Origin of the sequence: Acinetobacter sp. NIPH 2100 (genome assembly GCF_000369805.1) — a bacterium.
Lineage (GTDB): Bacteria > Pseudomonadota > Gammaproteobacteria > Pseudomonadales > Moraxellaceae > Acinetobacter.
This window is the reverse complement of sequence record NZ_KB850224.1, coordinates 2,359,401-2,417,071: the sequence shown is the minus strand read 5'-3', so window position 1 is coordinate 2,417,071 and position 57,671 is coordinate 2,359,401. Positions and strand designations below refer to the sequence as shown.

Annotated in this window: 49 protein-coding genes (1 of these 49 only partly in view); 32 read left to right on the top strand and 17 right to left on the bottom strand. The window is 42.1% G+C overall.

What is annotated here, in order from left to right:
• The first annotated feature begins 213 nt into the window (after window positions 1-213).
• The 4 genes from F887_RS06690 to F887_RS06705 all read left to right on the top strand — a co-directional run bounded on the left by F887_RS06690 (window position 214) and on the right by F887_RS06705 (window position 4,330).
• The gene (locus tag F887_RS06690; protein WP_005295178.1) at window positions 214-1,206 is read left to right on the top strand and encodes an ABC transporter substrate-binding protein; all 993 of its coding nucleotides are present in this window, start codon (window positions 214-216) and stop codon (window positions 1,204-1,206) included.
• A 64-nt stretch (window positions 1,207-1,270) separates the two neighbouring features.
• Entirely contained in the window at window positions 1,271-2,092 is an 822-nt protein-coding gene (locus tag F887_RS06695) for an ABC transporter ATP-binding protein (protein WP_005295175.1), read from the top strand.
• A complete protein-coding gene (locus tag F887_RS06700; RefSeq protein ID WP_005295173.1) occupies window positions 2,085-2,879 on the top strand; it encodes an ABC transporter permease in 795 nt (264 codons plus the stop codon). The genes F887_RS06695 and F887_RS06700 overlap by 8 nt, the downstream gene beginning before the upstream one ends.
• Window positions 2,876-4,330 (top strand): amidohydrolase family protein, encoded by a 1,455-nt coding sequence (locus F887_RS06705; protein ID WP_005295170.1) that lies wholly within the window; start codon window positions 2,876-2,878, stop codon window positions 4,328-4,330. Before F887_RS06700 ends, F887_RS06705 begins: the two co-directional genes overlap by 4 nt.
• Before the next feature lie 138 nt (window positions 4,331-4,468).
• On the opposite strand, the gene F887_RS06710 is transcribed toward F887_RS06705, so the two are convergent.
• The 3 genes from F887_RS06710 to F887_RS06720 all read right to left on the bottom strand — a co-directional run bounded on the left by F887_RS06710 (window position 4,469) and on the right by F887_RS06720 (window position 7,144).
• Entirely contained in the window at window positions 4,469-5,032 is a 564-nt protein-coding gene (locus F887_RS06710) for a dihydrofolate reductase family protein (protein ID WP_005295167.1), read from the bottom strand.
• A 100-nt stretch (window positions 5,033-5,132) separates the two neighbouring features.
• Window positions 5,133-6,083: an allantoinase PuuE gene (puuE, locus tag F887_RS06715; RefSeq protein WP_005295166.1), complete on the bottom strand. Its 951-nt coding sequence runs from the start codon at window positions 6,081-6,083 to the stop codon at window positions 5,133-5,135.
• A gap of 134 nt (window positions 6,084-6,217) precedes the next feature.
• Entirely contained in the window at window positions 6,218-7,144 is a 927-nt protein-coding gene (locus F887_RS06720) for a LysR family transcriptional regulator (RefSeq protein WP_005295164.1), read from the bottom strand.
• Between the two features lie 163 nt (window positions 7,145-7,307).
• On the opposite strand from F887_RS06720, the gene F887_RS06725 reads away from it, so the two are divergent.
• From F887_RS06725 to F887_RS06765, 9 genes are all read left to right on the top strand, one after another.
• On the top strand, window positions 7,308-8,363 hold the full coding sequence (locus tag F887_RS06725) for an aromatic ring-hydroxylating oxygenase subunit alpha (RefSeq protein ID WP_005295162.1): 1,056 nt from the start codon (window positions 7,308-7,310) through the stop codon (window positions 8,361-8,363).
• Window positions 8,364-8,505: 142 nt separating this feature from the next.
• Window positions 8,506-9,258 (top strand): histidine utilization repressor, encoded by a 753-nt coding sequence (gene hutC / locus F887_RS06730; RefSeq protein WP_005295158.1) that lies wholly within the window; start codon window positions 8,506-8,508, stop codon window positions 9,256-9,258.
• The gene (locus tag F887_RS06735) at window positions 9,255-9,836 is read left to right on the top strand and encodes a HutD/Ves family protein (protein WP_005295155.1); all 582 of its coding nucleotides are present in this window, start codon (window positions 9,255-9,257) and stop codon (window positions 9,834-9,836) included. Before hutC ends, F887_RS06735 begins: the two co-directional genes overlap by 4 nt.
• Window positions 9,837-10,074: 238 nt before the next feature.
• The gene (gene hutU, locus F887_RS06740; RefSeq protein WP_005295153.1) at window positions 10,075-11,751 is read left to right on the top strand and encodes a urocanate hydratase; all 1,677 of its coding nucleotides are present in this window, start codon (window positions 10,075-10,077) and stop codon (window positions 11,749-11,751) included.
• Between the two features lie 84 nt (window positions 11,752-11,835).
• The gene (gene hutH, locus F887_RS06745) at window positions 11,836-13,374 is read left to right on the top strand and encodes a histidine ammonia-lyase (protein ID WP_004806245.1); all 1,539 of its coding nucleotides are present in this window, start codon (window positions 11,836-11,838) and stop codon (window positions 13,372-13,374) included.
• Window positions 13,375-13,438: 64 nt separating this feature from the next.
• Window positions 13,439-14,854 (top strand): amino acid permease, encoded by a 1,416-nt coding sequence (locus F887_RS06750; RefSeq protein WP_005295152.1) that lies wholly within the window; start codon window positions 13,439-13,441, stop codon window positions 14,852-14,854.
• Window positions 14,855-14,906: 52 nt separating this feature from the next.
• Window positions 14,907-16,112, top strand: a complete 1,206-nt coding sequence (gene hutI, locus F887_RS06755; RefSeq protein WP_005295149.1) for an imidazolonepropionase — start codon at window positions 14,907-14,909, stop codon at window positions 16,110-16,112.
• Between the two features lie 31 nt (window positions 16,113-16,143).
• Window positions 16,144-17,064 (top strand): formimidoylglutamase, encoded by a 921-nt coding sequence (gene hutG, locus F887_RS06760; RefSeq protein WP_005295146.1) that lies wholly within the window; start codon window positions 16,144-16,146, stop codon window positions 17,062-17,064.
• A 32-nt stretch (window positions 17,065-17,096) separates the two neighbouring features.
• Window positions 17,097-18,368 carry a Glu/Leu/Phe/Val family dehydrogenase gene (locus tag F887_RS06765; RefSeq protein ID WP_005295144.1) on the top strand — a complete coding sequence of 424 codons (1,272 nt, stop codon included), beginning with the start codon at window positions 17,097-17,099 and terminating at the stop codon, window positions 18,366-18,368.
• A 62-nt stretch (window positions 18,369-18,430) separates the two neighbouring features.
• Here the strand turns inward: F887_RS06765 and F887_RS06770 are convergent, their stop codons facing one another.
• Together F887_RS06770 and F887_RS06775 are read right to left on the bottom strand one after the other, a co-directional pair.
• The gene (locus F887_RS06770) at window positions 18,431-19,258 is read right to left on the bottom strand and encodes an SDR family oxidoreductase (protein WP_005295141.1); all 828 of its coding nucleotides are present in this window, start codon (window positions 19,256-19,258) and stop codon (window positions 18,431-18,433) included.
• A gap of 36 nt (window positions 19,259-19,294) precedes the next feature.
• Complete coding sequence (locus tag F887_RS06775) at window positions 19,295-20,011, bottom strand: enoyl-CoA hydratase/isomerase family protein (RefSeq protein ID WP_005295137.1); 717 nt, start codon at window positions 20,009-20,011, stop codon at window positions 19,295-19,297.
• Window positions 20,012-20,129: 118 nt separating this feature from the next.
• Between F887_RS06775 and F887_RS06780 the strand changes: the two genes are divergently transcribed.
• Entirely contained in the window at window positions 20,130-21,194 is a 1,065-nt protein-coding gene (locus F887_RS06780; protein WP_005295134.1) for an AraC family transcriptional regulator, read from the top strand.
• Here the strand turns inward: F887_RS06780 and F887_RS06785 are convergent.
• From F887_RS06785 to F887_RS06795, 3 genes are all read right to left on the bottom strand, one after another.
• Complete coding sequence (locus tag F887_RS06785; protein ID WP_005295131.1) at window positions 21,191-22,603, bottom strand: aminotransferase-like domain-containing protein; 1,413 nt, start codon at window positions 22,601-22,603, stop codon at window positions 21,191-21,193. The two genes, F887_RS06780 and F887_RS06785, sit on opposite strands and share 4 nt — an antisense overlap.
• Before the next feature lie 190 nt (window positions 22,604-22,793).
• The gene (gene cydB, locus F887_RS06790; RefSeq protein WP_005295129.1) at window positions 22,794-23,798 is read right to left on the bottom strand and encodes a cytochrome d ubiquinol oxidase subunit II; all 1,005 of its coding nucleotides are present in this window, start codon (window positions 23,796-23,798) and stop codon (window positions 22,794-22,796) included.
• The gene (locus F887_RS06795; RefSeq protein ID WP_005295126.1) at window positions 23,791-25,236 is read right to left on the bottom strand and encodes a cytochrome ubiquinol oxidase subunit I; all 1,446 of its coding nucleotides are present in this window, start codon (window positions 25,234-25,236) and stop codon (window positions 23,791-23,793) included. The genes cydB and F887_RS06795 overlap by 8 nt, the downstream gene beginning before the upstream one ends.
• A gap of 358 nt (window positions 25,237-25,594) precedes the next feature.
• On the opposite strand from F887_RS06795, the gene F887_RS06800 reads away from it, so the two are divergent.
• Together F887_RS06800 and F887_RS18670 are read left to right on the top strand one after the other, a co-directional pair.
• Window positions 25,595-26,413 (top strand): hypothetical protein, encoded by an 819-nt coding sequence (locus F887_RS06800; protein ID WP_212749630.1) that lies wholly within the window; start codon window positions 25,595-25,597, stop codon window positions 26,411-26,413.
• A gap of 44 nt (window positions 26,414-26,457) precedes the next feature.
• Window positions 26,458-26,631: a hypothetical protein gene (locus tag F887_RS18670; protein WP_005295120.1), complete on the top strand. Its 174-nt coding sequence runs from the start codon at window positions 26,458-26,460 to the stop codon at window positions 26,629-26,631.
• Window positions 26,632-26,723: 92 nt separating this feature from the next.
• Here the strand turns inward: F887_RS18670 and F887_RS06805 are convergent, their stop codons facing one another.
• A complete protein-coding gene (locus F887_RS06805) occupies window positions 26,724-27,728 on the bottom strand; it encodes an AraC family transcriptional regulator (protein ID WP_005295118.1) in 1,005 nt (334 codons plus the stop codon).
• A 167-nt stretch (window positions 27,729-27,895) separates the two neighbouring features.
• Between F887_RS06805 and F887_RS06810 the strand changes: the two genes are divergently transcribed.
• The 6 genes from F887_RS06810 (at window position 27,896) to F887_RS06835 (ending at window position 35,430) form a co-directional block, all read left to right on the top strand.
• Window positions 27,896-28,897, top strand: a complete 1,002-nt coding sequence (locus F887_RS06810) for a putative solute-binding protein (protein WP_005295115.1) — start codon at window positions 27,896-27,898, stop codon at window positions 28,895-28,897.
• A 70-nt stretch (window positions 28,898-28,967) separates the two neighbouring features.
• Window positions 28,968-29,879: a metal-dependent hydrolase gene (locus F887_RS06815; protein ID WP_005295111.1), complete on the top strand. Its 912-nt coding sequence runs from the start codon at window positions 28,968-28,970 to the stop codon at window positions 29,877-29,879.
• A 126-nt stretch (window positions 29,880-30,005) separates the two neighbouring features.
• Window positions 30,006-31,013, top strand: a complete 1,008-nt coding sequence (locus tag F887_RS06820; RefSeq protein WP_005295108.1) for a putative solute-binding protein — start codon at window positions 30,006-30,008, stop codon at window positions 31,011-31,013.
• 166 nt (window positions 31,014-31,179) lie between these two features.
• On the top strand, window positions 31,180-33,588 hold the full coding sequence (locus F887_RS06825) for an FdhF/YdeP family oxidoreductase (RefSeq protein WP_005295106.1): 2,409 nt from the start codon (window positions 31,180-31,182) through the stop codon (window positions 33,586-33,588).
• 27 nt (window positions 33,589-33,615) lie between these two features.
• Window positions 33,616-34,404: a formate dehydrogenase accessory sulfurtransferase FdhD gene (gene fdhD, locus F887_RS06830; protein ID WP_005295103.1), complete on the top strand. Its 789-nt coding sequence runs from the start codon at window positions 33,616-33,618 to the stop codon at window positions 34,402-34,404.
• An 84-nt stretch (window positions 34,405-34,488) separates the two neighbouring features.
• The gene (locus F887_RS06835; protein WP_005295101.1) at window positions 34,489-35,430 is read left to right on the top strand and encodes a Dyp-type peroxidase; all 942 of its coding nucleotides are present in this window, start codon (window positions 34,489-34,491) and stop codon (window positions 35,428-35,430) included.
• Between the two features lie 44 nt (window positions 35,431-35,474).
• Here F887_RS06835 and F887_RS06840 read toward each other — a convergent pair whose 3' ends face one another.
• The 5 genes from F887_RS06840 to F887_RS06860 form a co-directional block, all read right to left on the bottom strand.
• Window positions 35,475-35,870 carry an acyl-CoA thioesterase gene (locus F887_RS06840; protein ID WP_005295097.1) on the bottom strand — a complete coding sequence of 132 codons (396 nt, stop codon included), beginning with the start codon at window positions 35,868-35,870 and terminating at the stop codon, window positions 35,475-35,477.
• 78 nt (window positions 35,871-35,948) lie between these two features.
• Window positions 35,949-37,454 (bottom strand): flavin-containing monooxygenase, encoded by a 1,506-nt coding sequence (locus F887_RS06845; protein WP_005295094.1) that lies wholly within the window; start codon window positions 37,452-37,454, stop codon window positions 35,949-35,951.
• A 60-nt stretch (window positions 37,455-37,514) separates the two neighbouring features.
• Entirely contained in the window at window positions 37,515-38,411 is an 897-nt protein-coding gene (locus F887_RS06850; RefSeq protein WP_005295092.1) for an alpha/beta fold hydrolase, read from the bottom strand.
• 8 nt (window positions 38,412-38,419) lie between these two features.
• Entirely contained in the window at window positions 38,420-39,367 is a 948-nt protein-coding gene (locus tag F887_RS06855; protein WP_005295090.1) for a metal-dependent hydrolase, read from the bottom strand.
• Window positions 39,368-39,386: 19 nt separating this feature from the next.
• Window positions 39,387-40,427: an NAD-dependent epimerase/dehydratase family protein gene (locus F887_RS06860; RefSeq protein WP_005295087.1), complete on the bottom strand. Its 1,041-nt coding sequence runs from the start codon at window positions 40,425-40,427 to the stop codon at window positions 39,387-39,389.
• 166 nt (window positions 40,428-40,593) lie between these two features.
• Between F887_RS06860 and F887_RS06865 the strand changes: the two genes are divergently transcribed.
• Window positions 40,594-41,610, top strand: a complete 1,017-nt coding sequence (locus F887_RS06865) for an AraC family transcriptional regulator (protein WP_005295085.1) — start codon at window positions 40,594-40,596, stop codon at window positions 41,608-41,610.
• Window positions 41,611-41,685: 75 nt separating this feature from the next.
• Here the strand turns inward: F887_RS06865 and adeC are convergent, their stop codons facing one another.
• From adeC to F887_RS06880, 3 genes are all read right to left on the bottom strand, one after another.
• A complete protein-coding gene (adeC, locus tag F887_RS06870) occupies window positions 41,686-43,089 on the bottom strand; it encodes an AdeC/AdeK/OprM family multidrug efflux complex outer membrane factor (RefSeq protein WP_005295082.1) in 1,404 nt (467 codons plus the stop codon).
• 79 nt (window positions 43,090-43,168) lie between these two features.
• Window positions 43,169-46,279: a multidrug efflux RND transporter permease subunit AdeB gene (gene adeB, locus F887_RS06875; RefSeq protein ID WP_005295080.1), complete on the bottom strand. Its 3,111-nt coding sequence runs from the start codon at window positions 46,277-46,279 to the stop codon at window positions 43,169-43,171.
• Window positions 46,279-47,424 (bottom strand): efflux RND transporter periplasmic adaptor subunit, encoded by a 1,146-nt coding sequence (locus F887_RS06880; RefSeq protein WP_005295077.1) that lies wholly within the window; start codon window positions 47,422-47,424, stop codon window positions 46,279-46,281. Before F887_RS06880 ends, adeB begins: the two co-directional genes overlap by 1 nt.
• 143 nt (window positions 47,425-47,567) lie before the next feature.
• Here F887_RS06880 and adeR point away from each other — a divergent pair, with 143 nt between their 5' ends.
• From adeR to F887_RS06925, 9 genes are all read left to right on the top strand, one after another.
• A complete protein-coding gene (gene adeR / locus F887_RS06885) occupies window positions 47,568-48,299 on the top strand; it encodes an efflux system response regulator transcription factor AdeR (RefSeq protein ID WP_004662643.1) in 732 nt (243 codons plus the stop codon).
• A 42-nt stretch (window positions 48,300-48,341) separates the two neighbouring features.
• Complete coding sequence (gene adeS / locus F887_RS06890) at window positions 48,342-49,421, top strand: two-component sensor histidine kinase AdeS (protein WP_005295074.1); 1,080 nt, start codon at window positions 48,342-48,344, stop codon at window positions 49,419-49,421.
• Window positions 49,422-49,642: 221 nt separating this feature from the next.
• On the top strand, window positions 49,643-50,998 hold the full coding sequence (locus tag F887_RS06895) for an LLM class flavin-dependent oxidoreductase (RefSeq protein WP_005295071.1): 1,356 nt from the start codon (window positions 49,643-49,645) through the stop codon (window positions 50,996-50,998).
• Between the two features lie 89 nt (window positions 50,999-51,087).
• Window positions 51,088-52,137, top strand: coding sequence for an NADP(H)-dependent aldo-keto reductase (locus tag F887_RS06900; protein ID WP_005295069.1), 1,050 nt, complete (start codon window positions 51,088-51,090; stop codon window positions 52,135-52,137).
• A gap of 438 nt (window positions 52,138-52,575) precedes the next feature.
• Window positions 52,576-54,099, top strand: a complete 1,524-nt coding sequence (locus F887_RS06905; protein ID WP_050560060.1) for a porin family protein — start codon at window positions 52,576-52,578, stop codon at window positions 54,097-54,099.
• 24 nt (window positions 54,100-54,123) lie between these two features.
• Entirely contained in the window at window positions 54,124-55,191 is a 1,068-nt protein-coding gene (locus tag F887_RS06910; RefSeq protein WP_005295064.1) for an ABC transporter substrate-binding protein, read from the top strand.
• A gap of 77 nt (window positions 55,192-55,268) precedes the next feature.
• Window positions 55,269-56,522, top strand: a complete 1,254-nt coding sequence (locus tag F887_RS06915; protein WP_005295061.1) for an MFS transporter — start codon at window positions 55,269-55,271, stop codon at window positions 56,520-56,522.
• A gap of 1 nt (window position 56,523) precedes the next feature.
• The gene (locus tag F887_RS06920; RefSeq protein ID WP_005295059.1) at window positions 56,524-57,363 is read left to right on the top strand and encodes an ABC transporter permease; all 840 of its coding nucleotides are present in this window, start codon (window positions 56,524-56,526) and stop codon (window positions 57,361-57,363) included.
• Between the two features lie 11 nt (window positions 57,364-57,374).
• Window positions 57,375-57,671 carry the 5' end (the start) of an ABC transporter permease gene (locus F887_RS06925; RefSeq protein WP_005295057.1) on the top strand. It continues 492 nt past the right edge of the window, so the window shows 297 of its 789 coding nt (coding positions 1-297); the start codon lies at window positions 57,375-57,377; its stop codon lies beyond the right edge, outside the window.

The window sequence follows — 57,671 nt, the reverse complement described above, 5'->3', positions numbered from 1 at the left end:
ATCAATCTTGGCACAGAGCTTGCTAAATCATTACTGAGTATAAGCGGTCAGTGTGTTGTGAACACACGGGACATTGCTCTACAGCGTTTGCTGTTCCTCTTTTGGGGACAAAGCCAATTGATTTGGTTTTGAGAGAAATGTGTAGCTTATACATTGATTGACCCCCTAAAAAGAATAGCAAGATGAATCCATACAGATTTAGGGGTCTTACTTATGAATATTCAGCACTATGTAGGCAAAGGGCGACGTACTATTATCGCAAGCACGTTATTGGGTTTAGGAATAGTTCTTAGTTCAACCAGTGATGCAGCTGATAAACTTGTTTTACAAACCACATGGTTTGCACAAGCTGAGCAAGGGGGATATTACCAAGCACTGGCACAAGGAATTTATAAAAAATACGGGCTAGATGTTGATATTAAAATCGGTGGGCCACAGGTCAATAACATGACCTTATTATTATCAAAGCGTGCCGACATTATTATTAATTATGACCTACAGGTCTTAAAAGGCATCGAAAGCAACTTTCCCATCAAAGCGGTGGCAGCACCATTTCAATTTGATCCACAAGGCGTGCTCACTCACAGCGATGTAAAGTCTTTGGCCGATCTCAAAGGCAAAACCATTCTTGTTTCGACCAGTGGGCAAGCAAGCTGGTGGCCTTGGTTAAAGGGAAAATATAAATTAGATGCTGCACAGGCACGTCCATATACCTTCAATATGCAGCCTTTTTTAGCAGGCAAAAATGTCGTGCAACAAGCCTATGCGACCTCTGAAGTCTTTCAGGCCAAAAAAGCAGAACCATCAAGTAATTTCTTTTTATTTGCTGATGCAGGTTATCCAGCTTATGGCGGAATTTTAGTGACCCGCAATGATGTCATTCAAAACAAACCAGAGGTGCTGCGCCGTTTTGTCCAAGCTTCGATGGAGGGGTGGAAAAACTATTTGGCTGATCCACGCTTGGGCAATAGCATCATTAAAAAAGAAAATCCGAATATGAATGATGAACTGCTGACTTTTGCGGTCGGGCAAATGCGCAAATTGAAATTGATTGATGGTGGAGATGCCAAGGCCCAAGGCATTGGTGTTATGACGGATACACGTTGGAAAGCAACGCGAGATTTTATGGTGAACGCAGGCTTAATCAAAGCTCAAACCAATTGGAAAACTGCTTATACCACGCAATTTATTAAAGCTAGCAAATAATCTTAGCTCTAAATCATGGTTGAAGGGTTAACAAAATAGCGCATCCGCATCAAGGGGAAACCACATGAATTCTGCTTTATCAATTGAGATACCAATACAAGAATCTTCGAACTTTATTACGCCAATGATCATGGCTAGAGGGGTTGAAAAAACCTATCCCAATGGTACCAATGCCTTACAACGACTGGATTTAAATATTGCACGCGGCGAGATTATTTCATTATTGGGACCATCGGGTTGCGGTAAAAGCACCTTGCTGAAAATGTTTGCCGATCTGGAACAACCTTCTGCTGGGTTAGTGCGTTGGAATGGTAAAGTTGATATTCAATCGCAATGCAAAATGGCCATGGTGTTTCAGGAAGCTACGCTCATGCCGTGGGCCAATATTGAGGACAATGTGCGTTTACCTTTGGATTTACAGCATATTGCCAAATCAACCAGTACGCCCAAAGTCCAAGCTGCTTTAAAAGCCGTTGGTTTAGAAAAATTCAGCACGGCTTATTCGCGTGAACTTTCAGGTGGCATGCAAATGCGTGCCTCTTTGGCCAGAGCCTTAGTGACAGAACCTGATTTATTGTTGATGGATGAACCCTTTGGCGCATTGGATGAGTTTACCCGCCATAAACTGGATAGTGATATTCGTCAATTATGGTCAGAACGAGATCTTACAGTGGTGTTTGTGACCCATAGTATTTATGAAGCGGTATATCTGTCTTCACGGGTCATTGTGATGGGCGCACGACCTGGGCGTGTGGTGGCTGATCTGAAGATTAAAGGACCCTATCAACGTGACGAGTCTTTCCGAAGCTCAGACATCTTTATTCAACAATGTTCGCATCTATCGCAATTATTGGCTGAAGCAAGTGGAGGGCATGCTCATGATTAAACCATTGCTACAACATCCAACTGTACAACGTATTGCCGCGCCATTGGGACTCGGTTTGATCTTCCTACTGTTTTGGCAACTGAGTTTTCAACAACTTGAAGTGCCGGTGTATGTCATACCTAAACCCAGTGATATTGTCATGGCACTGATTAATCAGTCCAGTGTGCTATTTAGTAGTTTATGGGTGACTTTAAAAATCACCTTATTGGCTTTTGCTTGCGCTGTGATGATTGGCACATTGATCGCTTTTGTATTTGTACAAAGTCGCGTGGTTGAAGCTTGTTTTATGCCGTATGCCATTTTATTTCAGGTGACACCGATTGTCGCGATTGCACCCTTGGTCATTATCTGGATTCAAAATACAACTTTGGCGTTGGTGGTGTGTGCCATGTTAGTCGCAGTTTTTCCGATACTGACCAATACCACTTTGGGCTTGCGTAGTGTCAATAAAGGCTTGCTCAATCTTTTCCAAATCAATAAAGCCAGTCGTTGGCAGATTTTGATGCGCTTACGTGTACCGAATGCTTTGCCTTATTTCTTTGGTGGTTTGCGTATTTCCTGTGGTTTGGCGCTGATAGGTGCTGTGGTTTCTGAGTTTGTTGCAGGTGCGGGTGGGACCAGTGCAGGTTTGGCTTATCAAATCTTACAAGCAGGTTTCCAGTTAGATTTACCACTAATGTTTGCCGCACTATTCCTAATTACTTGCACGGGTCTGGGCTTATTTGTGTTGATGTCCTTATTAAGTCGTTTCTTTTTAAGCAAATGGCATGAGAGTGAACAAGTATGAGTTCAAAGCAATTAAATCAAAGCTATTTAATTCAAAATGCTCATGCCATTTTGACTGGGTTAACTGGTGATGCAGCGCGTTGTTCATCCACGGATATCCGCATCCAATCAGGTAATATTACTGAAGTAGGGCGGTTAATCGCTCAGCCGGATGAGCAGATTATCGATGCCAAAGATTGTGTGATTTACCCAGCATGGGTGAATACCCATCATCATTTATTTCAGTCTTTATTAAAGGGTGAGCCACAAGGTTTAAATCAAAACCTGACCTCATGGCTTGCTAGTACACCATATCGGTTTCGTGGCGCATTTGATGAAACGACTTTTCGGATTGCTGTGCGTATTGGCTTGATTGAATTATTACGTTCAGGTTGTGCAACGGTAGCGGATCATCATTATTTGTATTGGCCAAAGATGCCATTCGATGGTGCAGCAATTTTATTTGATGAAGCCGAAAAATTGGGCATGCGCTTTGTGCTGTGTCGTGGAGGCGCAACACTCATACGCGGTTTAGAAAGTGAGCTACCGCAAGCATTACGTCCGGAAAAGTTTGATGACTATATGATGGATATTGAGCGTTTGGTGCAGCAATATCATCAACCAAGTTCAGATGCATTTCGAAAAATTGTGATGGCACCGACTTCAACCTTGCATTCAACCACAGCACCGCAATTACTCGAAAGTGCCAAAATCGCCAGACAATTGGGGATTCGGATGCATAGCCATTTATCAGAAACTGTCGATTATCTGGATGCTGCCAAAGCTAAGTTTGGCATGACCCCAGTGCAGTTTTGTGCGGAACAGGACTGGATCGGAAGTGATGTGTGGTTTGCGCATCTAGTGAAATTATTACCCGAAGAAATTCAGTTGTTGGGTCAAACGCAAACAGGCATTGCGCATTGTCCTCAGAGTAATGCTCGTTTGGGCAGTGGCATAGCTGATCTTGTTGCTCTGGAACAGGCTGGCATGACCATTTCGATTGGCGTTGATGGGGCGGGTTCCAACGAGGCTGCAGATATGTTGTCTGAAACCCATGCGGCATGGTTATTACAACGGGCCAGAAAGGGCATGTTGGCTACACCACTATATGAAGGTGGAAAATTTGAAGGGGGGGCAGATGCCGCCAGTATTGAGGATATCATTCGTTGGGGAACTGTTGGCGGTGCTAAGATTTTAGGGCTTGATAAAGTCGGTACAATTGAGGTTGGGCAACAGGCAGATTTGGTTGTGTATCAATTGGATGATCCACGTTATTTTGGCTTGCATGATATGGCGATTGGACCTGTAGCGAGTGGTGGACGGGCGCATATTAAATTCATGTTTATAGCAGGGGAAATGGTGATGGAAAATGATCAGATTCCTGATCTGGATATGATGGAGTTGGCTTGGCAAGCCAAGCAATCGGTGAAGCTGTTACAACAGCGAAGTATGGATATGGCGAAAATAGCCTAGCCATATATGATTAATTTTTTAGCATATCCCTGTAAATATTTCTTGTGCAGGCTGTTTAAATGAGAGTATTTAAACTCGCTCTACAGATATTTTCAGGGTAAGCAAAATAGGTGGTTTAAAGTGCCAAAATTCTGTGCATCAAACTCCTATTTTACGATCAACGCTATAATGTAATTCAACCATACCTTCACCCATTTGATGAACAGAGATTAGTTTTAGTGTTGGTGCTAATACTCTTCGGGGGAAAAGCGCTTTTCCTTTTGCAAGCGTAACCGAACCAATTTGTATAATAAGTTCATCAAGCAAATTTGCATCATAGAACTGACCAGCCAATTCTCCACCGCCGACAATCCAGATATTCTTGTCCCCAATGATGGATTCTATTTCAAAATAAACAGGAGGGATTTCTCCTTGCACAAAATGGATATTTGCACCTTCAATTAAAGGGAGTTTACGACTAGAAAATACCCATGTTGGCTGGGTGTAAGGCCAAGGTGAACCTGTTTCGATAGCTACTTGTTCAGCATTATTCAATATCCATTCATAAGTTGCTGAGCCCATGATCAAAGCACCAACATTTGCAATAAACGTGGGATAACTTGAGTTATTCAGTTCGACTAATCCAAATAACCATTCTAAAGAATCATCTTCGGTCGCAATAAATCCGTCTAGACTACTCGCTGCAAAATATTGTACTTTCATCCTTATCATCTCCTTCATATAAAGGAGTATCTTAAAACTTATTTTTGATCGATAAATTTTTCAAATCGAATAAGCGACATATTATGACGCTTTAATAAGCCTAAGCTTGATAAGGATGATGCGTATACCAATGCTCAGCAATTTGCTGACGGGTGCAAATCCAGACTCGATCATGATTCTGTACGTAGTCCAAGAACCGTTGCAGTGCCTTAAAGCGAGCAGGACGTCCTAAAATTCGGCAATGCATACCGATAGAAAGCATTTTGGGGTTCATTGCTCCCTCTGCATAGAGGACATCGAAAGCATCTTTTAAATATTCAAAAAAATCCTCACTGCGATTAAAGCCAGTCGGTGAAGCAAATTTCATATCATTGGTATCGAGTGTATAGGGAATAATTAAATGAGGTCGTGTTTCACCTGTTTCATTATTAAGTGTTGTCCAAAAGGGTAAGTCATCGCCATAATAATCACTGTCATATTGCACATGATCATATTCAGCCAATAATTGACGGGTATTCGGACTATCACGACCTGTGTACCAACCCGTTGGCATTTCACCAAATAGGTCTTTGAAGATTTGCATGGCTTCAGCCATATGTCGCTTCTCAGTTTCAATATCAATATTTTGATAATGAATCCAGCGTAAGCCATGTGAGACCACATCATAGTTATTTTGTTTGATCGCTTCGACCACCAGTGGATTTCGTTGCAACGCCATCGCCACAGCAAAAATGGTCATAGGTAATTGGCGTTTGGCAAATTCTTGTTGAATACGCCAGAAACCCACCCGTGAACCATATTCATAAATTGAATCCATCGAAAGGTGCCGTGCAGGATAACTCTCAGCACCACTGATTTCAGATAAAAACTGTTCTGAGCCTTCATCACCATGCAGGATATGTTTTTCCCCACCTTCTTCATAGTTCAGCACAAACTGGACAGCGATCTTTGCTTGATTTGGCCATTGAGCATGTGGAGGCTGGTCTGCATAACCGACCATGTCTCGCGGGTAATCTGCTGTTAAATCAAAGTCTGTATTGGACCGAACCATAGCAATGCCTGAATTGTGAAATCATTGAATCTTCACATCAAATTACTCGATACAATAATCGAGTGTCAAATATTATATTTATTAAAATCAACATCTTGAGTGGTTTAATTTGGTGCAAAAATACAATTTATTTATCAAGTATGCTTTAACATGCGTGATTTTAGTGCTTCCATTTCTGCAATAATTTGATTCATCATGATTTGAGCAATCCGAGAAAGTTGCCGTTTTGGTGCAACACATAACGCAACGGTAATTGGATGCAGTCCATGGTCGTCAATTGCCCTAAATACAAACTCTCCACTTTCAATATATGGTGCGGCATCCAGATAGCTCATGAGGCCAATACCTAAATTTTGTCTGAGTAAGGAAATCATCATACGAATATCATTACATGCGATTTTATGCCGTGGATGAAAGTCCTGTTTTTTATACAAGGCCGTGACATGGTCATGAATAATCAAAGGTTCAGCGGGCAGAATATGATTGAACTCCAAGGTATCCGAGAAATAGATTTTTTCCTTATGCGCTAAATGATGCTGCTTTGGAATCACAAAGCCTAAGGGCATTTCAATAAATGCACTGATCTGTAACTGATGCTGATGCTTGGGATTCAGAATTAAGCCAAAGTCGAGGTCGGCAGCCATCACCAGATCAGCGACACTGTCACTGTCCAATACACGAATCTGAAAATTAATCCATGGATATTGCTGGTGAATCGATTGAATTACTGTACTGACAAAGCTTTCGCTCAATGCTGAAATCATTCCAAAATCAATCGAGCCTCGTTGCAACCCTTGGATTTCATGCAAACGTTTTTGTGTGATTTGAAAGTCTTTTTGCCAAGTGCGTAAATCGGCATAGAGCAATTCACCAGCCAAAGTCAGTTTTAACCCATTCGGAAGTCGTTCGAATAAGCTCACCCCAAGTTCTTCTTCCGCCAGAACAATTTGCCGATGGACTGCGGATACAGAAATGAAAAGTTGATCGGCTGCCTTTCTCAAGCTTCCTGTTTTTGCAACGGCCATAAAATAATCGGCAAAACGTGAAAATGGCAGGGCCATTATGTGCTCTCAATATAAAAACTGGTGCAAATGCAAAAGCAATTTTAATGCCGATACTGTTCTAATTTTTAGAATGATGCATGTAATTCATTCTAATAGACGAAAATAATGATCTATTCCACACTGCAAACAACAGAGAAAACATTAAAAATGAGCACAGGATATGAACGCAATTCCATTCATCAATCTTCCAAATAAGCCATGTCACAGCCAATTTGATGATCAGGATTGGCAAATTCTTGCACAGCATTGGTATCCAGTCGCACGCATTCAAGACGTAACTCACAAACCACAGCAAGTCACTTTATTGGATATGAATTTGGCCTTGTATAAAACCGAAACAGGACAGATTCACTTAGCGCGAGATATTTGCCCGCACCGTGGTGTGCCTTTGAGTAAGGGTTGGGTGGAGGGTGAAACCATTATCTGTCCTTATCATGGACTGCATTTCAATGAAGACGGAAAATGTACCAAAATCCCAGCTCAACCTGATTTAACTAAAATCTCAGATCGGTTTTCTCTGACCAAGTTTCCTGTAGTTTTAAAATATGGATTGGTCTGGACCAGTATTCTTGGCAGAGAAGAAAGTTTGGCGAATTTTCCTGTGTTGGACACATGGGAACAGGAGGAGCATCAAGCCATTTTACCGCCATCCGTGGATATTGCTGGCTCAAGTGGTCGTCAATTAGAAGGTTTTATTGATGTGGCACACTTTGCATGGGTACATCATCAGGCCTTTGCAGATCGAGATAATCCAGTCGTACCCAAATACTCGACTGAACGTACCGATTATGGCTTGCATACCAACTACACCAGCAATGTCAGCAATTATCCGCATGGGATGCAGCATCTCGCGCCAGATGATTTTGTGTGGGAGCGGATTTTTGATGTTTATCCACCATTTTCAGCGCTACTGACGATCCATTTTCCAAATGATGGCGTGCTCAAGATTTTAAATGCCTGCTGCCCAATCTCACATAACAAGACCCGTTTGTTTGTACCATTAACCCGTAATTTCGATACTACGGGAGATTTACAAGCCGTTTATGATTTTAATGCGCAGATTTTTGCAGAAGATCAAGAGATGGTAGAGGCACAGAAACCCGAAGAATTGCCTTTAGATATTGGTATGGAGGCACATTTTGAAGCAGATCGCTCATCGACCATGTACCGTCGTATTTTGGCGGAATGGGGTTTAAGTAAACGCTATACAGTATAAGTGGAAGAGGGATTTTTTAAATATAAATTTGGAGGATCAGAAGAGGGTTTAAGCTAAAATGTTTATTTGTATAGGCTTGTATATACAATTTGCATTAATTCAATATACAATGACTTAGAATATTTAGTATGAGTTTTAGCCAATGTCAAGAGTGACAAAGCAAAATGATTTGGATTTGTCTCTAGAAGAAGATAGTCCAGTTCCTTTGTACTTACGTGTGAAACAAATGATTTCGCAAAAGATTTATGAAGGAACATGGACGGTTAATAAAAAGATTCCTTCTGAAAGTGAACTGGTCAATTTACTCGGTTGTAGTCGCATGACCGTGAACCGTGCTTTACGTGAACTCACCAGCGAAGGTTTGTTGGTGCGTATCCAAGGTGTCGGTTCTTTTGTGGCCGAAGGACAAGGTCGAACGGCTTTATTCCATGTCAATAATATTGCCGAAGAAATCATTGCCCGAAATCATAAACACCATGCCGAAGTATTGGTACTTGAACAGATTCAGGCCAATGCTGAACAGAGCATGTTGATGCAGATTCGTGAAGGGCAAAAGTTATTTCATTCGATCATTGTGCATTATGAAAATGATGTGCCTGTACAGATTGAGGACCGTTTGGTCGACCCTGTTTTAATTCCTGATTATTTGTCGCAAGACTTTAAATCAATTACGCCAAATGCTTATTTAATGTCTAAAGCACCTGTGACGGAAGGTGAGCATGTGGTGACAGCGATTTTAGCCTCAGCGCAAGAATGTAAATGGCTGAAAATTAATAAGACCGAACCGTGTCTATTGATTCGTCGCAGAACATGGTCAAATAAACAACTGATTTCCAGTGCACGATTGATCTATCCAGGTAGCCGTTATTATCTGGAAGGTAAATTTACCCAATGATCAAGCAGTTAAGCAGCACCGATTATCAACAGATGCTGTGGAAAAATGGTGCAGGTTATACCGTTGAACTGGCGCGTAGTACTGGTGAAAATCTGGATACCTTTGCTTGGCGTATTTCCATGGCAGATGTCAAAAACGCAGGTGGTTTTTCCAGATTTAACGGAATGCAGCGTATCTTAACCGTGCTGGAAGGTTATGGCATCGAGCTTAGTATTGATGACAAGCATGAATCTCTAACGACTTTACAATCCGTGCAGTTTAGCGGTGAAAGTGCGACCCGTTGTGAATTGATTGATGGGCCGATTCGGGATTTTAATCTGATTTATGATCCCAAGCAGTTTCATGCACGTTTGCAGTGGTATTTTGAGCCGACAAAGACCGAGATTTTTAGCTCAGCCGATCTAATTTTTATATTTAATCAGAGTGCTGAGCTGTTAGATATTGAAATTGATGGGCAGGTTTTTCAATTACAGCATCATGAAAGTCTTCACATTGAGCAGGAAAAATCACTCAAAAAGGTGGTTCTGAATCCACAGATTTTAAAGCAAACTTGTCTAATTGAACTGATAAAAATCTAGTTTTCTTGTATTTTTGAGAACACATACAGTCTCAGGTTGTATGTGTTTTTTTATTGTATATAAAAAATAAATCTATTTATTTCATTGGTTTGTAATTTATTTTCATAAAAGATTTGAAAAGCATCTTTTCAATAGGAAAGTTTTGTGTAGTATATGGATGTATATACAAGTTAATACATTGCTATACAGTAAAAGCAGATTAATTTGCAGATTCAAACTCAATGGAAGGAGTCCGATTGTGACAACAACGACAACAAAATTTCGTGATGTAGAAATTCGCGCACCGCGTGGTACACAGCTCAATGCCAAAAGCTGGTTAACAGAAGCACCACTGCGTATGTTGATGAATAATCTAGATCCTGATGTCGCAGAAAATCCAAAAGAACTCGTCGTTTACGGTGGTATCGGTCGTGCTGCACGTAACTGGGAATGTTTCGACAAGATCGTTGAAACCCTAAAGAATTTAGAAACAGATGAAACCTTGTTGGTTCAATCGGGTAAGCCAGTTGGCGTATTTAAAACCCATAAAGATGCACCGCGTGTTTTGATTGCAAACTCGAATCTTGTTCCTCATTGGGGAACTTGGGAGCATTTCAATGAATTGGATGCGAAAGGTTTGGCAATGTATGGTCAGATGACGGCTGGTTCTTGGATTTATATTGGTAGCCAAGGGATCGTACAAGGCACCTACGAAACGTTTGTAGAAGCAGGTCGCCAACACTATAACGGTGATTTAAAAGGTCGTTGGGTGTTGACTGCAGGTTTAGGCGGTATGGGCGGCGCACAACCTTTAGCTGCAACACTGGCAGGCGCATGTTCACTCAATATCGAATGTCAACAAACCAGTATCGATTTCCGCTTACGTACCCGTTACGTCGACGAGCAAGCAACTGATTTGGATGATGCGTTAGCGCGTATTGAAAAATATACCAAAGAAGGCAAGGCTGTTTCGATTGCACTGCATGGCAATGCTGCTGAGATTTTACCTGAGTTGGTTCGCCGTGGTGTACATCCAGATATGGTGACTGACCAAACCAGCGCACATGATCCGTTGAATGGTTATTTACCCATTGGCTGGACATGGGAAGAATACCGTCAACGTGCGAAAACTGAACCAGAAGTTGTGGTGAAAGCAGCGAAGCAATCGATGGCGCAGCATGTTCAAGCGATGTTGGATTTCCAAAAAATGGGTGTTCCAACCTTTGACTATGGCAACAACATTCGCCAAATGGCACAAGACGAAGGTGTAGCAAATGCCTTCGATTTCCCAGGTTTCGTTCCTGCCTATATCCGTCCATTGTTCTGTCGTGGTGTTGGTCCATTCCGTTGGGCTGCACTTTCAGGCGATCCAGAAGATATCTATAAGACAGATGCCAAAGTAAAAGAGTTAATCCCAGATGATGAACATTTACATCGCTGGTTGGATATGGCGCGTGAACGCATCAGCTTCCAAGGTTTACCAGCACGTATTTGCTGGGTCGGCTTAGGTTTACGTGCAAAACTTGGTTTGGCATTTAATGAAATGGTTCGTAGTGGTGAACTTTCAGCACCTATCGTGATTGGTCGTGATCACTTGGATTCAGGTTCAGTCTCTAGTCCTAACCGTGAAACCGAGTCAATGAAAGATGGTTCAGATGCTGTATCAGACTGGCCGTTATTAAATGCTTTGCTCAATACTGCAGGTGGTGCGACTTGGGTGTCATTGCATCACGGCGGTGGTGTAGGTATGGGCTTCTCGCAACATTCAGGCGTGGTAATCGTGTGTGATGGTACCGATGAAGCAGCAGCACGTATCGCACGTGTATTGACCAATGACCCTGCAACAGGGGTAATGCGTCATGCCGATGCGGGTTATGCCATCGCAATTGATTGTGCCAAAGAGCAAGGCTTGAACTTGCCAATGATCACACAATAAACAGACAAGGACATTACGATGCTTTTTGCAATTGTGTAAGCAGCATCGTAAGCGAACAATAGAGTGCAAAACAGGACGCCAATAATGGAACTTCTAATTCAACCCGGCAAACTTAGCTTAGCAGATCTCCGCCACGCTTATTTAAATCCAATCAAAGTGAAACTCGATGACAGCGCTTCTGCTGGCATCAATGCGAGTGTTGCATGTGTCGAACAAATCGTCAATGAAGGCCGTACGGCTTACGGTATCAATACGGGTTTTGGTTTACTTGCATCAACTAAAATTGCACCAGAAGACTTAGAACAATTACAGCGTTCTTTAGTGCTTTCACACGCCGCTGGCGTAGGCGAACCATTAGATGATGCAATGGTACGTCTAATTATGTTGCTCAAAGCAAATAGTTTGGCACGTGGCTTTTCGGGTATTCGCCGTAAAGTGATCGATGCTATTTTGGCGTTGATTAACGCAGAAGTTTATCCGCATATTCCATTGAAAGGTTCTGTGGGTGCTTCGGGTGACTTGGCACCGCTCGCACATATGTCTTTGGTGTTATTAGGCGAAAGTAAAGCACGTTATAAAGGTGAATGGTTGCCAGCAGTTGAAGCACTTAAAATTGCAGGTTTAGAACCTATTTCTTTAGCGGCGAAAGAAGGCTTGGCACTGTTAAATGGTACTCAAGTTTCAACAGCCTATGCTTTACGTGGTTTGTTTGAAGCAGAAGATTTATTTGCTGCTGCAACAGTATGCGGTGGTTTAAGCGTTGAAGCCATGTTGGGTTCACGTGCACCATTTGATGCTCGTATTCATGAGGTTCGTGGTCAGCGTGGTCAAATTGATGTGGCTGCTGCTTATCGTGATTTACTGACTGAATCGAGTGAAATTTCGCATTCGCATGAAGATTGCAGCAAAGTTCAAGATCCGTACTCACTGCGTTGCCAACCACAGGTCATGGGCGCTTGCTTGACTCAAATTCGTCAAGCCGCAGAAGTACTAGCGATTGAATCAAATGCCGTGTCGGATAACCCATTGGTGTTTGCAGCAGAAGGTGATGTGATTTCTGGGGGGAATTTCCATGCTGAACCTGTTGCGATGGCAGCGGATAACTTGGCATTGGCCATTGCAGAAATTGGTTCACTGTCTGAACGTCGTATTTCGATGATGATGGACCGTCATATGTCACAGTTGCCGCCATTCTTGGTTGCCAATGGTGGGGTCAACTCAGGCTTCATGATTGCTCAAGTAACGGCCGCTGCGTTAGCAAGTGACAATAAAGCACTTGCACATCCTGCCAGTGTTGATAGTTTACCGACCTCTGCAAATCAGGAAGACCATGTTTCTATGGCACCGAATGCGGGCAAACGTTTGTGGTATATGGCTGACAACGTTCGCGGCATTCTTGCAGTTGAGTGGTTAGGTGCATGTCAGGGTCTTGATTTCCGTGAAGGTTTGAAGAGTTCTCCAAAACTTGAACGTGCGCGTAAAGTGCTGCGTGACCAAGTGCCTTATTACAGTGAAGATCGTTTCTTTGCGCCAGATATCGAGCAGGCGAGTGAACTGCTTGCAAGTGGCTGCCTGAACGAATTACTCATTCCACAGCTATTGCCGAGTTTGTCTGAAGTGTGATCAATAAAACGGTCACATGGAGTGGCCGAATCTAACTAAATTTCCTCAAGGATTGGAGATTATAATGTCACAACACTCCACATTACAGCGGGGGTTAAACACCCGCCATATTCGTTTTTTGGCATTGGGTTCAGCCATTGGGACAGGACTCTTTTACGGTTCGGCAACAGCCATCAAAATGGCAGGTCCGTCCGTATTACTCGCATATATCGTTGCAGGGATTGCAATTTATATCGTGATGCGTGCGCTTGGTGAAATGGCTGTACATAATCCAGTGTCGGGTTCATTCAGCCATTATGCCTCGCAATATATTGGTCCACTCGCAGGATTTACGACGGGTTGGACTTATGTGTTTGAGATGATCATTGTTGCGCTGGCAGATGTGACAGCTTTTGGGATTTATATGGGATTCTGGTATCCCGATGTGCCTCGCTGGATTTGGATTTTATCACTGATCATGTTCTTGGGTGCAATCAACCTGATTCACGTCAAAGTCTTCGGGGAACTGGAATTCTGGCTTTCAATTGTCAAAGTCACTGCGATTGTGGCAATGATTGTCGGTGGTTTGGGACTGATGTTCTATGGTTTCCATGCTGACCACAGTGGTTTTACCACAGGCATTCAAAACTTATGGATTCATGATGGCTTTATGCCAAATGGGATTGCAGGTTTAGTTGCATGTTTATCTGTGGTGGTATTCGCTTTTGGTGGTATTGAGATTATTGGGATCACTGCGGGTGAGTCTAAAGACCCGAAAACGTCGATTCCTAAAGCGATTAATGCAGTGCCCGTACGTATCTTGTTGTTCTATGTCATGACGATTTTTGTACTGATGTCGATTTTCCCATGGAATCAAATTGGTAGCCAAGGTAGCCCATTTGTACAAATCTTTGAAAACCTAGGCATTAAGTCTGCCGCTACTGTTTTAAATATCGTGGTAATTACTGCGGCCATTTCTGCAATCAATAGTGATGTATTTGGTGCGGGTCGTATGCTTTACGGCATGTCGAGTCGTGGACAAGCACCGCAAGTGTTCCAAAAAATCTCTAAAAATGGTGTGCCTTGGATGACTGTGGTGGTGATGGCAGGTGTATTGATGATTGGTGTGGTGTTGAACTACATGATCCCAGAAAATGTGTTCATCATCATTGCTTCAATCGCAACATTCGCAACAGTTTGGGTGTGGCTGATGATTTTGCTTTCTCAAGTTGCGATGCGTCGTAAATTGTCTAAAGCGGAGATCAAGGCACTCGACTTCCCAGTGATTGGCTGGCCGTATGCACCTGCATTTGCAATCGCATTCATGCTGTTTATTTTGGCCATGATGGGATATTTCCCTGACTCACGTCCTGCGATTTATGTCGGTGTAACTTGGTTAATTTTACTTTGGATTGCCTATACCATTTGGGTCAAACCGAAGCAAAACACAGTCAAAGAAAATCAAACTATGCAGCATCAAAATATCGAAATGGAAAGCTAATGATCAAACTGCTCAGGTGTAAACCATGCCTGAGCAGTGAGAGGAACTTTGAATGAAAAAGCTTTGGAAAAACTGTCATATCTCCACCATGCAAGATGGACAGTACTCCAGTATTGAGAATGCTGGAATCGTTACTTTGGGACAGCATATTCACTGGATTGGCGCATTTAAAGACCTTCCTGCCGATGCTTATGCTGAAACCATTGATCTGAATGGAGCATGGGTCACACCTGGCTTGATTGATTGTCATACCCACAGCGTATTTGGTGGCAACCGAAGTGTTGAGTTTGAAAAACGCTTGCAAGGTGTTAGCTATGCTGAAATTGCAGCGAGTGGTGGTGGTATTGCCAGTACTGTTCGTGCCACCCGCGAAGCCAGTGAAGAACAGTTATTGGCTTCGGCACTGAAACGCGTTCGATGTTTGCTTCAAGATGGTGTCACCACCATTGAAATTAAGTCAGGTTATGGCTTGGACTATGTCAATGAACGCAAAATGTTACGTGTGATTCGTCAAATTGCAGATACTTTGCCAATGACAGTACGTAGTACCTGCTTGGCTGCCCATGCTTTACCGCCTGAGTATAAGGATCAAAGCGATGCTTATATCGAGCATATCTGCAATGACATGCTGCCAAAACTACACCAAGAAGGTCTGGTCGATGCTGTCGATGCATTTTGTGAATATTTGGCTTTTTCTCCAGCTCAGGTTGAACGTCTATTTAAAACTGCCCAGTCTTTAAATCTACCTATTAAACTGCATGCTGAACAATTGTCTTCGCTCGGTGGCTCAAGTTTGGCTGCGCGTTATCAAGCCTTATCGGCAGATCATTTAGAGTTTATGACTGAAGATGATGTGAAGGCGATGGCTGCTGCGGGTACAGTTGCAGTGTTATTGCCTGGCGCATTTTATTTCCTGAGAGAAACCAAATACCCACCGTTAGAAAGTTTGCAGCAACATGGGGTGCGGATTGCCTTATCCAGTGATTTAAATCCAGGAACCTCACCAGCTTTATCTTTACGGTTAATGATGAATATGGGCAGTACCTTATTCCGTTTAACCCCTGAGCAAACCTTAGCAGGTGTGACGACTCATGCAGCGCATGCACTGGGCTTACAAGATACTCACGGGACCTTGGAGACAGCTAAAGTTGCTGACTTTATTGCGTGGGATATCGAGCATCCTTCTGAGATTGTCTATTGGTTGGGTGGAGATTTGTCAAAGCGAATTATTCGGCATGGCAATGAAATATCAATCTAGTTTTAGACTTATTTAAAAAAGAGTTTGCAGGATGAATCATTCATTTACATGGCAGGGACGTAAAGATGGCGAGGGTGCTGCACATCTGCGCATTCATCAAGTCATTAATACCAGTCCACGTGCGGATTACGCCTTAATTGGTTTTAGTTCCGATGAAGGTGTAAAGCGCAATAAAGGACGCTTGGGTGCGGCAGATGCTCCCGACAGCATTCGCGCGCAATTGGCCAATTTACCTGTACATCAACCCATCACGATCGCAGACATTGGTACCGTGGTCTGTGACGGTTCAAAACTGGAACAGGCACAGGCTGAGTTGGCAGAACAAGTGGAAAGAAGCTTAAAACAGGGGATGAAACCCATTGTTTTAGGTGGTGGCCATGAAGTGGCGTTTGGTAGCTTCTCTGGCATGTTCCAATATCTACAAAATAATGAACCGAATAAGAAGATCGGTATCATCAATTTTGATGCGCATTTCGACCTGCGTGAAGCGGAACAGGTGACATCAGGGACACCATTTTTAAATGCTGCAAAATTGTCTGAACAGCATCAGCAAGCATTTCATTATTTGTGTATTGGTGTAGCGAAACATTCAAATACTAAGGTTTTATTTGAAACCGCAGATCGACTGAACTGTACTTATATTTTTGACCATGAATTACAGCAACAAAATGTTGAAAATTTAATCGAAAAAATCACAGCTTTTATCGGAAAAGTTGACTATTTGTATATTACAGTTGATCTTGATGTATTTAGTGCTAGCATTGCGCCAGGTGTAAGCGCACCTGCGGTAAAAGGAATTGATTTATCAGTCTTTGACCCATTACTAGAGGCCATTAAGGAAACCGGAAAGATTAAAGTTTTTGATGTGGCGGAATGTAATCCACGGTTTGATTTGGATAGTAGAACTGCCAAATTGGCCGCTTATATAATTTTTAACTACATATTTGATTGATGGATCATGTGAATTCATCAAAAGGTTAAAACATGTCTAATTTATCTTATGTCTCTCAAAATGACGGTCCATGGGCAACTTACCTTGAACAGATCGAGCGTGTTGCTCCATATCTAGAAGGTTTAGAAGATTATGTGGACACATTGAAGCGCCCAAAACGTGCTTTGATCGTTGACGTGCCAATTGTTATGGACGATGGCACAATTCGTCATTTTGAAGGTTATCGTGTGCAACACAACTTGTCACGTGGTCCGGGTAAAGGCGGTATTCGCTATCACCCAGATGTAGATTTAAATGAAGTAATGGCACTTTCAGCATGGATGACAATTAAGACTGCGGTGGTAAATCTACCATTCGGCGGTGCAAAAGGTGGTATCCGTGTTGACCCGCGTCAACTTTCTCCACGTGAATTAGAACGCTTAACACGTCGCTATACCAGTGAAATCAGCCATATTATTGGCCCACAAAAAGATATCCCTGCACCAGACGTGGGTACCAATCCAAACGTTATGGGCTGGATCATGGATACTTATTCATCTGGTCAAGGTCATACTGTTACAGGTGTGGTGACTGGTAAGCCAGTCCACTTAGGCGGGTCTTTAGGTCGTATTAAAGCAACAGGTCGTGGTGTATTTATCACGGGTCAACAAGTTGCTGAAAAAATCAAATTACCTTTAGACGGTGCTAAAGTTGCGGTTCAAGGTTTTGGTAACGTAGGTAGCGAAGCTGCTTATTTATTTGTTGAGTCAAAAGCTAAAATCGTAACCATCCAAGATCACACAGGGACAATTTACAACCCTGAAGGGATCGATGTTGCTGCATTAAAAACACATATGCAAACTCACCAAGGTGTAGGTGGTTTTGCTGGTGCACAAGTGATCAGTGATGAAGAGTTTTGGAATGTAGAGATGGATATTCTGATCCCTGCTGCATTGGAAAGCCAAATCACTGTTGAACGTGCGCAAAAGTTAACTGCCAAGCTAGTGCTTGAAGGTGCCAACGGTCCAACTTTCCCAGAAGCGGATGATGTACTGGTTCAACGTGGTATTACTGTTGTACCTGACGTCATCTGTAATGCGGGTGGTGTAACTGTATCTTACTTCGAATGGGTTCAAGATATGTCGAGCTACTTCTGGTCTGAAGAAGAAATTAACGAAAGACTGGATAAGTTAATGATTCAAGCCATTAATGATGTATGGCATAAATCAAGCGAAAAAGAATGTACCTTACGTACTGCTGCCTTCATTTTAGGCTGTGAGCGTATCTTAAAAGCACGTAAAGAGCGCGGTATTTTCCCAGGTTAATTTTCTTTGCTTTTGAAACGACCTTAAGACTGATGTTTTAAGGTCGTTTTTTTATGCATTCTTTAATCTAAGAAGAAATCTTTTTGCAGTTGGCGATTACCTGCAATACAAGCATATTGAGCAAAATCAGTGATACCCATACGCGCCAAAGCTTGTTCATCAGTCAGGCTTTGTCCAGTGAGTTCACCTTTGGCTGTGTTATAAATGGCAAAAGCTGCATCTGCCATGATTTCCGGTTTTCGGCTGAGCTGTAGTGTATTTTCTTCACCTAAATTTTTTGAAACCGCAGCTGTTGCGATGTAAGTTTCAGGCCAGAGGGTATTACAGGAAATACCATATTGACGGAATTCTTCCGCCATGCCTAAAGTCAAAATCGTCATCCCGTATTTAGACAGGGCATAAGGCGAGAGCATGCCTAACCATTTTGGCGACATATTCACAGGAGGTGATAAGCTCAAGATGTGTGGATGTTCCGCCTGTTTCAAAAAAGGAAGAGCAGCTTGTGCGCAGATAAAAGTGGAACGATGGTTAATACTTTGAATTAGATCATATTGTTTTAAGGAGGTTGCTTCTACACCTGTTAGGGCAATGGCACCTGCATTATTAATCAGCACATCAATACCACCAAAGTGCTGAGCTGCTTGTTGCATGGCAGCATGAATCTGTTGCTCATCTCGCACATCAAGCAATAACGGTAATGCTTTACCACCTGCGGCTTCAATCTCTTCCGCGACGCTATAAATCGTGCCTGTTAATTTAGCCGTTTCGACTTCGGTTTTAGCTGCAATGACAACGTTGGCACCCGCATGCGCTGCTTTAATTGCAATTGCTCTGCCGATTCCTCGACTGCCACCTGTAATAAAAATAGTTTTTCCTTGCATATTGTTCATGAAGACGTCCTATATTTAATTTTTATAAAAGTTGATTTAAACCATAAAGGGATGTGCAAATTTTTCAGGATTGTACAGTTGACGCTGTTTCGCAATGTCGACGATACGATGGCGTAACTGACGTTTGATCACGGCATAGGTTAAGCGATGCTTTTGTGACATGTCTTCTGCAAATTTAAAGACTTCGGCGTTTAATGACTCTACTGGATAAATTTTATTGACCACTTGCGTCTCTAAACATTCAACCCCTGTCATAGATTTGCCCGTCAATGACATTTCCCAGATCGTATGCTGATTGGGAAGTAATTGCACAATTTCTGCAATCGTATCGGTAAAGGGAATGGTTAGTTTAACTTCGGGAAAGCAAAAGCGTCCTTTGTCTGCACGCATAAATCGGAAATCGCAAGCCGATGCTAAAATTGCACCACCAGCATAGGCATTGCCATTAATTTCAGCGATGACAGGTAAGTTGAGCAGGGCCAAACGCAACAGCATATTTTCCAGTTGCAGGGTAAAGGCTTTTTTATCCTCTATGGATTGCTGCATCAGCCATGCTAAATCCAAGCCATTGCAAAACGTTTTTGGATGGTCACTTTGAATGACCAAACATGCATTGTATTGATGACTTTCAATTTCATTAAATATTTCAATATACTCATTCAGTACATCTTGATTTAAGACATTTTCCTGATCGCCATTGGTTAATGTAAGAACATAAATGGACTGCTGTTGATCAAGCTTCATGGTTGCCATTTAAGTACATCCTCATTGTGCCATTGTTTATTATTGAAGCTATTATTTCGAATAAAACACTCGCACAATAGGTGTGGCTATGCCATATTGATGATCATTTTAGGACAGGATGCCTGTGATGCGAGATCCATTTGGGTTGTTTCAGGAAACCATCTCCGTATCTTATGCACATATTTTATTAGAAATTGTGTATAAATATGGTGTTGATACTCAAAGTATTTTCAATGGTACTGGTCTTGACTCGGTTGAAATAAAAAAGACTGATGCCAAAATGAGTGCGCATCAATGGTCGAAACTGGTCGTCAATGCCTTACGCTTGACAGGCAATCCACGGCTTGGGATTGAATATGGTTTTAAATTACGTCCAACTTCGCATGGTCCTTTAGGATTTGCATTTCTCAGCTGTACAGATGTAGAAACTGCTTTAAGCCTTTGCCAGCAGTATTTTTGTACGCGGATACAGAATTTCACGCCAGAATGGTACATCGATGACGACTTCGTCTATGTTTATCTGGATGATGTACATCCAGTGAAATTGGGTGATGCAGAACAATCAGATCAATTAAGGCATTTCCTAATAGAAAGCCTGTTGTTTGGTGCGATTCACTTTTTGACTTTGTTTTCTGGGCGTATTGCTGAAAACTGTGAGGTATTTGTGGATTGGGCGGGCGCCCCAAATTATAAAAAAATTGATTTATCCCAGATCAAGATTCAATTTAATCAAGCACGCAATGGCTTACGTTTTCCAAAGCAATATCTGCATTGTAAAAATCCAAACGCAGATCAAGTCGCTTTTCAGCAAGCAGTACTTTATTGTGAAAATGACAAGCTCAAATTAGTGAAAGAGGGTGCTCGTGATTTGCAAAAAAGTATTCGATCTGAATTGTTATATCACTCAAGCAATGCTTATCCAACGTTGTCTGTGATTGCCCAACGCTTGAATATGTCGGAGCGAACCATCAAACGGCATTTACAGGCGCAAGGAACGACCTTTTTACAGATTTTGGCGGAGGTTCGGTTTAACCAAGCGAAGAAATTACTGCAACAGCAGCAATACAGCATCCAAGATATTGCTGGTTTGGTCGGTTACGAAGAAGCCACCAATTTTATTCGCGCTTTTAAAAAGACTTTTGGGGAAACACCAAGTCAGTATCAGAAAAGGTGTTTAACCCAAGTCGATTAATCCGACACAGCATTTTGAACCGTTTGAATAAATAATTCCAGTGAATGCTGAATTTGATCGGTCCATTCAAAAGAACAATTCATACGAATAAAATGCTGATGTGAAGGCAGCACATTAAATAACGGGCTTGGTGCAACACCTACCTGTTGCTGAATCAGTTGTTCATAAACCTGCATGCTGCTGACTTTGTCAGGGAGCTGAATCCATAGAAAATAACCACTTGGGTAATTATACACTTTGCAGTCTTGGGATAGATGCTGCTTGAGATAGTGGAAAAACTGTTTCTTATTCTTTTCCAAAGCACGTCTGAGCGTTCTCAAGTGTTTTTCATAATGATGATGCGAGAGAAACTCAACCAGCGCATTTTGGATCAAGGCATTGGCTGAAATGGTACTCATCAATTGTAGATGTTGAATATGTTCTGAAAATTTACCTGCATACACCCAACCCATACGGAAACCCGAGCCCAGGGTTTTGGAAAAAGAAGAGCAGTGCAGTACCAGATTTTGTTGATCGAAATACTTCATTGGCAGCGGTTTTTGATTGCCATAAAACAATTCTTCATAGACATCATCTTCGATTAAATGAATCTGATGCTCATGTAACAGCTTGGCAATTTTATATTTGATCTCATCACTGACAGTAAAGCCAATCGGGTTATGCGCATTCAGCATAAACCAACACACTTTGATCGGATAGTTTTTGATGACTTGCTCAAAGGCTTCGATATCGAAACCATGTTGCGGGTGCTCAGGAATCGTAATCACCTTTAAGCCCAAACGCTCAGCAGCCTGCCAAGCACCATAGAAAATGGTTTGCTGCAATAAAATATAATCGCCTGGTTGGGTAATTGCTTGCAGTGAAAGGTTGAGTGCTTCCAAACCACCTGATGTAATGACAATGTCATCTGCATCTGTTGGAATCCCTTGCATACAATAGCGTTGCGCAATTAAATTTCTAAGTGCCAAATTACCTGGTGGTAGATTAGAGGTTTGGTCATAGCTATGTCGATTACGGGAAAATTGCCCCATGATCTGAATCAGCTTGGGTGGATAGAGCAATTGGCTATCAGGAAAAGCAGAGCCTAGTGGACTGACTTGTTTGGATTGAATTGATTTAAGATATTTAAAAACCAACGAGTTGATTTCAATTTTAGGATTTAAAGAGACCACCGAATAGGCTTGTGGAATCTGGATGTTATTTTGCTCAGCCACAAAATAACCTGACTTTTCTTTAGAATAAATCAAACCCTGCGCTTCCAGTTCTTGGTAAGCGTTCATCACGGTAATTAAGCTAAAACCTGATCTTTGTACCTGCTCACGTAAAGAGGGAAGCTTGGTATGTGGTTTCCATGACCCATTTTCAATGAGAAGTTTCAGGTTATGTGCTAATTGTTCTGATTTATACATAAGGTAAAGTGAATCCGTTTAGATGGAATAACTTAAGCCAAGCTATTCCATCTATCATTTAATAAGCAAACATCAATAACAGCCTAAATAGGCCAGCAATGATAGCGAGTGCAAAAAAACCAACTAACCATAAGATTATAAACCATTGAGTTTGGCTTAAATGCTGAGATTTTATTTTCATGCAAAGCTCCTAGTGATAGCCTTCATCACCGACACGGACCTTATCTCGAAATACCCAGTAGGAAACAATGGTATAGGCAATGATAATCGGGATTAGAATCACAGCACCCACAAGCGCGAATTTCTGACTGGAATACGGTGCTGCTGCTTCCCAAATCGTGACTGAGGGTGGAATGATATTTGGCCATAAGCTAATCACAAAACCTGTGAAAGCCAAGAATACCAAGGCCAAGGTATAGATAAAGGGTTTAAAGTCTTGACGTGTTTTGCAGGCTTGAAGAATCAACGCCGTAAATAACAACACCAAAATAGGCACAGGACTAAAATACAGCAGATTCGGTAGAGCAAACCAACGAGCTGCAATTTCAGGATGTGTCAGTGGGGTATACAGACTGACACCTGCAAATACCACAAACAGAAGTATGATCAGCTTCGGCATCAAACGGTACATTTTGTCTTGAAGCTCATGGTCGGTTTTCATAATCAGCCAACCACAACCCAATGCTGCATACATGGCAACTACACCAAGCCCTGTAAACAGCGCGAAAGGTGTTAACCAATCTAAACCTGAGCCTGAGAAGATACCATTGGTGGTTTGAATGCCCTGAATATAAGCACCTAGAATCACACCCTGCAAGAAACTGGAGAGAATTGAACCCCAAATAAAGGCTTGATCCCATAAATGTTTGGTTCGATTGGCTTTAAAGCGAAACTCAAAGGCAACGCCACGGAAAATCAGTGCAATCACCATCAAGGTAATGGGCATGTACAGAGCTGAAAGGACGGTTGAATAGACCAACGGAAAAGCTGCGAACAAGCCAGCACCACCGAGGACCATCCAAGTTTCATTGCCATCCCAGACAGGCGCGACGGTGTTCATCATCACATCGCGTTCTTCACTGTTTTTAATGAAGGGAAACAGTATTCCAATACCGAGATCAAAACCATCTAGAATGACATAGATCAATACGCCAAGTCCGATAATGCCAACCCAAATCAGAGAAAGATCAATCATGGTGTTTCTCCTTATTTGGGTCTTGTGTATCAATGGTTTCATCAACCGCGCTTAATGGACGCATCGGTGTTTTAAAGTGTCCATGACCTGCGGGTTCAAGATCAATCGCTTCGATAAACTCAGGGCCTTTTTTCAGTAGCTTTAACATGTAATAAATACCGCTACCGAATACGATGGTATATACCACTACAAAGATAATTAAGCTGATACCCACTTGGTCGGCTGTGACGGTCTGTGATAAACCATCTTTGGTCCGCATCACGCCATAAATCACCCATGGTTGGCGACCGACTTCGGTTGTGACCCAACCTGCAAGTAGCGCGATATAGCCTGTTGGTCCCATCACAAAAGCGAATTTATGGAACCAAGATGAGCCATAAAGCTTGCCTTTTTTACGTAACCATAATGCGATGAAAGAGAGTAATACCATTAACATGCCCAGACCCACCATGACACGGAAGCTCCAAAACACAATGGTGGCATTCGGGCGGTCTTCAGGTGCAAAGTCCTTTAAGCCTGTGACTTTGCCTTCCATAGAATGGGTGAGAATCAGACTGCCGAGATGAGGAATTCCGACTTCATAGAGATTTTCTTCTTTGTCCATGTTCGGAATGGCGAATAGCAGAAGTGGCATGCCTTCATTGTGGTTGGTTTCCCAATGACCTTCAATGGCTGCCAGTTTTGCGGGCTGATGTTGTAAGGTATTTAAACCATGATTATCGCCGATCACCACTTGCAGACATGAGGTGACTAATACCATCCAAAGTCCCATCGAAAATGATTTTTTGACCAGTTCATCACGACGGCCTTTAATCAGGTGCCATGCGGCAGTCCCGACGACAAGTAGAGAAGACACTAAAAAAGCAGCGGCTGCCATATGTGCAAAACGATAAGGGAAGGACGGGTTAAAGACGATGGCCCACCAATCTGTTGGAATAATAATGCCATTTTCAATCGTAAAGCCTTGTGGTGTCTGCATCCAGCTGTTTGAGGATAGAATCCAGAACATGGAAATACAGGTGCCGATGGCAACCATCAACGTGGCAAAGAAGTGCGCTTTGGGACTGACACGTCCCCAACCAAACAACATGATGCCGAGGAATCCAGCTTCTAAGAAGAAGGCACTTAAGACCTCATAAGTAAGTAAGGGACCTGTAATGCTTCCTGCAATACGGGAAAATTCACTCCAGTTGGTTCCAAACTGATAGCTCATCACCACGCCTGAAACTACGCCCATTCCAAAGGCAACAGCAAAGATCTTGATCCAGAACTTAAATAGATCTTTATAAATCGGGTTTTGAGTACGCAGCCATTTCCATTCCAGCATGGCAAGAAAACAGGCCAAGCCGATAGAAGTGGCTGGAAAGATAATGTGAAATGAAACAGTAAAGGCAAACTGTATTCGAGCTAATTCTAAAGCAGTGAGACCGAGATCCATATATCCTCTCCTATAACAGACCAGAGCAGTCGCTAGGAAAATGTGAAAGAATGGACTTAAACGATTGAAAATAAGCAGAACCTGAGAAAACCGTTACTTGAATATTTAAAAGCGCTTTAAGTTTTATTTATCATCCATTCTTCTGCTGTATATGAGTAGATACAATTTCTTCTTGTTTTTTTATAACAGATACGAGGTGGATAAATGATCTGTTATATTTTTTTAGCGAAACTCTGTAGCTATTCAGTTGTTTGTACCTCATTCAAAATAACATACGTAACGATGCAGTGTGTTAAATCTTGATCAAGCATTGTAAGTCGTTTGAATGACAATAATTCTGATTGAATGGCGTATGACTATGTTTGTAACCAAAGAACTTAATGCGATGACTCAGCTTTTTCAAAGCAGAGAACCTTCGCAATCAGTACAAGAACAGTTACGTCTTGAATATGTGAATCTTGAAGCAACGTTATTGCGCGGTAAAGTTTTAAGGGACTTTTCAAAAGAAAAAGTTGCCTATATTGCACAAGTACCAATTGCTGAAAATGATAATAATTTGGGCTATTTATTTGCACCATTTATTATCGCCAATTTGAATCAGCCTGTGATTTATACAACACCAATTACTGCACCAGTATTATCGATTTTGAATACATATTTTCAGGCCGAGAAAAGTGTCAATCTAAAAATTGAAGATGTGATTCATAGTTTAAAACTATATATCGATTTGGTGGATGGTCCAAAAAGCGAGGAAGATTTCCTCTTTCGAAGCTTGGTCAAAGCCTTATGTCGGACTGATGTTTCACATCTTTTCTTGATTACCCATTTGGCTGTCAATCATGAGCAACGGCAAACACTTGAAGATTATTTTGCTGTGAAAATTATTGTTATTGAGGCAGATCAATCTCCAAGTAAGATCACTGCTGACAATATAAATACCCGCAAATTGTTATTTAAAAACAAAGATGAATGGCACAAAAATGTGTGTACTTTATTTTGCAGTCTCAATGCAAACCTTATTGCGAATATTGGGCACTTTAGCCAAGCACAAGCGGCTCATTTAATTGAAGATATGTTCTATTCAGAGCATATTTTTGAAAAGTTATCGGTTTATGCCGAATACATGCAAACCCGCATCCAGAATGGCGCGAGTTTTAAGGCTTTATCTATGATGTAGATCATATTGAATTGAATTTTAGTATTTGAATAGGAGTAGAGCTTATGTCTCAAGAGCAATCAAAATTTCCTTATCTTGCTGTTGGAATCAGTATTTTACTAGGGTGTTTGTTTTTGGTATTTTTCTTTTTGGCGGTGAGTAATCAGCCAGATTATATGCCATCACAACAAAAGCAGAATGCAGCGCAAGTACAGGCAGCTGCTCAGCCAACTAAATAAGTTTTCAGTCAAATGCAGTACATTTTTTCTCTCTTACTGGTGATCGAGCACTCACCAGTAAGTTTTTTTAATATTTAGATCACATTATACAATTAATAACGCCGTGGTGAGGTTCCCGTCCAGCGTTTAAAAGCGCGCGAGAAGTTTTTGGTATTGGTATAGCCCAAATGGCTTGCAATATTTTCAAGTGATAAATTGGGATTTTTAAGGAGTTGAATGGCTTTTTCACATCTGACTTTATCAACCAGTTCTCGAAAATTTGTTCCTTCACTTTCCAGTTTTCGCTGTAGGGCGCGTTCAGACATTTGAACTTTCTTTAAGATTTCTGTTAATGGGCTTATTCCCATGGCTTCATCATAGATCAGGTCTTGTAGCGTGCTATTAAAGCTATTTTGTTTTAATAATTTACGCAACTGAGACTTGCATTCTTCACGTGCCAGACGTTCAGCAATGGCATCAGAATGCAGTAACGGTAGATCCAATATTTCTTTTTTGAATTCTAAACGAGTTGCAGCACGATTAAATCGGACTTTACCCGGAATTAAGGGTAGAAATTGATCAAAATAATCAGGTTTACTAAATTGAACATCAGCGAAACCTGTTAGTGCTTGCCCTGAAATGTTTTTACCCATCTGTGCAAATCCGAGGAGTAGCGCAATTTGAATGACTTCATCCAGATAATAGGCTTCGGTCTGTTCAAATAAGATAATCGCATGCTCATCCACAACATCGAGCTTGATGGTGTGGATACTGGATTGGAGTGAAATAAACTCCTGCGCAATATTGAGTGCTTGCTTTACATCTTTTGCGAGCATAGCTGCCATCCCCATCAAGCCATGACAGGTAATGGTCATTTGCATGCCCAGATAAAAACCGAATTCGAGTGCAGGGACTTGGGTCAGCTCCAGTGCACGCCTCAGAATGCCCATCACAATTTTGGCATCGGCCCGCCATAAAGGTTGTACCAATTGTTCTTGGGTCAAGCCTGAGTCGCTGAGTAGCTCATCCGCTGAAATATCCCAACGCGATACCACATCAACCATGAGCGCAATATAAGTGCCAGGAACTGTTCTTTCTAATTCTTTGTTTAAGGGCATAACCGTGATCGTCGGAAAATGATACCAAAATGGCGTGCTAGGAACTATTACAACATTTTTTTTTATTTAAAAATAGGCGCATCCGCACTTTGGCAGGTGATTGATGTTTCAGCATTCACTGCGAATGGAAGTGTTCAGATCGTTTAAAAATAGTACTAGGATCCGTAATGAAAAAAGGAATTTTGATTACAGCCTTTCTCACTGCATTTTCAACTACAACACGAGCAGAAGTTGATATCTGCGTGTTTGATTTGCTTGGTAAGGCCGGAGAGTCTTACAAAATCGTAGAAGAATGGGCTTTGGCTGCAAAAGCTTGGAATGCAGATTTAAATCTTATTCCGTATCAAGACGAAGCCAAAGCACAAAATGACTTTGAAGCTGGTAAATGTGATGGGGTATCCATGACATCAATGCGAGCACGTAAATACAATAAATTTGCTGGATCGATTGATGCATTAGGTGCAATCACCAGTAATTCGATTGCCCAAAAGGCCATTACCTATGTATTGGATCCGCGTAATAAACACCGTCTGGTAACACGTATTAATGACGATGAGTTTGAAGTGGCGGCTATCGCTCAGATTGGTTTGGCTTATGTCTTTGTGAGAGACAAAACCATCAATACCATTGAGAAGGGTAAAGGTAAGAAGTTTGCCTATTTACATTATGACCAAGCCCAAAAAATGATTGTCGATCGACTGGAATTGGTCGGTGTCCCTTCTGAAATTTCCGATTTTGCGAAGAAATTTAATAACAAGCAAGTCGATGTGATTGCAGCGCCTGCCTACGCTTATAGACCATTAGAAATTGCGAAGGGTTTAGGGAGTAATGGGGCGATGTTTAATTTTCCAGTGATTAATTTAACTGGCGATATCATTATCCGTCCTGACAAATTTCCAGCGGGCTTTGGTTTGAAATCACGTGCTTGGGCGACCAAGCAACTACCCAAAAACTTTGCCACGATTGCACGTTTGGAAGCTGAAATCCCTGCGAAATATAAACAAAGTCTGTCCAATGAAGATAAGCGTCGTTACCAACAAATGCTACGCGATGGACGAATTGAGTTAACTAAATTGGGTGTTTATGACCCTGTCATGATGGGCGTGCTCAAGCGAGCACGATGTACGGTAGAACGCACCAATTTTGAGTGTTCATTGAGTGGTGAATAGCACAGTAATGCACTGAGCTTATTCAAAGATTAAAGATGTGATAAATGAAGGTTGTAAAGTTGAGGTCAATATGAATGCGATTACTCATCATCATAAACTGGTTGCACGATCTGTAAAGTTTGATTTTTCTAACTCTCCTGTGCAATGGATTCCAAATGATCCAGTGTGTTCTCATCTGATCAATGGGATTAATTTAATCTTACCAGCAGGTGAGTTTTGGTTCTGTCGTGTCTATAACAAGGCTTTACCTTATGTAAAAGATCCGATTCTCATGGATGACGTCAAAGGTTTCATTCGCCAAGAAGCAACCCATGCACGAGCACATCAAGGGGCACAGGAATTTCTGAAACAGCATGATTATGATTTGGACCCCGCGTTTAAAAAAATTAACTGGATCTTCGGTATTTTGTTAGGTGAAAGCCCTTTAGGCATTAAACAATTAGAGGTCAAGCCATTAGAACATTTCTGGTTAATTACACGAGTCGGAGTGGTTGCTGCTATTGAGCATTTTACTGGCGTGCTCGGACAATGGTGCATGGACAATAAATCATGGGACAAAGCTGATCCTGTCATTGCCGACATGTTCCGTTGGCATTTGGCAGAAGAAGTCGAGCATCGTTGTGTTGCATTTGATTTATTTAAAGAAATGCTACCTAACCCGATTCTTTTTTATCTTTATCGTCAGTTCTTGATGGCCTTGGTTTTCCCGATTTTTATTTATGTATTGGCAGACGTTGGTCGACACTTAGGTAAGCAAGATCCAGATCCAGCTGTAAAAAAGATCGCGAATAAGAGTTTATTTGGCATTTTGTTTACCTATCACAAACAAGCCAAAGCGACAGACAATGGACCGACATTAACGTTTTTAACTCAAGCAACGATCCGTTGGATTTCTCCGAAGTTCCATCCAGAAACGGAAGGAAACACGCAACAAGCTTTGGATTATTTGGCACGTTCACCAGCTGTTCAAGCCTTAAAATAGGGACTGTAATTATAATTTTTTATAATTCAGTATAAAAATAACGATGATATGGATTCGTTATACATAAAAGACACATTGAGTGTCTTATGAGGAAAACAAACATCAAGTTTGTAGAAGGAAGGAAATATGAAAAAAATCGCACTTGCTATCGCAACAACTTCAATTTTGAGTGTCTCTGCTTCGACCCAAGCAGCAATTGACGTTTGTGTTTTTGATATTTTAGGTAAGTCTGGTGAGGCTTATAAAATGATGCAAGACTGGGCGCTGGCAGCCAAAGGCTGGGGCGCAGATATTAACCTTTTGGCGATCACCGATGAACAGGTGGCAGATAATAATTTTAAAGCAGGGAAATGTGCTGGCGTAGCAATGACGTCAATGCGTGCCCGTCCATATAATAAATTTGTAGGTTCAATTGATTCTTTAGGTGGTGTACCGAGTGATGAGATCGCGAAACGTGCCATTACTTTCGTATCTGACCCTCGTAATGCAGCGAAAATGACCACCAATTTGGGTGGTAATAAATATGAAGTGGTCGGCATTTCTCCACTTGGCTCAGCTTATATTTTTGTCCGTGATAAAAGCATTAATTCAATAGAAAAAGCGGCAGGTAAAAAGTTTGCAGTATTGGGATATGACGATGCACAAAAACTGATTGTACAACGCGTTGGTGCACAAGCTGTGCTTTCTGATATTTCCAACTTTGCTGCTAAGTTTAACAATGGTCAGGTGGATATGATTGGCGCGCCAGCTTATGCATATAAACCTTTGGAGTTAAGCAAAGGTTTAGGCGCCAATGGCGTCATGTATAATTTTCCTGTATTACAAGTGACTGCAAATCTAGTGATCCGTCCTGAAAAATTTCCCGCAGGTTTTGGACAGAAATCTCGTGATTGGTCAGTAAAACAACTGCCAAAAATATTTGCAACGATTAAGCGTTTAGAAGCTGAAATCCCTGCAAAATACAAAATGAATCTAAGCCCTGAAGATAAATTGAAATATCAAAAAATGATGCGTGATGGTCGTATTGAACTGACTCAACGTGGTATTTACGATGCGGGCATGATGTCTGTATTAAAGAAAGCACGTTGTTCAGTGGATAAAGCCAACTTTGAATGTGCTTTAGCTGGCGAGTAAGGGTCGCTATTTTTACCAAATGATGAATAAAGCCTAGTTCAACTGGGCTTTATTTTTTACTGAACATTTAATGCCATGAGACAAATCAGGAATAGAAAAGAAGCAAAAATCATGTTAATCCTAGCTGAGTGATAAATGAAAAAATAGCTCAGACGAGGGCAGTCTAATGGATAACTCAGAACAAACCATTCATAAGCAAGAGAATAATGGCTACGCGAGAATTGAGCCATATACTCAGCCCGCAGGTGGCTGGGGAGCATTACTGAGTGTTGCACGCAATCTCAAACGTCAAGATATCCTCAAAAAAGGTTCAATCACATTACTCAATATCAATCAGCCAACAGGTTTTGATTGTCCTGGTTGTGCATGGCCAGAAAAAAAGGATGCCCATGCCTTTAACTTTTGTGAGAACGGTGCCAAAGCCGTTGCTTTTGAAGCCACCAGTAAGACCGTTACGCCAGAGTTTTTTGCCCAGCATACAGTGAGCTGGTTGGCAGAGCAGAGTGACTTCTATCTGGAAGATTTGGGGCGTTTAACCGACCCAATGCGTTATGATCCTGTTACCGATAAATATGTGCCGATTTCTTGGGACGATGCATTTCAACTGATTGCCAAACATTTACAAGCCTTAGACCATCCTGACCAAGCGGCTTTCTATACTTCTGGTCGTGCCAGCAATGAAGCAGCATTTTTATATCAACTCTTTGTCAGAAGCTTTGGAACCAATAATTTCCCAGACTGTTCTAATATGTGTCATGAAACCACCAGTGTCGGTTTAAAAGATGCGATTGGTTTAGGTAAAGGGACGGTTATTCTGGATGATTTTGATCAGGCCGATGCGATCTTTAGTTTCGGGCATAACCCGGGGACCAATCATCCACGTATGTTAGCTACCTTGAGAGAGGTCTCAAGACGTGGGGGTAACATTGTTGCGATTAACCCGATCAAAGAACGTGGTCTAGAGCGCTTTCAAGATCCGCAAGCACCTCTGGAAATGATGACCAATGGCAGTACACCAATTAGTCGCTATTACTTCCAGCCAAAAATTGGCGGTGACTACGCGCTGATGTTCGGGGTAATGAAGCATTTACTGGAGTGGGACAAAAAAGCCCTTGCCAAAGGCGAGCATAGCGTTTTCGACCGCAGTTTTATTGAAATGAATACCATCGGTTTTGATGAAATGCTGGCGGAGATTGACCGTACCGAATGGTCTGAAATCCACAAGCATACTGGACTTTCAGCCGAGCATTTAGAGTCGATTGCCAAAATGTATCTGGATGCGAAAACGGCTATTTTCTGTTGGGGAATGGGGATTACCCAGCATCGTCATGGTACTGCCAATATTCATATGCTGGCGAATCTGATGCTGGCGCGTGGACATATCGGACGACCAGGTTCGGGGCTATGTCCAGTGCGTGGGCATAGTAATGTGCAGGGCGACCGTACAATGGGTATTAATGAAAACCCAAGTGATAAGCTACTCGATAGTATTGATCGCGTATTTGGCATCAAGTCGCCGCGTAAACATGGTTTTGGCGTGGTCGATACCATCAAGGCAATGTACGAAGGTGATGTAAAAGTCTTTATTGGTCTAGGCGGTAACTTTGCCGTCGCAACGCCTGATACACCTTATACTCAAGAAGCTTTACGCCGTTGTAATTTAACCGTCAATATTACTACCAAGCTGAATCGTAGCCATCTGGTGTGTGGTCAGGATGCATTGATGTTGCCTTGTCTTGGACGTACCGAAGTGGATATGCAGGTGCATGGACCTCAAGCGATTTCTGTAGAAGATTCGATGAGTAATGTGCATCTTTCAGCGGGACGTAATCCACCGATCTCTGAAAATATCTTGTCTGAACCCGATATTGTGGCACGTATGGCGGAAGCCGCGTTGCCTGAGAGTCATGTGAAATGGCGCTGGTATATTGAAAGTTATGATCGTATTCGTGACTCGATTGCCGATGTTTTTGATGAGTTTCATGACTTCAATCAACGGGTTTATCAACCGAGTGGTTTTCATTTAGAACATCCTGCCAATCAGCATGTTTGGAATACGCCAAGCGGTAAGGCACAATTTTTGATTACGCCATTGGCCGAAGTATATGAGGATGAAGAAAACCAGTATGCCGCAGCTTATAGTGAGCAACAGGTGTATACCTTGATGACAACACGTTCGCATGACCAGTACAACACGACGTTATATGGTCTGGATGACCGTTATCGCGGGGTATTCGGGCAGCGCCGTGTACTGTTTATGAATCAGGCGGATATTGATGCAGCAGGCTTTGAGGCTGATCAATGGGTCGATATCGAAAGTGTGTTCTCGGATGGGGTTAAACGGATTGTCCATAGTTTCCGTATCGTGCCTTATAACATTCCTCAAGGCAGTCTCGCAGCCTATTATCCTGAAACCAATCCATTGGTGGCTTTAGGCAGTCATGATAAATATGCCAAAATTCCAGCATCAAAAAGTATCCCTGTGATCTTGCATGCAGGTCAGGCGCCTGAGCATTTTAACTTAGCGGTTGCAGTCGATCCTGAACATGCCAATGAACGTGTGGGTGGCGTATAGTTGCGCGTCTAAGTAAAGAGGTCAATTGTGGATACCAAAACACGCGGCTATGAAACGGTGCAAGTGCATCGTTTTCATCAGGATAGTTCTGAAAATGAAATGGATTATATCGTTCAGGAGTATCCTGTTGCACTGATTTATAATGGAATTTCTCATGCTGTGATGATGGCAACACCGTCAGACCTTGAGGTATTTGCCAAAGGTTTTAGCCTGTCGGAAGGGATATTACATAGTCTAAGCGAGCTATATTCACTTGAGATTCGTCACAATGCATTAGGGGTTGAAGTCGATATGAAGATTTCCTCTCGTGCATTTATGGCGCTCAAAGAGTATCGCCGAATGATGGTGGGACGTACAGGCTGTGGTTTATGTGGGATTGAGAGTTTAAAACAACTCTATTCCGAGCTGCCGTTGGTCAGTATCAAAGTTCCATCTGTGTGGCTTAATCAAATTCCAAGTGCCATTGCTCAACTGAAAGCTAGACAAAAAATTAGTGAACTCACTGGTGGTGCACATGCTGCGGCTTGGGTGGTGAAAGGACAAATTGTGGCGCTATTTGAGGATGTCGGGCGACACAATGCCTTAGATAAATTACTCGGCCATCTGGCAGAGCAAAAGTTGAATGTTGCGGAGGGTTTTGTGGTGATGACCAGTCGTGCCAGTTATGAGCTGATTCGCAAATGCGCACAATACAATATTGGACTATTGGCGACAATTTCTGCACCGACCAGTATGGCGATTGAGATGGCAAAACAATTAAATCTGACCTTGGCCAGTTTTTGCCGTGGAGATAGCTTTGTTTTATACACGCAATAATAGTAAAAATTTGTGATTTGCTTGATCTCTAATGCATTGATTTGTGTAGGATATGAGCATTAAGTTTTTTTATTCCCAAATATTATGAATACACCTTTAAGACCTCAACCTGTGATCAATAATCTTTCAGGTGAAAATGCTTTATTTATCGTACTTGGAATCAATACCAATCCTGATCATTCAGGGGTGATAGATTTTCTCGCTAATTTCTCAGCGTTGGTCCGCAGTCTAACCAATCGTTTTCCAAACAGTAATTTCAGTGCTTCGGTAGGGATTGGCTCAAATGCTTGGGATTTGCTGTTTCCAGATTTAAATAAGCCGAAAGAACTCGCGCCATTTCAAGAGATCAAAGGACCAAGACATACTGCGGTCGCAACAACAGGCGATTTATTCTTTCACATTCGTGCCAATCAAATGGCAATTTGCTATGAACTTGCCTCAATTTTGCATGAGCAATTAAAAGAGGATACCTATCCAATTAGTGAGACCAAAGGTTTTAGATACTTTGATGGTCGCGCGATTATTGGCTTTGTGGATGGGACAGAGAACCCTGAGCATGAAATTGCCAAAGAGATTGCTTATGTCGGTCAAGAAGATGTCGAGTTTCTGGGCGGTAGTTATGTGTTTATTCAAAAGTACCTACATAACATGGAAATGTGGAAGGGATTAAGTACTGAAGAACAAGAAAAGGTGATTGGTCGAAAGAAATATGATGACGTCGAGCTTGGTGATGATGTCAAACCACAAAGCGCACATAATGTCGCAAGCAAAGCGCATGATGCGGATGGGAACGAGCTTAAAATCTTAAGAGCCAATATGCCATTTTCCAATCCAACAGAAGGAGAATATGGCACGTTCTTTATCGGATATTCACGTTCTTTTAATATCACCAAAACCATGCTGGAGAATATGTTCTTAGGCAAGGAAACGGGGCATATTGATCGTTTACTCGATTTTAGTACCGCAGTTTCAGGCAGCTTATTCTTCGTTCCAACCTTTGATTTTCTCGAAGATTTAGGCGAGTAAGCTTGATCCGCTGAAATGAATACGTTTATTTCAGCAGAAAATATTTATTGGTTAATTAGATATTGTTGTAGCTGAGCACGGAATGGATCTGGGATACGACCTGATTTTTGCGTGCTGAAATCAAAATACACCTGAACCGCTTTGCCACGCGCTACACAATGATCATTTTGCCAAGCTTCATGTGCAACGATGAATGAAGAATTGCCGATATGCTCAATCCAAGTTTTGATTTCGATATCAGCGCCGTAATAGATTTGGGCAACAAAATCGACTTCAACCCGAGCTAGAATCAAAGGCAGATTTTTGATTTCCATGCTTGGGTTAAATAGACGGAAAACTGGTTCACGTGCAGTTTCAAACCAGCCTGTGATCACAGTATTGTTGATATGTCCGAAAGCATCGGTTTCATAGAATCTAGGTGTAATCGAAAGTGTAAACATAGATCAATGGTTATTTCCTCATTTAAACTCAAATACTATAAGGGCTGAGTGAGTAAAAATCAGCCCTGAAGTTGAGACTTAGGCGCTTACTTTAATTACTTTACTTTCGATAATGTAATCTTTCAGATTGACATGATGTAGTTTGTGTTTAATCACAAAACCAAACTCTGGCCAGATGATATGATTTCGTCCTGCATCATCCAAATAGTAGCTTTTACAAATATCAGCTCTGACAGGCATCTTCGCCAAACGTTTATCGATGCTTGCATTAAATTGTTTTTGTATAGCTTCTTTCACTTCAATGCGGTCGAGACGTCGCTCTTGCATTAACTTAATGGTTTTGGAGATATAGACGGATTGTTGTTCTGCCGTCCACATCACTGAACCAACTGTATTCTGCGAGTTGGGTCCTAACATCATGAACATATTTGGGAAGCCATGAATTGAAACGCCCATATATGCACGGGGTTGACGCTGCCATACTTCACTTAAACTACGACCATTGGTACCTTTAATAATCTTATAAATGGCAGGTTCAGCCACTGCATAGCCCGTACCAAAAATAATGGCATCGACGGCAATTTCTTTACCATCTTCACCCACTACACCATTTTCAGTGATATGTGATAAGCCCTGAAAGAGCACTGATACATTGGGTTTAACCAGTGCATCGTACCAGTTGTTCGAAAACATCGGACGCTTACAACCCAAGGTATGCTTAGGCGTAACGGCCTTACGCATTTCAGGGTCTTTGATACTCAGGTTGATATTGAGTTTACCAAGTGCTTGTAGCTTTTCCATGATCTTTACATTCATGAATACAGGTAACGATGGCTCCAAACTCCACAATGCACTTTCACGAATGGCTTTCTCTAGCAAAGGGGCTTTTTTGAAAATCGTTTTTACAATGTTTGGAACAGCAAAGTCAGGCTTTGGCAATACCCAAGATGGGGTACGCTGGAAGCTGTATAAATGACCGACTTTTGGCTGAATCGCAGGTAAGAATTGAATTGCCGATGCACCACTGCCGATCACGGCAACACGTTTACCTGTTAAATCATATTCATGATTCCATTTACCTGAATGGAACATGGTACCTTTGAATTGATCTTGCCCTTGAAAGCTTGGCATTTTGGCTTCACCAATGAAACCTGTTGCTGGAACAAAGATTTTTGCGCTGTAGGTTTTGCCATCACGTGTTGTAATCATCCAGCGATTAAGGGCTTTGTCCCATCGTGCTTCAGTGACTTCAGTATTGAGCTGGATATGAGGAACGATATTAAACTTATGGGCAACATCCTCTAGATATTGGCGAATCTCCGCTTGAGGGGCATAGGTACGAGACCAGTTTGGATTAGGTGCAAAGCCTAAAGAATACATTTCACTTGGGACATCACAGAATAGACCAGGATAATCATTCAGAGCCCAAGTACCGCCAATACGGTTTGCCATATCCAGAATCACGACATTTTTAATGCCTTGTTGCTTTAATTTAATACAGGTACTCAGTCCAGATGGACCTGCGCCAATAATCAATACATCAACTAATTGAGTTGGTTTGGACTGTTTAACTGCTTTATTCATAGAAAAATCCTAGAACGAAATATGGATAACTCACCTAAAACAAATGGTTTAAGTCAGTACTTAAACTGTAGTCTGTTGAAAATGTTCAAGTAACAGCTCAGCAACACGTTGGGGTTGTTCTGCTTGTAAGAAATGCCCACAGTTGGATAAATGAATACTGCGTAAGCCTTGAGGAAAATGGTCGGGTTGAGCCAATGCCTGATGCAATTGAATATTCATACAACCATCATCCAACCCAGCTAAAGCCAGTGTTGGAACCTTGATTTGACTGAGCAAATGCTGATTGGCTTTAAAGTTGATGGAGTGGTGAATTGCAAATAGGTTGCGATAGTAGCGTGTGGCAGCCCAAGCGATTTGGGGCTGGCTAAATACCTGACCTGTGGCTGCAAAATCTGCTTCAGTAAACACCCAGGTTGGTGACCATTTTTTCCAGATTTTTGTGACAAAATCGGCTTCATTTTGAGACAGTAATTTCTTGGCAAAATTCGATTGCATCAGCAACATATATGAAGACATATACAGTTGCTTCGGAAAATATTTTAAGTTAACTAAAATATTTTTCAGGGCAGGAATGGGTGGAACTGCCAGTAGACTCACACTGTAGAGTGAGGCTGTGTACTGGCTAGAATAGGTCATGGCAATCGCTGCGCCCCAATCATGCCCGACCAAATGAAACTTCTGAACGCCTAGCTTTTCTAACCATGCGTGCAAGTCAGCAGTTGCTGATGCTAAGCCATAATGGGCGTCGGCATGAACTGAGTCCGATGTATAGCCACGTAGCCACGGGACCAGAACTTGATAACCTGCATTCACAAGAATGGGATAAACCTTGTCCCAGCAATGAGGTGTATCTGGAAAACCATGTAACAGCACCACCAAAGGATGTGTAGGATCACCATATACATTGGCATGCAAGGTTAATCCATCACGTTGTAGGACCAATTGATCGACTTTCATGATAAAACTCAGCTCGTCATTTTGGCAGCAAGTGCTTGGGCATAGGCTTGAGCAACTTGTTGTGCAGCTGGGGAAGTAGCGATATAAGCCATTGCTTTTTCGACATCACCATCATGTTCGGGATGATAGTTAAATTTACTCCAGCCTTTTAAAGCGGTCATTATCATCAATAGATCAGGCAAACTTTTTTTCTTCTTGGCAGTTTGCTGAAAGGCCCAAATCAGTGCCAATGGATTCTTTTTCGCAATTTTTTTAGCCTCAGGCGTGCCATCTAATTTGCATAAATAGAGAGATGCTCCTAACCAAAAACCAACCATTGCAGCGAATGCGAATACCATGCTGAGTTGACGACCCAAATAGCCTTTAACTCCATCACCAGCCAAAGCACGGTAAGCATCATAGCCGACAGTTCGATGTTCAACTTCCTCTGCGCCGTGCCAGCGGACGATATCTAGCATTGCTGGGTCTGCGTGTTCAAGCCCTTCAGCATCTAAAACCCATGTTCCAAAGAAACAGAAATAGTGTTCTAGCCCCGCAATGATCCCCATACGGAATGCTAACCATTGTTTGGAATAGCGTTTAAATGGTCCATAAATCCCAAAAGGGGTGTCACCCATAAAACCATCTTTAAACATCCAGTCTAGAAAGTTTTTAAATGGTGTTGGATCAATACCATGAGTCTGGAAATAGATTTCTGCGCCTTTGTGTGCATTGGCATGTGCAGCTTCCTGAGCTATGAACCCGCGGATATCCGCTTTTAGGTTTTTGTCATTCACATACGGTATGGTTTTATTGGCAAGACGGCAAAACCAATGTTCAACGGCGGGTAACAATACATGCATGCTGTTGAGTACATGGGTAGTCAATACATCGTTAGGAACCCAGTGACGTGGCGTTTGGGAAAAGTCAAAGTGTACTTTGCGGGCAATAATATGATGATCAATAAACTTGCTCATGTCGTTACTCCTGTAAACCTTACAGAGAAATATTTTCAATCTTTTTGATCAAGCTACGGGAATGTATGTAGCCATTGGCAGCAAACCATTGCAGGGAATCACGGATTGCAATTTCAACTGGTGTTTGTGGTAAACCGAGTTCTTGTACAGCTTTTGCACAATTAAATGAGGTTCCTAATTGTCCGATTTTTGCTGCTGATGGGGTAACCAATGGCGCTTTATGAGTAATATGCTCAGTCACCCATAAAGCAGCATGTCCAGCCAATTGAGATGAAACACCTTCGATTAGGCTTGGAATGGTCATGACAGGTCGCCAAATACCCAATAAATGATGAACAGTTTTAGCCATAGCTATACCATCTAGATCTTTATTACCAAGGATATAAGTCTCACCTGATTTCCCTTTTTGAGCTGCTAAAACATGTCCTTTAGCCACATCTCGAACGTCAATCATATTATTAATCGCAGCTGGAACAGCGAGGGCTGGCATCTGGGCGATAGTCAGTAATAATTTCCCAGTTGGGGTAGGGGTAATGTCTTGAGGACCAATTGGACCTGTCGGGCAGACAATCACGACATCCAAACCACTTGCGGCAAACTGTAAGGCAACTTGGTGAGCTTCAAATTTGGTTAATACATAGGCATCACCCGTTGCGCCCAACGCAAAAGGACTATTTTCTGTGGCTTGAATACCTTTGGGTTGTCCAGCAAAACATGCGCCAGTACTGGTATAAACCACACGTTTTACCCCTGCTTTTTTTGCAGCATTGAGGACCGTACGGGTTCCTTCGACATTGACCTTGCGCATCAGTTCAGGTTTAGGCAGCCATAATGCATAGATCGCTGCGGTATGAAACACTACGTCACAGCCTGTAACAGCCTGATCCATTTTGGTTGGATCAGTAATATCACCTGCAATCAGTTCAACATTTAAACCATCTAAATTGGTGAGTTTTTCTTGCGGTAAATGTAAAACTCGGACCTCATAATTTTCATTCAGCAATGTACGTACAATATGCGAACCAATAAAACCAGCACCACCAGTCACTAGAGCTTTCATAATTTACCAACCTTTATTAGATTTTTATCCAAGGGAGTAATGGATAAAAATGCGACAACTTGAGTGTTGGTACTATGCCGAATCCCAGTTATGTGTCATAGTTCTTGAAATGACAGTTTTGACCATTTTACGACATTTTATATAACATATTGATGAGATAATAAGTGTGAATCCGTCTTTACCAGGAACCTATGTCAGCTTAATGGCTGATGTCGTACAAAAATTAAATGTCCCTACAGAGAAATTATTGGAAGGAAGCGGGATTCATATTGAGCAACTTTCACAGCCGTTTTGGTATTTAGATTTTGATATTTTTAATGACCTACTTAATCGAGCTGTTGAACTGACTCATGAGCCCGCATTAGGGGTATATTTAGGGCTGCAAATGACGGTTTCCTGTCATGGTTCAGTTGGATTAGCTGCAATGGTTTCCCAAAATCTTGGTGAAGCACTCAACGTTATGGAGCAGTTTATCGGTTTGCGCTGTCCTGCATTAAAGCCTCGTCTTGAAGTTGAAGATGGTCTAGCTTCACTGTATTTAGATCAGCCTATGACAAATTTTAAGATGGGAATTGTTGGAATGACCTTCCTTATGGTTGGCTTTGCTCAGATGTCAAATGCAATTACTGGAAAAAAGTTAGATATCAAGGCTGAGTTAAATTATTTTGAGCCTTCTTTCATACAGCAAGTACAAGAGTTATTACCCTGCGAAGTGAGCTTTAATCAAGAGAAGAACCGTCTAACTTTTTCTGAAAACTATTTAGCACTCCCACTCATTATGGCTGATCCATTAGCCGCCCGATTAGCCCGCGAACAATGCAAACATGATTTAAATAAGCTCGTTGCTAAACGTGGTGAGAAGTATCCTCTAACTGCTTTAGTTCGTGAATTACTTTTTGATGAAGTCGATGGCTTTTTCAAAATGAGAGAAGTGGCAGATAAGCTTTATTTAACAGAACGAACTCTGCAACGTCAATTGGCCAAGGAGGGGATCACCTTTCAAATATTGATGGATCAGGTGAGAGAGCGTTACGCAAAAAGACTATTAAATCATCATGAATATAGTATTTCTTATATTTCAGAGAAATTAGGCTATTCTGATGTCACACACTTTACGCGTGCTTTTAAACGCTGGACAAGTCAGACGCCTAAACAATATCGTAGTTTAAGAGAGTCGTTCTAGTTAAAGCTTTTTTCTCATTTCAAATGAAAAAGAGGAGGATACTTTAACTAGAAACTAGGCTTCCAAAACTGATATCTAAGGGACTCGCCTAGATAATCCACCACCTAACGCTTTATAGAGTTCGATCTGGTTATTCAACTTGGTTTGTTCCAACATCAATAGACCTTGTTGCGCTGCATAAGCAGAACGTTGCGCATCCAACACGGTCAGATAACTGTCAATGCCTGCTCTAAAGCGAGCCGTAGATAATTTATAGGTGGTATCGGTTGCTGAAACCAAACGGCGTTGAGCACTCAAGCGATCTTCAATATGGGCACGAGCAGCAAGGGCATCATTGACTTCACGAAAAGCAGATTGAATGGCTTTTTCAAAGTCGGCAACAGCAATTTTTTGCTCTGTTTCAGAAATTTTAATATTGGCTTTACGCGTTCCCCAATCAAAAATCGGAAGATCAATACTTGGCCCAACTGACCAAGAGAATCCTCCTGATTTAAATAAATCTTTGAGATCTGTCGACGCATATCCTGCTGAACCTGTCAGACTAATGGTCGGGAACATGCGTGCTTTCGCTGCACCAATATTTGCTCCAGCAGCAAGCAGCTGATATTCAGCAGCTTTCAGGTCTGGACGATTATTGAGTAAATCACTGCTTAAGCCTGTTGTAAAAGTACTTTCAGCACTGATATTTTTCACGGCATGATTCGGCAGGAGATTTTGAGGGACAGCTTGGCCAGCCAATAGATCCAGTAGGTTTTGTGCTTGTGACACTTGGATCTTATAGGTCGCCACATCATTTCGGGCTGTTTCAACCGAAATCTGCGCCTGACGTAAAGGAACTTCACTATCAATCCCGACATCAAAGCGTTTTTTGTTGAGGTTATAGGAATCGAGTTGTGCTTTTAAGGTCTGCTCAGCCAGATTTAAATTGGCCTTTGCATAGGCATAATTCAACCATGCTTGGCTGACCTGACTCACTAAACTAATTTGAGTGGCATCTCTGGCACTTTGGGTGGCGAGGTAATTATTCAGCGCCGTATCTTTTAAACTTTGTACGCGGCCCCAAAAGTCTAACTCATAAGCAGTTACGCCAAGTCCCACCTGAAAGGTGGAATAAGGATTATTTGGATTCACAGTAGGGTTGACTTGTCGTATAGCACTGCCAGTTGCTCCGATGGTTGGTAACTGGTCATTCTTGCTGATTTGGTATTGTTGTTGTGCACGTTGAATATTCAGTGTTGCAGTACGTAAATCACGATTATGATTTAAACTGATGTCGATCACTTTTAATAAACGTGAGTCAGAAAAAAATTGTTGATAACCCTGATTGGCAATCGAAGTCCCAACTGTGGTTTGAGAAAAATTTTGTGGAATATCGGATTTAATCACAGGTTTTGGTGCCTGCATATTCATACACGCTGTCAAGGCAATTGAAAGCGTAGAGACAAGCAGGCCACGAGATAAGACAGTCACATTAGACATGGTCTTCTCCAAATAATATAAGGATAAATACAGAGGAGGAGTCAGAGGAAATCCGTTGATTCCCTCTGCTCAATGTCAGTTAAGATGGATTTTTTTGCTTCGAAGAAAACAGCTTTTCAACTGCACCCAGAATGAAAATGAAGAACACGGGGACGAAGAAGATCGCTAAAATTGTCGCTGAAATCATGCCACCAAATACACCTGTACCTAAGGCATGCTGTGTTTCCGAACTGGCACCAGAAGCGATGACCAATGGAATCACACCACAGGTAAAGGCCAGTGAAGTCATCAAAATCGGGCGTAAACGCAGTTTAGCTGCGGCAACGGTGGCTTCGACTAAACTCATGCCTTCTTCTTTCAGCATCTTGGCAAATTCGACAATCAGAATCGCGTTCTTGGCGGATAAACCAATAATGGTAATCAGGCCAATTTTAAAGAACACATCATTCATCAAGCCTCGAGACATAATCGCAACCACCGCACCAAAGATACCCAAAGGCACGACCAGCATTACTGAAAGCGGAATTGCCCAACTTTCATAAAGCGCAGCCAAAACAAGGAATACCACCAGCATAGAGAGTGCAAGTAAGAACGCCATTTGTGACTCAGACTGTTTTTCCTGTAAGGAAATACCTGTCCATTCATAGCCGATGCCTTTTGGTAATTTGGCAATCAGGTTCTCCATTTCACGCATGGCATCGCCGGATGAGGTATCAAAGTTTGGGATACCTGCAATACTCAACGATGGGCGACCGTTATAGCGGTTATATTGCTGTGGCGCTTTATTCCATTGCGGTGTGACCACTTCAGATAAAGAGACTAATTGCCCATTTGAACCCATGACTTTCAGATTCAAAATATCCTTTAATTGCATCCGTGACTTGGCATCAACCTGTACAATGACTTGTTGCATACGTCCCTGATTTGGGAAGTCATTGATATACATTGAACCCATTGACGTTGAAATGATGTCAGAAACATCTGCGAACTTCACACCAAGAACATTCAATTTTGCACGGTCAATTTTTAAAGAAATATTGTCGCCTTGCGGTAGACCCTCATTCCAGACCATATAGAACTTCTTATTCTTGGCTGCCATTTCCATTAACTGGTCTTGTGCAGCTAAAAGTGCAGGCATCCCTAAGTTGGCACGGTCTTGTAAGCGTAAGCTGAAACCTGAAAAAGTCCCAAGTTCATCAATGGCAGGCGGAAGTACAGCCATGGTTGCGCCTTCTTTACTATGTGCCATCGTTTCATTGACAGCATTGGTCATTTCGCTTGCACTTGAGGTACGCTCTTTAAAATCTTTGAGCGTGGTAAAGGCAATACCTACGTTTTGACCTGCACCACTGAAACCCCAGCCCATAATGGTGGTGTTACTTTTGACATCCGGATTGTCTTTTAGACTGTTTTCAAACTCATTGACCACGCCTCGCGTTCTTTCGGCAGTGGCATCAGAAGGTAACTGGAACGAAGTCAGGAACCAGCCTTGGTCTTCTTCTGGCATAAAGGCTGTAGGCCAATACTTCATGCCTGCAAAGGTAAGGCCTGTAATGACCACAAAAATCGCCATCATTGGAATACTATGCTTGATCACTTTCAGCAGGATCAATTCATACTTTTTGGTGACTTTATCGAAGCTACGGTCAAACCATGCAAAGAAACCTTTCTTTTGATGATGTCCATCAATCGGTTTGAGGATGGTGGCACATAGTGCAGGGGTCAAAATCAACGCCAATAATGCCGAGAACAGAATCGACACTGACATGGTTAAGGTAAATTGTTGATAGATAATGCCGACCGAACCACTGGCAAATGCCATTGGTAAGAATACCGCTGCCAAGACTAAGGTAATACCAATAATCGGGCTGGTGATTTCCTTCATCGCTTTGGAGGTCGCTTCTTTTGGCGGCAGGCCTTCAGTTGCCATAATCCGTTCGACATTTTCCACCACCACAATCGCATCATCGACGATAATCCCGATCGCGAGCACCATACCAAACATGGTCAGTACATTAATCGAAAACCCTGCAAGCAACATCACCGCAAAAGTACCCAATAGCGCAATCGGTGCAACAATGGCTGGAATTAAGGTATATCGAACATTATGCAAGAATAAATACATCACAATGAACACCAGAACCATGGCTTCAAGTAAGGTATGAATTACTTTTTCGATTGAAATTTTAACGAAAGGTGCAGTGTCATAAGGAATACTAAATTGCATGCCTTCAGGTAAATTGAGTTTTAATTCTTCAATTTTTGCTCTGACACCTTCAGCGGTTTTCACTGCATTGGCACCCGGACTGAGCTGAATCGCGGCAGCCGTTGCAGGTTTGCCATCTTCTAAAATCGCAAAGTTATAGGCCTGTGAACCCATTTCCACATTGGCAACGTCAGATAGTTTAATGACACTACCACTGGTCTTACTTTTGAGACTGATATTTTTAAATTGTTCAACATTGCCCAACTGACCTTCAGCAGACAGGGGGATTGTGATTAATTGACCTTTGGCAGCAGGCAGATCACCGAGTCGGCCGGGTGCGATCTCGACGTTATTTTCGCGGATCGCATTATTGACATCACTAATCGACAGACCGTAAGACACCAGTTTGTTTGGGTCAACCCAGATACGCATGGCTTTTTCTGCACCGAAGGATTGAACTTTACCTACGCCTTCAACACGTTTTAGTTCTTCGACCACGTTACGGACCAGATAATCACTCAAGTCAACTTCAGAATATTGTCCATTTGGTGAGTTGATTCCAACCAGCATCAGGAAGCCTGATGAGGAGGCTTCAACCTGTAAGCCTTGCTGGCGAACCACTTGAGGTAGACGTGCTTCAACAGCCTTGATCTTGTTTTGTACATCAACCTGAGCCATTTCAACATCTGTACCGGGTTTAAAGGTCGCAGAAATCTGGGCTGTACCTGAGGTATCTGTAGTTGCGCTATAGTAAAGCAGGTTTTTAACTCCAGATAATTCTCGTTCGATCAGTGTCACAACGCTATCATTGATCGTCTTTGGAGTCGCTCCTGGATATACCGCGCTAATGTTGACTTGAGGTGGCGCCACACTTGGGAAGCGGGCAATCGGTAATTTGGGAATACTCAGTAGCCCAAATAAAATAATGAAAATCGCAATCACCCAGGCAAACACAGGGCGGCGAATGAAGAATTGTGACATCATCATTGAGCTCCTTGTATTGCAGGGACTTTCCAGTTGCTGATTTCAAGTTTTTGATTCGGCTGAATACGATCAACACCTTCTACAACCACTTTATCGCCTGTTTTAAGGCCTTTATTGGCGATATAGAACTGATCATACTGTTGCCCCAACTCAATTGGGCGAATCTCTGCTGCACCTTTGCTATTGATCACATACACTTGTGGCTCGCCATTGATGTTGCGTTGTACCGCTTGTGCTGGAATCAATAGAGCTTGTGGAACAGAAGCACGGTCAATATTCACACGTACGTACATACCTGGAAGTAACTTTCTTTCAGGGTTTTGAACTTCGATCCGAATGGTGACATCGCCAGTTTCTGGATCGACATTAATGTCTTCAAATAGCATTTTGGCGGTGACGTTATACGCTTGACCATGGCTATTTGAAATACGTACCGTTTTTTCATTATTGGCAGATAGTTCACCACTTTGTAGCGCAGCCTGTAATCGTTCATATTCACCAATCGACTGTTTTACATCAACATAAACCTTGTCGATCTGTTGAACAGTTGCCATGGTATTGGCATCACCTTGGCTAACCAATGCACCTTCGGTCACGAAAGACTGTCCAATACGACCCGAGATCGGGGCACGTACCGTGGCGTATTGCAGATTCAAGTTTTGACGGGTAAGTAGCGCTTTCATTTGAGCAACATCGGCTAAGGCCTGACGATATTCGGCTTGTGCATTACTGACTTCTTGCTTACTGATCGCATTGCTTGGCAATAATTGTTCATAACGTTCTAACTGAACCTTTAAACGTACCACTTCAGCTTCAGCCTTATTCAGAGAGGCACGATTACTGTTCACATCCGCTTGGAAGGTTTCAGCGTTAATTTTATATAGCGCTTGGCCAGCTTTGACTTCACTGCCTTGTCGGAATAATACTTTTTCAATAATACCGCCGACCTGTGGGCGAATCTCGGCAGTTCTGAAAGCCTGTACACGGGCTGGCAAGTTTTCACTAAAGTTGACCGCTTGCGGTTGAAGATTTAAAACACTCACTTTTGCAGGGGGCGTTTCAGCTGGCTTTGCCTCATCAGAACCACAGCCTTGTAATACAAGCCCGATGGATAAAAATAATGGAAGTAATAGATGCTTTTGCATTCTGTCCAAACCTTGGGAGTTTTTGATGCTGACATTATTTTCCAGCTTTGTGTAACCAACATCGGGGAAGTGTGGAAAAAGTGTGGAGATAAACAGATAAATCAGCGTATGATGAATCGATTGTTTTATTGATTTAGATCGTTATGTTTGAGCATTCCTTTTCTTTCGATTGTCACGACAAACTTATTCTTGTGGTAGAGGATGAGTATGATATTGGCGATATTATTGAGCACTATCTCAAGCGTGAAGGGATGCGTGTCATTCGGGCAATGAATGGCAAACAGGCGATTGAAATCCATGCCGCACAAACAATCGATCTCATTGTGTTGGATATAAAATTGCCTGAACTGAATGGCTGGGACGTACTCAGCAAAATTCGTCAAAAGGCGCAAACCCCCGTCATTATGCTTACGGCATTGGATCAGGAAATTGATAAGGTCATGGCATTAAGAATTGGTGCGGATGATTTTGTAGTCAAGCCCTTTAATCCGAATGAGGTTGTGGCTCGCGTTCAAGCAGTGCTGCGACGAACACAGCAGAGTCAGCAGGTGCTTAATAGAAATCTAAGTTATAAAAATATTGAAATTAATACCGATATTCATAGTGTTTATATTCATCAGCAGCATAAAAAAGTGATGCTAAATTTAACCTTAACTGAATATAAAATCTTACTGCAAATGATTGATCATCCTCATAAAGTATTTACTCGTAGTGAATTGCTAAATCACTGCTTACCCGATAGTGACGCTTTGGAGCGTACTGTAGATAGTCATGTCAGTAAATTAAGAAAAAAATTAGAGGAGCATGGATTACAGCAGATGTTGATCAATGTTCGAGGTGTCGGTTACCGACTAGATCACCCACAAGAAATATAGTGTAGTCAAAAGATCAGCAGGTAAGTTATTTGGAAAAATGTTATGAAAAGTCGCTCAGGAATCAGTAAACAGCTCTTTATTGCCTTAAGTATTGTCAACTTAAGCGTGACACTTTTTTCAGTTTTTCTAGGCTATTTCATTTATAACTATGCCATTGATGCGGGATGGATTACGTTAAGTTCTTTACAAGAAGATTGGACGGAATTCCATTTTGTTGATTGGATTTGGCTTGCTACAGTGGTGTTTTGTGGTTCAGTGATTTCATTGATTATTGGTATGCATCTCGCACAACGCTTTATCGTACCGATTAATTATTTGGCCGAAGCTGCAAAGAAAATTAGCCACGGTGATCTTTCCGCACGGGCAGATGACAGCAAGATTCACTCTACTGAAATTGCTGAACTGATGAATAATTTCAATGATATGGCAAAAAAACTAGAAAGCTCGGTTGAAAATGCGCAGGTCTGGAATGCTGCAATTGCACATGAGTTGAGAACACCCATCACTATTTTACAGGGGCGTTTACAAGGGGTGCTTGATGGTGTTTTTAAACCCGATGAGGCTTTATTTAAAAGCTTATTAAGTCAGGTAGAAGGTTTGTCACATTTGGTTGAAGACCTGCGGACACTGAGTTTAGTGGAAAATCAGCAACTCAGATTAAATTATGAAAAGATTGATTTTAAACTGCATGCAGAAAAAGTTTTAAAACTGTTCGAAGATCGCATGGCAAAAGCTCAAATTATCCCAGTACTGGATGTCAGGGCCGAATTTATACATTGTGATAGTCGGCGTATCGAGCAGATACTTATTGCCTTGATTGAAAATGCAATTCGCTATGCAAATGCAGGAACACTTAAAATTTCTACGCAGTGGGTGGCAGATGATTGGGTGCTGAAAATTGAGGATCAAGGTCCAGGGATTGCCCCCGAATATCAACAAGACTTATTTGATCCATTTTTTAGACTGGAACAGTCACGAAATAAAGAATTTGGTGGCACGGGTTTAGGTCTAGCCGTTGTCCATGCGATTGTGATTGCGCATAAAGGTTCAATTGAATATAGCAATCCGAATCATAATAGTGTGTTTAGCATCAAGTTACCAATAACGACATCCTCAGAATAAATCCAAAACTTGGATGACAGTAAATTTACTTCAATGAAGTTTTATCGACGAGCATTGTTGATTTTCCACCACCCCCTCAACAGAATCATGCTGTTGCTGAAGCATAGCTAAAACGATTTTTTTCTAATGTTTTGATATTTATAAATAAAAAATATGGCACCTAATTTGTATTCATCACAGTGAAAGATGAATTGTGTTGAACAACAAATTTGGAGCAGAACATGAGTAGAAAAATTCGATTGGGTGCATTTATTCCAGCAACTGGACAACATGTCGCTGCATGGCGACATCCAGAATCGCAACCGACAAAAGCTGTTGATTTTGATTTTATTAAAGAACAGGTACAGTTAGCTGAAAAAGGCTTATTTGATGCTTATTTCTTGGCTGATGGTTTGGCTGTGAATTTCGGTCAAGCTGAGAAAACAGGCTACAGCGATAAAGTGGCTGGCTTTGAGCCCGTCACACTATTTGCGGCTTTATCGACGGTGACCAAACATATCGGGTTTATTGCAACGGCGTCGACTACGTATGAAGAACCGTACTTATTGGCACGTAAATTTGCTTCACTCGATCACCTCAGTCATGGTCGAGCTGGATGGAATGTGGTGACTTCTGCTTCGGAAGCCGCTGCTGCAAACTTTGGCTATGAACAGCAAATTCCACATGCAGAGCGTTACGAGCGTGCACAGGAATATGTTGATCTGATTAAAAAACTTTGGGATAGCTGGGAAGATGATGCCTTTATTCATGATAAGGCATCCGGTGTCTTCTATAATCCCGAAAAAGTTCATAACCCGAATCATCAAGGCAAATACTATGCCGTAAAAGGTGCTTTGAATGTGCCGCGTACGCCTCAAGGTTACCCCGTCATTGTGCAGGCGGGACAGTCAGGGCCTGGGCGTGATTTGGCTGCGCGTTATGCAGAAGTCATTTTTACCGCCAATCAAAAACTGGAAGATGCGCAAGAGTTCTATCGTGATGTAAAAAGCCGTTTAGCAAAATATGGACGCTCAGCGGATGAACTTTTAATTTTACCGGGGGTTTCTGCATTTGTGGGGCGTACCGAAGAAGAAGCGCGCGCTAAATATCAACAGCTTACGGACTTGATTCATCCAGAAGCAGGGCTTGCTTTACTGAGTGGTTTAAGTGGCGGCTTTGATTTTTCAGGCTATGATCTGGATGGTCCATTCCCTGAGTTGGGTGAAGGGCAAGGCATGGTGAGTCGTCCTGCTCTAATTGCAGATATTGCCAAGAAAAACAATTTCAGTATCCGTCAGCTCTATGAATGGGTTGCTGGTGCACGTGGACATTGGCAACTGATTGGCACACCTGAACAGATTGTCGATCAATTACAACAATGGTTTGAAAATGAAGCAGCCGATGGCTTCAATATTTTGCCACCAAGCACGCCAGCAGGCTTAAATGATTTTGTTGAGTTGATTGTGCCAGAGTTACAGCGTCGTGGTTTATTTCGTACCGAATATGAAGGAACGACGTTGCGCGAAAACTTGGGACTGGCACGTCCAGAAAATCAATATGTCCTTGCTCGACAGGCTGAAAAAAACAAAGCCAGTTAAATTCATGTTAAAACTGAAGCATAAGTTAAAGAAACAAGGGCGACCATTAACAGTCGCTCTTGTGTCATCACAATTGAATTGAGTGAAAAATGCAATATAGAAAATTAGGTCAAACTGATATTGATGTAAGTGTGATTGCGCTAGGCACGATGACTTGGGGCGAACAGAATTCTGAATCCGAGGCACATGAGCAGTTGGATTATGCCGTGGAGCAAGGCGTAAATTTGATTGATACCGCTGAAATGTATCCAGTACCACCGAAACCAGAGACACAGGGCTTAACTGAAAAATATATCGGGACATGGTTAAAGCAGTCACAGAAACGAGACCAAGTCCTGATTGCCAGCAAAGTGGTAGGCCGTTCAGGAAAACTCACCCAAGCTTCGCATTTTCGTTCAGGTCAAACCAAGCTAGATCGCGCTAATATTGAAACTGCACTGCATGATAGCCTGCAACGTTTGCAGACGGACTATATTGATATTTATCAACTTCATTGGCCAGACCGAAGTACCAATCATTTCGGTGAATTGGGCTATAACCATGTTGAAGATGAAGATACCGTTCCAATTTTAGAAACGCTGACAGTTTTGTCTGATCTCATTCAGGCCGGCAAGATCCGACACATTGGTTTATCCAATGAAACCCCATGGGGCGTGAGTCAGTTTTTGAAGTATTCCGAAACATTGGGCTTAGCACGGGTTGTGTCTATCCAAAATCCCTATAATTTATTGAACCGTAGTTTTGAAATCGGCAATGCTGAAATTGCAATTCGAGAACAGGTGGGTTTGCTAGCATATTCACCCTTGGCATTTGGTGCATTGACGGGTAAATACTTAGATGGGGCACAGCCAGCAGGAGCACGTTTAACCTTATGGGAACGTTTTGCACGTTATAAAGGTCAAGCATCTGAAGATGCAATCCGTCGTTATGTTGCGTTGGCGCAGCAATATGATTTAGATCCTGCTCAGTTGGCTTTAGCCTATGTGAACAGTCGCCGTTTTGTGACCAGTAATATTATTGGGGCGACCAACTTACAGCAACTCAAAACCAATATTGAGAGTATTCACTTACAGTTAACCGATGAGGTCATTCAGGGGATTGAGCAAATTCATCAAGCACATCCTAATCCTGCGCCTTAAAACATAAAGCATATTGTTTAATTTAATCTCCTCTTTTATTTAGGACAGCTCGGTCATTCCAGCTGTCCTTTTTTATTTTCAGATAAGCATATCGCTGTACTATTCCTATATCTAAAAATAAGAAATAAAAACCTGAAAATATGCTGTTTTGGTATAAGCAGAGTGTTGGAAAATCAACATGGCTTCAACAGAAAAATAGAGATGATGATTTATAATTTATATAAAAAACAAATGCTTAATAATTGGCATGCTGCTTGCAAATATTTCGGTATATGAATCAAAGATTGATTTTATGCAGGCTGAGGAGCACAGGATGAAGATGTTGCGTTGTTGTATGGAAAGTTAATTTCTCTCTCATTTTTTAATTCATTTCGTTGGGATCTTTTTTCGGTGTGATTGCTTATTCAGTCACACATCGGATTTTTTTACTCAAATTTTATTGTTTTAGTTTTAGGGGCTTTATTGGTGAAAAAACATTATCTCTCTTTATCGATTGCTTTGAGCATTGCAACACTTTTGGGAAGCGGTACAGCTCAGGCAGCAGAAGATATTGATACTACATTAGCGCAATTACAGGCGCAATTGACGGCATTACAGCAACAGGTCAATGCGTTAAAGCAAAAAAAACAAGCTTCAACTGAGGTCGTTGAGACAGCGCAGCTTGCAGCCCAAGATGAAACATCAACTGATGCTCAGGAAGAAAATACTGAACATAGTTTTGCAACTCAAAGCGAATTGGCTGGTTTCCGGAGTGATTTAGAAAACTATAAGTATGATCAATCACGCCAATATGAGCGTACTTCGGTGAAATCAACTCGAGATACGACTTTGTATGGAACAGTACAAGTACGTGCACAAACACAAAGTCGGGATACCTCAGCTGGAAATCCTGCACCCGTTACACCACGTCGTAATACCTTTGATATCCCAACAGCGTTATTTGGTGTACGAGGAAATTTATATCGAGATTATAAAGAAGGCAAAAACTTAGATTACCAATTGTCTTTTAGCTACGGCAAACGTACGGGTACAGCGGGTAGTGCTAGTGATTTGAATTTGGCTGATGCATTTTTACGCTATAACTTTACTTCAACTAATGGTGGTCCCGAAGTCCCTCGTTTAAACGTGACGCTTGGACAACAACTGATTCCATTTGGCTTAGACCCGCAATCTCCAGAGGATTTACGGCCGACCATCAACGTTGCAACAGGACTGGCACAATTGGGTCTATTCAATCGTCAGACAGGTCTGATTGTGCGTGGCGATGTAAAACCATTTGTTGATTATTCATCAAACTACCGAGCGCCATTATTTGAATATGCTTTGGGTGTGGTTAACGGAAATGGGATCAATAAAGTCGATGACAATGACAAGAAAGATTATATCGGACGGGTCGCTTTCACTTTACCTGTTGATTATGCCAGTTGGTTCCGTGAGCTGAAATTTGGTGCTTCGTATCTCAAAGGTAGTAAGAACGTTATCGCAGGCAGTAATGTTCTCGATGGTAATGGTCGCAATGATCGTTTGGGTTTCGATATTTACTACAACCATGCACCGTTTGGCGTGACTTATGAATATGTCAAAGGACTCAGTGACTATGCAACGGCCACAGGCTCTACCTCAGAAGTAAAGTCTGAAGGGCATACCGCAACCCTGTTTTATACCTTTGGCGATCAATTTTATAACAGTGTGAAATCTGTAGCGAAGTTTGATGACTTCTGGCCGAAATCAATCCAGACCTTCTATCGCTATGACAGTTACAACCCAAATAAAGGTGCAGATGTCATCGGCATTGCTGGGCAAGGACTTGGCAAAGTCGATATTCATACTTTGGGCCTAAATTTCTTCTTTGCACAAACCACAAAATTCCAATTAGGGCTGAATCGCTGGAGCTATGACCACGAGACAGCTGCGCAAAAAGACTTCTCAGAAGTACAAGCGCAATTCCAATACACCTTTTAATTTTCCAATATGAGTAATGACACAATGAAATTTTTGACAAAACATTTATTTATTGGTGCAACGGCAGGTTTGCTGGTTGCAACCAGTTTCTCAGTTTTTGCTGAAAGCAATCCCACAGAAATTCGACTGGGGGTTCCCGGTGCAGGTGTAGGTGGAAAACCCAAAGTTGGGGGGAGTGCTTATGCAAGTGCGAACTTACGCGGCATTTTGGAAAAAGAGTTTGCCAAAGACGGCATCAAGGTGAAATGGAGCTTTTTCCCAGGTGCAGGTCCAGCATTAAATGAGGCATTAGCCAACAAAAAAGTTGATTTTGGTATCGGGCATGGTGATTTACCTTCGATTGTCGGACGTTCAACGGGTTTGAAATCCAAACTGTTATTTGTGACGGGACGTTTTGGACCTGTTTATTTTGCAGTGCCATCGGATTCAGGCGCGAAAAGTCTGGCGGATTTAAAAGGCAAAACCATTTCTGTATTTAAAGGCACCAACCAACAGCTGATTTTGGGACGTTTATTCCGTAAATACGGATTCACTGAAAAAGATTTCCGTGTAATTAGTCAGGACTTTTATTCAGCTCAAACCTCACTATCAACAGGTGATATTGATGGTCTGATTACCAGTCCGTGGACGTTGGAAGCACGGGGTGTGGCAAAGCGTATTTTAGAAGTGCGTAAAGATCCAAACCTGAATGGTCCATTGGTGGCATGGGTCAGCGAAGATTTTGAGAAGAAATATCCACAAATTGTACAGCGTGTGGTGACCACTTTTATCAAGGATAACGTGTGGAGCTCAGATGAAAAGAATCGTGATACGCAGTACAAGCTATGGGCTCAAAGCGGTGTGCCTTATCTTGACTATAAAAAAGACTGGGATGATTACTCGCTGAAAGATCGTAACTCACCATACTTTGATGATTATGCAGTCAACTCTTTAAAGAAATCAGTCCAGCAGTCGATTGATTACAAACTGATTCGCCGTCCAGTGGATGTGGATTCTTGGATTGAACCGAAGTATCTCAACACGGCGATTCAAGAACTGAAACTGGAAAACTTCTGGCCAAAATTTGATGTGAATGGCAACCGTAAAAAGTAATTGTGATCTGGGGTGGGCCAAGGGCCTGTATGCCTTTGGCAAGCCAGTTTATTTGTTCACCATTTTAGGAATGACCTATGCGTCAGGAATCGGTTGCTCAGGCTGAATTGGGTCAGTGGCACTTTGTATTGGGCTTTATCGGCTTGGCATTGTGTGCAGGCTTGGGCATTGGTATTGCGAAAATCGTGACCTCGTTATATGCGGTGCAGTTAGCTGCGAATGAGTTTGAAATGGGATTGATTGCCGCAGTGCAGAGTTTAGGTATTTTGCTGATCGGATTACCCATTGGTTTGTTAGTACAGCGACACGGGCCTAAGACAATGTTTGTATTAGGAAGTTTTCTCGCAGCAGTGGTCTATGTCACGGTGCCATTTTATCCATCGGTTTGGTATCTGATCTTATGTACTTTCTTTGTTGGGCTATGTATGCCAATGCGGTTCGTTTCGCTTAATACAGTGTATATGCAGCATTTAAAAAGTATAGGTGCTGCTAGGGCGGGATGGTTTAGAGGCACGCATATGATGGGCTTCTTTCTGGTTGGTCCGTTATTGGCCGTGAGTTTAGTAAGTGGGGCTGGATTCTCAGGCGCATTTTGGTGGATTGCGGTACTTTTTTTGCTACCGATAGTGTTTGCACCATTGGCCTTTGGATCAAATTCAACAGAGATCAGTCAAGCGCAACAGAACGAAGCCTTTAGCTTTGCCGTAATTGCCAAGCAATTGGTTTTATTAAAACAAGATCAGGCTTTACGACGTACCAGTTTGATTGAAATGGCGAGCAATGCCGTGATGGCGTACTACGGTTTTTTCATCATTGTTATTGCAATCAAAGACTTTGGCTTGAGTGAAACGATTGCTGCCAGTTTGGTGACACTACAGGGTGCGGTGTTTGTTGTGGCCTTATTTACGACAGGTACTTTACTCGCACGCTGGGGGATAAAACGCTTTTATCAAACGGGTTTTGCCTGTGTTGCAGTGGCATCTGTGGCCTTGGGTATTCCCAAAGTTCCAGCGCTGTTGTGGATGGGTGCTGTGATTTTGGGTTTGGGGCTTGCGATGTTGCATATTGTCAATTTCACCATGTTTGCCAATGTGGGTGAACGCTTGGGAATGGCAAAGGTTTCTGGATTAACAGCAATGGCAGGACCTGCGGGGGCTTTGCTGGGGAGCATGGTAGGAGGCTGGCTAGGTCACTACTGGGGCTTACAGTCGATGTTTCTTATTTCAGCAGTTTTATTTGGCGGGCTGATCGGTTTTGCCCAGCAACTTACACAAGTTTTTACAGCACAGCCCGTAGAGATTGAAATGTATTCAGAAATAGAGGGTCAATAAAATGAATAGCATCGAAACTCAATTAGAAAATGAACACACTTGGCAACGAATTAATTTAGCCCCTTATTTCAAGCAAATCGGCATATGGGCAGTTCGTATTTTATTGGCTTTGGTTTTACCTGCGATCGCTTTAGCGGTTTGGCATTATGCTTTTCAGAAGCAATGGTTACCTGAACAAATTTTGCCAAGTCCTGCCTTGGTTTGGCAAACCACCTTAGAACTGATCGATACGCATGAGTTACAGGATAATTTATGGATTAGCTTAAAACGGGTGGCTTGGAGTGTTCTGGTGGGCGGCAGCATCGGGTTGTTATTGGGTTTTCTCATCGGATTATCACGTATCGCACACAAGTTCATTTACCCAACTTTTAATCTGATTGCGCAATTTCCAGTGATTGGCTGGATTCCATTACTGATGATCTTTTTGGGTATTGATGAAAGCTTAAAAATTGCAGCGATTTCACTTGCGGTATTTGTACCTGTGTTGGTTGCGACTTATCGCAGTGTTTTGAATGTGCCTCCGCATTTATTAGAAGTTTCGCAGGTGTATCGCTTTAGTGCGTGGCAGCGATTTCGTCGTGTCATTTTGCCATCTGCTTTGCCCAATATAGTCAGTGGTTTACGTCAAGGGATTATGCAGGCGTGGCTATCACTGGTTTTTGTCGAACTATTAGCCAGTAGTGAAGGGATTGGTTACCTGATTGTGTGGGGACGGCAATTGATCCAACCCGACATTATTTTTATGGCTGTCATTGTGATAGGGATCGTGGGTTTTGTTCTAGATCATATTTTGGGCTGGGTTGAACGTTGGTTTAGCCATTGGCAACGCAGTGCATTTTAAGGGGATTGAATATGTCTATTACGTCTACATCCAAAACAAAATTTAATTTCAATTATTTAAACGTTTATGGTTTGGTCATCCCAATTGTTTTCATTGTGTTGTGGGCGATCGCATCCAAGTTGAATTGGATCAATCCTAAACTCATTCCAGCACCATTTGAGGTGGTGCAGATTGCAATTCATCAATTTCAGCAGCAAGAGTTTTGGACAGGTTTAGGCGCGAGCCTGTTCCGTGATCTGACTGGTTTTGTCATAGGTAGCATTCTGGCCGTTATTTTTGGCATTGTCGTTGGCGTTTCACGTTGGGCC

What these genes read in the sequence shown, in the direction of transcription:
- F887_RS06895 (WP_005295071.1), top strand. Translation starts at nt 49,643, where the DNA reads ATGAGTAGAAAAATTCGATTGGGTGCATTTATTCCAGCAACTGGACAA.
- F887_RS06785 (WP_005295131.1), bottom strand. Translation starts at nt 22,603, where the DNA reads ATGTATAAATCAGAACAATTAGCACATAACCTGAAACTTCTCATTGAA.
- adeB (WP_005295080.1), bottom strand. Translation starts at nt 46,279, where the DNA reads ATGATGTCACAATTCTTCATTCGCCGCCCTGTGTTTGCCTGGGTGATT.
- cydB (WP_005295129.1), bottom strand. Translation starts at nt 23,798, where the DNA reads ATGATTGATCTTTCTCTGATTTGGGTTGGCATTATCGGACTTGGCGTA.
- F887_RS06845 (WP_005295094.1), bottom strand. Translation starts at nt 37,454, where the DNA reads ATGAATAAAGCAGTTAAACAGTCCAAACCAACTCAATTAGTTGATGTA.
- F887_RS06800 (WP_212749630.1), top strand. Translation starts at nt 25,595, where the DNA reads ATGTTTGTAACCAAAGAACTTAATGCGATGACTCAGCTTTTTCAAAGC.
- F887_RS06795 (WP_005295126.1), bottom strand. Translation starts at nt 25,236, where the DNA reads ATGGATCTCGGTCTCACTGCTTTAGAATTAGCTCGAATACAGTTTGCC.
- adeC (WP_005295082.1), bottom strand. Translation starts at nt 43,089, where the DNA reads ATGTCTAATGTGACTGTCTTATCTCGTGGCCTGCTTGTCTCTACGCTT.
- adeS (WP_005295074.1), top strand. Translation starts at nt 48,342, where the DNA reads ATGAAAAGTCGCTCAGGAATCAGTAAACAGCTCTTTATTGCCTTAAGT.
- F887_RS06770 (WP_005295141.1), bottom strand. Translation starts at nt 19,258, where the DNA reads ATGAACAATATGCAAGGAAAAACTATTTTTATTACAGGTGGCAGTCGA.
- F887_RS06735 (WP_005295155.1), top strand. Translation starts at nt 9,255, where the DNA reads ATGATCAAGCAGTTAAGCAGCACCGATTATCAACAGATGCTGTGGAAA.
- hutG (WP_005295146.1), top strand. Translation starts at nt 16,144, where the DNA reads ATGAATCATTCATTTACATGGCAGGGACGTAAAGATGGCGAGGGTGCT.
- F887_RS06705 (WP_005295170.1), top strand. Translation starts at nt 2,876, where the DNA reads ATGAGTTCAAAGCAATTAAATCAAAGCTATTTAATTCAAAATGCTCAT.
- F887_RS06710 (WP_005295167.1), bottom strand. Translation starts at nt 5,032, where the DNA reads ATGAAAGTACAATATTTTGCAGCGAGTAGTCTAGACGGATTTATTGCG.
- F887_RS06915 (WP_005295061.1), top strand. Translation starts at nt 55,269, where the DNA reads ATGCGTCAGGAATCGGTTGCTCAGGCTGAATTGGGTCAGTGGCACTTT.
- F887_RS06775 (WP_005295137.1), bottom strand. Translation starts at nt 20,011, where the DNA reads ATGGCAACCATGAAGCTTGATCAACAGCAGTCCATTTATGTTCTTACA.
- F887_RS06780 (WP_005295134.1), top strand. Translation starts at nt 20,130, where the DNA reads ATGCGAGATCCATTTGGGTTGTTTCAGGAAACCATCTCCGTATCTTAT.
- F887_RS06690 (WP_005295178.1), top strand. Translation starts at nt 214, where the DNA reads ATGAATATTCAGCACTATGTAGGCAAAGGGCGACGTACTATTATCGCA.
- F887_RS06700 (WP_005295173.1), top strand. Translation starts at nt 2,085, where the DNA reads ATGATTAAACCATTGCTACAACATCCAACTGTACAACGTATTGCCGCG.
- hutC (WP_005295158.1), top strand. Translation starts at nt 8,506, where the DNA reads ATGTCAAGAGTGACAAAGCAAAATGATTTGGATTTGTCTCTAGAAGAA.
- F887_RS06825 (WP_005295106.1), top strand. Translation starts at nt 31,180, where the DNA reads ATGGATAACTCAGAACAAACCATTCATAAGCAAGAGAATAATGGCTAC.
- F887_RS06910 (WP_005295064.1), top strand. Translation starts at nt 54,124, where the DNA reads ATGAAATTTTTGACAAAACATTTATTTATTGGTGCAACGGCAGGTTTG.
- F887_RS06695 (WP_005295175.1), top strand. Translation starts at nt 1,271, where the DNA reads ATGAATTCTGCTTTATCAATTGAGATACCAATACAAGAATCTTCGAAC.
- F887_RS06880 (WP_005295077.1), bottom strand. Translation starts at nt 47,424, where the DNA reads ATGCAAAAGCATCTATTACTTCCATTATTTTTATCCATCGGGCTTGTA.
- F887_RS06820 (WP_005295108.1), top strand. Translation starts at nt 30,006, where the DNA reads ATGAAAAAAATCGCACTTGCTATCGCAACAACTTCAATTTTGAGTGTC.
- F887_RS06815 (WP_005295111.1), top strand. Translation starts at nt 28,968, where the DNA reads ATGAATGCGATTACTCATCATCATAAACTGGTTGCACGATCTGTAAAG.
- F887_RS06725 (WP_005295162.1), top strand. Translation starts at nt 7,308, where the DNA reads ATGAACGCAATTCCATTCATCAATCTTCCAAATAAGCCATGTCACAGC.
- F887_RS06920 (WP_005295059.1), top strand. Translation starts at nt 56,524, where the DNA reads ATGAATAGCATCGAAACTCAATTAGAAAATGAACACACTTGGCAACGA.
- F887_RS06860 (WP_005295087.1), bottom strand. Translation starts at nt 40,427, where the DNA reads ATGAAAGCTCTAGTGACTGGTGGTGCTGGTTTTATTGGTTCGCATATT.
- hutH (WP_004806245.1), top strand. Translation starts at nt 11,836, where the DNA reads ATGGAACTTCTAATTCAACCCGGCAAACTTAGCTTAGCAGATCTCCGC.
- puuE (WP_005295166.1), bottom strand. Translation starts at nt 6,083, where the DNA reads ATGGTTCGGTCCAATACAGACTTTGATTTAACAGCAGATTACCCGCGA.
- F887_RS06835 (WP_005295101.1), top strand. Translation starts at nt 34,489, where the DNA reads ATGAATACACCTTTAAGACCTCAACCTGTGATCAATAATCTTTCAGGT.
- F887_RS06765 (WP_005295144.1), top strand. Translation starts at nt 17,097, where the DNA reads ATGTCTAATTTATCTTATGTCTCTCAAAATGACGGTCCATGGGCAACT.
- F887_RS06810 (WP_005295115.1), top strand. Translation starts at nt 27,896, where the DNA reads ATGAAAAAAGGAATTTTGATTACAGCCTTTCTCACTGCATTTTCAACT.
- F887_RS06805 (WP_005295118.1), bottom strand. Translation starts at nt 27,728, where the DNA reads ATGCCCTTAAACAAAGAATTAGAAAGAACAGTTCCTGGCACTTATATT.
- F887_RS06855 (WP_005295090.1), bottom strand. Translation starts at nt 39,367, where the DNA reads ATGAGCAAGTTTATTGATCATCATATTATTGCCCGCAAAGTACACTTT.
- F887_RS06720 (WP_005295164.1), bottom strand. Translation starts at nt 7,144, where the DNA reads ATGGCCCTGCCATTTTCACGTTTTGCCGATTATTTTATGGCCGTTGCA.
- hutI (WP_005295149.1), top strand. Translation starts at nt 14,907, where the DNA reads ATGAAAAAGCTTTGGAAAAACTGTCATATCTCCACCATGCAAGATGGA.
- F887_RS06850 (WP_005295092.1), bottom strand. Translation starts at nt 38,411, where the DNA reads ATGAAAGTCGATCAATTGGTCCTACAACGTGATGGATTAACCTTGCAT.
- adeR (WP_004662643.1), top strand. Translation starts at nt 47,568, where the DNA reads ATGTTTGAGCATTCCTTTTCTTTCGATTGTCACGACAAACTTATTCTT.
- F887_RS06900 (WP_005295069.1), top strand. Translation starts at nt 51,088, where the DNA reads ATGCAATATAGAAAATTAGGTCAAACTGATATTGATGTAAGTGTGATT.
- F887_RS06840 (WP_005295097.1), bottom strand. Translation starts at nt 35,870, where the DNA reads ATGTTTACACTTTCGATTACACCTAGATTCTATGAAACCGATGCTTTC.
- F887_RS06750 (WP_005295152.1), top strand. Translation starts at nt 13,439, where the DNA reads ATGTCACAACACTCCACATTACAGCGGGGGTTAAACACCCGCCATATT.
- F887_RS18670 (WP_005295120.1), top strand. Translation starts at nt 26,458, where the DNA reads ATGTCTCAAGAGCAATCAAAATTTCCTTATCTTGCTGTTGGAATCAGT.